Annotated in this window: 59 protein-coding genes, 3 pseudogenes and 1 riboswitch (2 of these 63 cut by a window edge); of the genes and pseudogenes, 24 read left to right on the top strand and 38 right to left on the bottom strand. The window is 72.2% G+C overall.

Features of this window, described 5'->3' with window-relative positions:
- A protein-coding gene (locus UK12_RS04465; protein WP_045299690.1) for a peptide chain release factor 3 crosses the window boundary here: on the top strand, positions 1-1,592 show its 3' portion. 22 nt of this gene lie to the left of the window's left edge; 1,592 of the gene's 1,614 nt are visible here — the last part of the coding sequence; the start codon falls outside the window, past its left edge; it ends in the stop codon at positions 1,590-1,592.
- Between the two features lie 78 nt (positions 1,593-1,670).
- On the opposite strand, the gene UK12_RS04460 is transcribed toward UK12_RS04465, so the two are convergent.
- Entirely contained in the window at positions 1,671-3,101 is a 1,431-nt protein-coding gene (locus tag UK12_RS04460) for a M14 family zinc carboxypeptidase (RefSeq protein WP_052681526.1), read from the bottom strand.
- Positions 3,102-3,747: 646 nt separating this feature from the next.
- On the bottom strand, positions 3,748-4,650 hold the full coding sequence (locus tag UK12_RS04455) for a LysR family transcriptional regulator (protein WP_231591036.1): 903 nt from the start codon (positions 4,648-4,650) through the stop codon (positions 3,748-3,750).
- A 137-nt stretch (positions 4,651-4,787) separates the two neighbouring features.
- On the opposite strand from UK12_RS04455, the gene UK12_RS04450 reads away from it, so the two are divergent.
- The 4 genes from UK12_RS04450 to UK12_RS04435 all read left to right on the top strand — a co-directional run bounded on the left by UK12_RS04450 (position 4,788) and on the right by UK12_RS04435 (position 8,006).
- The gene (locus UK12_RS04450) at positions 4,788-5,195 is read left to right on the top strand and encodes a VOC family protein (RefSeq protein WP_045299686.1); all 408 of its coding nucleotides are present in this window, start codon (positions 4,788-4,790) and stop codon (positions 5,193-5,195) included.
- Between the two features lie 100 nt (positions 5,196-5,295).
- Complete coding sequence (locus UK12_RS04445) at positions 5,296-6,114, top strand: hypothetical protein (protein ID WP_231591035.1); 819 nt, start codon at positions 5,296-5,298, stop codon at positions 6,112-6,114.
- A gap of 223 nt (positions 6,115-6,337) precedes the next feature.
- Positions 6,338-6,727 carry a polysaccharide deacetylase family protein gene (locus UK12_RS04440; protein WP_052681524.1) on the top strand — a complete coding sequence of 130 codons (390 nt, stop codon included), beginning with the start codon at positions 6,338-6,340 and terminating at the stop codon, positions 6,725-6,727.
- Between the two features lie 223 nt (positions 6,728-6,950).
- Positions 6,951-8,006, top strand: coding sequence for a glycosyl hydrolase family 18 protein (locus UK12_RS04435; RefSeq protein ID WP_045299685.1), 1,056 nt, complete (start codon positions 6,951-6,953; stop codon positions 8,004-8,006).
- A gap of 93 nt (positions 8,007-8,099) precedes the next feature.
- Here the strand turns inward: UK12_RS04435 and UK12_RS04430 are convergent, their stop codons facing one another.
- The 3 genes from UK12_RS04430 to UK12_RS04420 all read right to left on the bottom strand — a co-directional run bounded on the left by UK12_RS04430 (position 8,100) and on the right by UK12_RS04420 (position 9,469).
- Positions 8,100-8,483 carry a YybH family protein gene (locus tag UK12_RS04430; protein WP_045299683.1) on the bottom strand — a complete coding sequence of 128 codons (384 nt, stop codon included), beginning with the start codon at positions 8,481-8,483 and terminating at the stop codon, positions 8,100-8,102.
- Between the two features lie 69 nt (positions 8,484-8,552).
- Complete coding sequence (locus UK12_RS04425; protein ID WP_045299681.1) at positions 8,553-8,843, bottom strand: muconolactone Delta-isomerase family protein; 291 nt, start codon at positions 8,841-8,843, stop codon at positions 8,553-8,555.
- Between the two features lie 251 nt (positions 8,844-9,094).
- Positions 9,095-9,469: a hypothetical protein gene (locus UK12_RS04420; protein ID WP_156178530.1), complete on the bottom strand. Its 375-nt coding sequence runs from the start codon at positions 9,467-9,469 to the stop codon at positions 9,095-9,097.
- A gap of 563 nt (positions 9,470-10,032) precedes the next feature.
- Here UK12_RS04420 and UK12_RS37465 point away from each other — a divergent pair.
- Positions 10,033-10,449, top strand: a complete 417-nt coding sequence (locus tag UK12_RS37465; RefSeq protein ID WP_052681522.1) for a polysaccharide deacetylase family protein — start codon at positions 10,033-10,035, stop codon at positions 10,447-10,449.
- A gap of 158 nt (positions 10,450-10,607) precedes the next feature.
- Positions 10,608-10,820: a hypothetical protein gene (locus UK12_RS04410; RefSeq protein WP_045299677.1), complete on the top strand. Its 213-nt coding sequence runs from the start codon at positions 10,608-10,610 to the stop codon at positions 10,818-10,820.
- 397 nt (positions 10,821-11,217) lie between these two features.
- Here UK12_RS04410 and UK12_RS37460 read toward each other — a convergent pair.
- The 3 genes and pseudogenes from UK12_RS37460 to UK12_RS04395 all read right to left on the bottom strand — a co-directional run.
- Positions 11,218-11,601, bottom strand: a pseudogene (locus tag UK12_RS37460) (transposase); the annotation flags it as partial.
- A gap of 74 nt (positions 11,602-11,675) precedes the next feature.
- Entirely contained in the window at positions 11,676-11,963 is a 288-nt protein-coding gene (locus UK12_RS04400; RefSeq protein WP_197084551.1) for a hypothetical protein, read from the bottom strand.
- A gap of 324 nt (positions 11,964-12,287) precedes the next feature.
- On the bottom strand, positions 12,288-14,063 hold the full coding sequence (locus UK12_RS04395) for an MOSC and FAD-binding oxidoreductase domain-containing protein (protein WP_045299672.1): 1,776 nt from the start codon (positions 14,061-14,063) through the stop codon (positions 12,288-12,290).
- A gap of 412 nt (positions 14,064-14,475) precedes the next feature.
- Between UK12_RS04395 and UK12_RS04390 the strand changes: the two genes are divergently transcribed.
- Positions 14,476-15,420 (top strand): DUF5996 family protein, encoded by a 945-nt coding sequence (locus tag UK12_RS04390; protein ID WP_045299670.1) that lies wholly within the window; start codon positions 14,476-14,478, stop codon positions 15,418-15,420.
- A 34-nt stretch (positions 15,421-15,454) separates the two neighbouring features.
- Here UK12_RS04390 and UK12_RS04385 read toward each other — a convergent pair whose 3' ends face one another.
- Complete coding sequence (locus UK12_RS04385) at positions 15,455-15,814, bottom strand: UBP-type zinc finger domain-containing protein (RefSeq protein ID WP_045299668.1); 360 nt, start codon at positions 15,812-15,814, stop codon at positions 15,455-15,457.
- A 350-nt stretch (positions 15,815-16,164) separates the two neighbouring features.
- Here UK12_RS04385 and UK12_RS44935 point away from each other — a divergent pair.
- Positions 16,165-16,254 (top strand): annotated as a pseudogene (locus tag UK12_RS44935) (SCO2400 family protein); the annotation flags it as partial.
- A gap of 26 nt (positions 16,255-16,280) precedes the next feature.
- Here the strand turns inward: UK12_RS44935 and UK12_RS39390 are convergent.
- Entirely contained in the window at positions 16,281-16,724 is a 444-nt protein-coding gene (locus tag UK12_RS39390) for a hypothetical protein (RefSeq protein WP_156178528.1), read from the bottom strand.
- Between the two features lie 219 nt (positions 16,725-16,943).
- On the opposite strand from UK12_RS39390, the gene UK12_RS04375 reads away from it, so the two are divergent.
- Complete coding sequence (locus UK12_RS04375) at positions 16,944-17,288, top strand: hypothetical protein (protein WP_045299665.1); 345 nt, start codon at positions 16,944-16,946, stop codon at positions 17,286-17,288.
- A gap of 149 nt (positions 17,289-17,437) precedes the next feature.
- Here the strand turns inward: UK12_RS04375 and UK12_RS39385 are convergent, their stop codons facing one another.
- Entirely contained in the window at positions 17,438-17,587 is a 150-nt protein-coding gene (locus tag UK12_RS39385) for a hypothetical protein (protein ID WP_156178527.1), read from the bottom strand.
- A 251-nt stretch (positions 17,588-17,838) separates the two neighbouring features.
- On the opposite strand from UK12_RS39385, the gene UK12_RS04370 reads away from it, so the two are divergent.
- Positions 17,839-18,918, top strand: coding sequence for a pentapeptide repeat-containing protein (locus UK12_RS04370; RefSeq protein WP_231591034.1), 1,080 nt, complete (start codon positions 17,839-17,841; stop codon positions 18,916-18,918).
- 127 nt (positions 18,919-19,045) lie between these two features.
- Here UK12_RS04370 and UK12_RS39380 read toward each other — a convergent pair whose 3' ends face one another.
- Positions 19,046-19,213 carry a hypothetical protein gene (locus UK12_RS39380; protein WP_156178526.1) on the bottom strand — a complete coding sequence of 56 codons (168 nt, stop codon included), beginning with the start codon at positions 19,211-19,213 and terminating at the stop codon, positions 19,046-19,048.
- Positions 19,214-19,272: 59 nt separating this feature from the next.
- Here UK12_RS39380 and UK12_RS04365 point away from each other — a divergent pair, with 59 nt between their 5' ends.
- Together UK12_RS04365 and UK12_RS04360 are read left to right on the top strand one after the other, a co-directional pair.
- Complete coding sequence (locus tag UK12_RS04365; protein WP_045299664.1) at positions 19,273-19,962, top strand: SDR family NAD(P)-dependent oxidoreductase; 690 nt, start codon at positions 19,273-19,275, stop codon at positions 19,960-19,962.
- Between the two features lie 207 nt (positions 19,963-20,169).
- The gene (locus UK12_RS04360) at positions 20,170-20,556 is read left to right on the top strand and encodes a hypothetical protein (protein ID WP_045299663.1); all 387 of its coding nucleotides are present in this window, start codon (positions 20,170-20,172) and stop codon (positions 20,554-20,556) included.
- Here the strand turns inward: UK12_RS04360 and UK12_RS39375 are convergent.
- Complete coding sequence (locus UK12_RS39375; protein ID WP_156178525.1) at positions 20,538-20,684, bottom strand: hypothetical protein; 147 nt, start codon at positions 20,682-20,684, stop codon at positions 20,538-20,540. The two genes, UK12_RS04360 and UK12_RS39375, sit on opposite strands and share 19 nt — an antisense overlap.
- 23 nt (positions 20,685-20,707) lie before the next feature.
- Between UK12_RS39375 and UK12_RS04355 the strand changes: the two genes are divergently transcribed.
- The 4 genes from UK12_RS04355 (at position 20,708) to UK12_RS04340 (ending at position 25,998) form a co-directional block, all read left to right on the top strand.
- A complete protein-coding gene (locus UK12_RS04355) occupies positions 20,708-21,730 on the top strand; it encodes an alcohol dehydrogenase (protein WP_045299662.1) in 1,023 nt (340 codons plus the stop codon).
- Positions 21,731-22,185: 455 nt separating this feature from the next.
- Positions 22,186-23,391, top strand: a complete 1,206-nt coding sequence (locus UK12_RS04350) for a cytochrome P450 (RefSeq protein WP_045299661.1) — start codon at positions 22,186-22,188, stop codon at positions 23,389-23,391.
- A 337-nt stretch (positions 23,392-23,728) separates the two neighbouring features.
- Positions 23,729-24,784 (top strand): type III polyketide synthase, encoded by a 1,056-nt coding sequence (locus UK12_RS04345; protein WP_045299660.1) that lies wholly within the window; start codon positions 23,729-23,731, stop codon positions 24,782-24,784.
- 194 nt (positions 24,785-24,978) lie between these two features.
- Positions 24,979-25,998, top strand: coding sequence for a DUF1259 domain-containing protein (locus tag UK12_RS04340; RefSeq protein WP_231591033.1), 1,020 nt, complete (start codon positions 24,979-24,981; stop codon positions 25,996-25,998).
- 34 nt (positions 25,999-26,032) lie between these two features.
- On the opposite strand, the gene UK12_RS04335 is transcribed toward UK12_RS04340, so the two are convergent.
- A complete protein-coding gene (locus UK12_RS04335; RefSeq protein WP_045299655.1) occupies positions 26,033-26,398 on the bottom strand; it encodes a hypothetical protein in 366 nt (121 codons plus the stop codon).
- A 196-nt stretch (positions 26,399-26,594) separates the two neighbouring features.
- A riboswitch (cobalamin riboswitch) is annotated at positions 26,595-26,821 on the top strand.
- A 166-nt stretch (positions 26,822-26,987) separates the two neighbouring features.
- On the opposite strand from UK12_RS04335, the gene metE reads away from it, so the two are divergent.
- Positions 26,988-29,312: a 5-methyltetrahydropteroyltriglutamate--homocysteine S-methyltransferase gene (metE, locus tag UK12_RS04330; RefSeq protein ID WP_045299653.1), complete on the top strand. Its 2,325-nt coding sequence runs from the start codon at positions 26,988-26,990 to the stop codon at positions 29,310-29,312.
- Between the two features lie 73 nt (positions 29,313-29,385).
- Here the strand turns inward: metE and UK12_RS04325 are convergent, their stop codons facing one another.
- A complete protein-coding gene (locus UK12_RS04325) occupies positions 29,386-30,105 on the bottom strand; it encodes a hypothetical protein (RefSeq protein WP_197084549.1) in 720 nt (239 codons plus the stop codon).
- Positions 30,102-30,728 (bottom strand): sigma factor-like helix-turn-helix DNA-binding protein, encoded by a 627-nt coding sequence (locus UK12_RS04320; protein WP_052681520.1) that lies wholly within the window; start codon positions 30,726-30,728, stop codon positions 30,102-30,104. Before UK12_RS04320 ends, UK12_RS04325 begins: the two co-directional genes overlap by 4 nt.
- Positions 30,729-31,115: 387 nt before the next feature.
- Between UK12_RS04320 and UK12_RS04315 the strand changes: the two genes are divergently transcribed.
- The gene (locus UK12_RS04315; protein WP_045299651.1) at positions 31,116-31,928 is read left to right on the top strand and encodes an SAM-dependent methyltransferase; all 813 of its coding nucleotides are present in this window, start codon (positions 31,116-31,118) and stop codon (positions 31,926-31,928) included.
- 55 nt (positions 31,929-31,983) lie between these two features.
- Here the strand turns inward: UK12_RS04315 and UK12_RS04310 are convergent, their stop codons facing one another.
- Complete coding sequence (locus tag UK12_RS04310; RefSeq protein WP_045299649.1) at positions 31,984-32,832, bottom strand: SDR family NAD(P)-dependent oxidoreductase; 849 nt, start codon at positions 32,830-32,832, stop codon at positions 31,984-31,986.
- A gap of 112 nt (positions 32,833-32,944) precedes the next feature.
- Positions 32,945-33,541, bottom strand: coding sequence for a TetR/AcrR family transcriptional regulator (locus UK12_RS04305; RefSeq protein WP_045299647.1), 597 nt, complete (start codon positions 33,539-33,541; stop codon positions 32,945-32,947).
- 57 nt (positions 33,542-33,598) lie between these two features.
- Here UK12_RS04305 and polX point away from each other — a divergent pair, with 57 nt between their 5' ends.
- The 3 genes from polX (at position 33,599) to UK12_RS04290 (ending at position 37,199) form a co-directional block, all read left to right on the top strand.
- Positions 33,599-35,341: a DNA polymerase/3'-5' exonuclease PolX gene (polX, locus tag UK12_RS04300; RefSeq protein WP_045299645.1), complete on the top strand. Its 1,743-nt coding sequence runs from the start codon at positions 33,599-33,601 to the stop codon at positions 35,339-35,341.
- 268 nt (positions 35,342-35,609) lie between these two features.
- Complete coding sequence (locus tag UK12_RS04295; protein ID WP_045299643.1) at positions 35,610-35,795, top strand: hypothetical protein; 186 nt, start codon at positions 35,610-35,612, stop codon at positions 35,793-35,795.
- Positions 35,796-35,804: 9 nt separating this feature from the next.
- Positions 35,805-37,199 carry an amidase gene (locus tag UK12_RS04290; protein ID WP_045299641.1) on the top strand — a complete coding sequence of 465 codons (1,395 nt, stop codon included), beginning with the start codon at positions 35,805-35,807 and terminating at the stop codon, positions 37,197-37,199.
- Positions 37,200-37,306: 107 nt separating this feature from the next.
- Here UK12_RS04290 and UK12_RS04285 read toward each other — a convergent pair whose 3' ends face one another.
- From UK12_RS04285 to UK12_RS04265, 5 genes are all read right to left on the bottom strand, one after another.
- On the bottom strand, positions 37,307-37,864 hold the full coding sequence (locus tag UK12_RS04285; RefSeq protein WP_082119284.1) for a TetR/AcrR family transcriptional regulator: 558 nt from the start codon (positions 37,862-37,864) through the stop codon (positions 37,307-37,309).
- A gap of 65 nt (positions 37,865-37,929) precedes the next feature.
- On the bottom strand, positions 37,930-38,754 hold the full coding sequence (locus UK12_RS04280) for an SGNH/GDSL hydrolase family protein (RefSeq protein ID WP_045299637.1): 825 nt from the start codon (positions 38,752-38,754) through the stop codon (positions 37,930-37,932).
- Positions 38,754-39,905, bottom strand: coding sequence for a glycosyltransferase (locus tag UK12_RS04275; protein ID WP_197084558.1), 1,152 nt, complete (start codon positions 39,903-39,905; stop codon positions 38,754-38,756). Before UK12_RS04275 ends, UK12_RS04280 begins: the two co-directional genes overlap by 1 nt.
- A gap of 8 nt (positions 39,906-39,913) precedes the next feature.
- Entirely contained in the window at positions 39,914-41,182 is a 1,269-nt protein-coding gene (locus UK12_RS04270; protein ID WP_082119283.1) for a glycosyltransferase family 4 protein, read from the bottom strand.
- Positions 41,183-41,641: 459 nt separating this feature from the next.
- Positions 41,642-42,415, bottom strand: a complete 774-nt coding sequence (locus UK12_RS04265; RefSeq protein ID WP_045299633.1) for a TetR/AcrR family transcriptional regulator — start codon at positions 42,413-42,415, stop codon at positions 41,642-41,644.
- An 81-nt stretch (positions 42,416-42,496) separates the two neighbouring features.
- On the opposite strand from UK12_RS04265, the gene UK12_RS04260 reads away from it, so the two are divergent.
- On the top strand, positions 42,497-43,729 hold the full coding sequence (locus tag UK12_RS04260; RefSeq protein ID WP_045299631.1) for an FAD-dependent oxidoreductase: 1,233 nt from the start codon (positions 42,497-42,499) through the stop codon (positions 43,727-43,729).
- Between the two features lie 184 nt (positions 43,730-43,913).
- Here the strand turns inward: UK12_RS04260 and UK12_RS04255 are convergent, their stop codons facing one another.
- The 7 genes from UK12_RS04255 to UK12_RS04230 form a co-directional block, all read right to left on the bottom strand.
- A complete protein-coding gene (locus tag UK12_RS04255) occupies positions 43,914-44,153 on the bottom strand; it encodes a hypothetical protein (RefSeq protein ID WP_045299629.1) in 240 nt (79 codons plus the stop codon).
- On the bottom strand, positions 44,140-44,415 hold the full coding sequence (locus tag UK12_RS04250) for a DUF6400 family protein (RefSeq protein WP_045299627.1): 276 nt from the start codon (positions 44,413-44,415) through the stop codon (positions 44,140-44,142). The genes UK12_RS04255 and UK12_RS04250 overlap by 14 nt, the downstream gene beginning before the upstream one ends.
- Positions 44,416-44,448: 33 nt before the next feature.
- Positions 44,449-44,727, bottom strand: coding sequence for a hypothetical protein (locus UK12_RS42985; protein WP_231591032.1), 279 nt, complete (start codon positions 44,725-44,727; stop codon positions 44,449-44,451).
- A gap of 7 nt (positions 44,728-44,734) precedes the next feature.
- Complete coding sequence (locus UK12_RS42980) at positions 44,735-45,076, bottom strand: class I SAM-dependent methyltransferase (protein WP_231591039.1); 342 nt, start codon at positions 45,074-45,076, stop codon at positions 44,735-44,737.
- Between the two features lie 287 nt (positions 45,077-45,363).
- Entirely contained in the window at positions 45,364-46,299 is a 936-nt protein-coding gene (locus tag UK12_RS44295) for a lysophospholipid acyltransferase family protein (protein ID WP_082119281.1), read from the bottom strand.
- Between the two features lie 85 nt (positions 46,300-46,384).
- Complete coding sequence (locus tag UK12_RS04235; protein ID WP_197084548.1) at positions 46,385-47,185, bottom strand: GNAT family N-acetyltransferase; 801 nt, start codon at positions 47,183-47,185, stop codon at positions 46,385-46,387.
- Between the two features lie 231 nt (positions 47,186-47,416).
- Positions 47,417-48,475 carry an MsnO8 family LLM class oxidoreductase gene (locus tag UK12_RS04230; protein WP_197084547.1) on the bottom strand — a complete coding sequence of 353 codons (1,059 nt, stop codon included), beginning with the start codon at positions 48,473-48,475 and terminating at the stop codon, positions 47,417-47,419.
- Between the two features lie 187 nt (positions 48,476-48,662).
- Here UK12_RS04230 and UK12_RS04225 point away from each other — a divergent pair, with 187 nt between their 5' ends.
- On the top strand, positions 48,663-48,875 hold the full coding sequence (locus UK12_RS04225) for a hypothetical protein (RefSeq protein WP_045299622.1): 213 nt from the start codon (positions 48,663-48,665) through the stop codon (positions 48,873-48,875).
- Between the two features lie 23 nt (positions 48,876-48,898).
- Here UK12_RS04225 and UK12_RS04220 read toward each other — a convergent pair whose 3' ends face one another.
- The 8 genes and pseudogenes from UK12_RS04220 to UK12_RS44930 form a co-directional block, all read right to left on the bottom strand.
- On the bottom strand, positions 48,899-49,342 hold the full coding sequence (locus UK12_RS04220; protein ID WP_045299619.1) for a large conductance mechanosensitive channel protein MscL: 444 nt from the start codon (positions 49,340-49,342) through the stop codon (positions 48,899-48,901).
- A 127-nt stretch (positions 49,343-49,469) separates the two neighbouring features.
- Entirely contained in the window at positions 49,470-50,327 is an 858-nt protein-coding gene (locus tag UK12_RS04215) for a polysaccharide deacetylase family protein (protein WP_045299617.1), read from the bottom strand.
- A gap of 278 nt (positions 50,328-50,605) precedes the next feature.
- Positions 50,606-50,977: a hypothetical protein gene (locus UK12_RS04210; protein WP_045299615.1), complete on the bottom strand. Its 372-nt coding sequence runs from the start codon at positions 50,975-50,977 to the stop codon at positions 50,606-50,608.
- 204 nt (positions 50,978-51,181) lie between these two features.
- Positions 51,182-52,603, bottom strand: a complete 1,422-nt coding sequence (locus UK12_RS04205; RefSeq protein ID WP_045299613.1) for an alkaline phosphatase family protein — start codon at positions 52,601-52,603, stop codon at positions 51,182-51,184.
- A complete protein-coding gene (locus UK12_RS04200; RefSeq protein WP_052681518.1) occupies positions 52,603-53,331 on the bottom strand; it encodes a hypothetical protein in 729 nt (242 codons plus the stop codon). Before UK12_RS04200 ends, UK12_RS04205 begins: the two co-directional genes overlap by 1 nt.
- Positions 53,332-53,370: 39 nt before the next feature.
- Positions 53,371-54,207 (bottom strand): AfsR/SARP family transcriptional regulator, encoded by an 837-nt coding sequence (locus tag UK12_RS04195; RefSeq protein ID WP_082119295.1) that lies wholly within the window; start codon positions 54,205-54,207, stop codon positions 53,371-53,373.
- A 119-nt stretch (positions 54,208-54,326) separates the two neighbouring features.
- Positions 54,327-54,614 (bottom strand): hypothetical protein, encoded by a 288-nt coding sequence (locus tag UK12_RS40875; protein WP_052681514.1) that lies wholly within the window; start codon positions 54,612-54,614, stop codon positions 54,327-54,329.
- A gap of 24 nt (positions 54,615-54,638) precedes the next feature.
- Positions 54,639-54,800 (bottom strand): annotated as a pseudogene (locus UK12_RS44930) (polysaccharide deacetylase family protein); its annotated part runs 147 nt beyond the window's last position; the annotation flags it as partial.

The following is a 54,800-nucleotide window of genomic DNA, read 5'->3' as shown; positions in this document are numbered from 1 at the left end:
CTGTCCTCCAGATCCTCAACGAGGCCGGCCGCCGTCGGACCTTCGCCGTGATCAGCCACCCGGACGCGGGCAAGTCCACGCTGACCGAGGCGCTGGCGCTGCACGCGCGGGCGATCACCTCGGCGGGCGCGGTGCACGCCAAGGGCGGCCGGCGCGGTGTGACCAGCGACTGGATGGAGCTGGAGCGCGAGCGCGGCATCTCGGTGACCTCGGCGGCGCTGCAGTTCGACCACCGCGACCACGTGATGAACCTGGTCGACACCCCCGGCCACGCCGACTTCTCCGAGGACACCTACCGGGTGCTGGCGGCCGTCGACTGCGCGATCATGCTGGTCGACGCGGCCAAGGGCCTGGAGGAGCAGACCCGCAAGCTCTTCGCGGTCTGCCGCCACCGCGGCGTCCCGGTGATCACGTTCATCAACAAGTGGGACCGCCGGGGCCGCGAGGCCCTCACCCTGCTCGAGGACATCGAGACCCACCTCGGCATCACCCCCGTCCCGGTGGTCTGGCCGGTCGGCAACGCGGGCAACCTGCGCGGCCTGGTCCAGGCCGAGAACACCGAGCAGATGCTGCGCTACACCAAGGTGCCGGCCGGCACGCACGCCGCCATCGAGGAGCTGCTCACCGCCGAGCAGGCCGCCGAGCAGGAGGGCGAGGAGTGGGAGACCGCGCTGGAGGAGCTTGAGCTGGTGCTCTCCTCCGGTCCCGGCTACGACCAGGAGGCCTTCGAAGCCGGCAAGATCAGCCCGGTCTTCTTCGGCGCCGCGCTGACCAACATCGGCGTGAAGCTGCTGCTGGACGCCGTGGTCGACCTGGCCCCGGCGCCCGGCCCCCGCCCGCTGGCCAGGGGCGGCAGCCGCGAGGTCGGCGAGGAGTTCTCCGGCCTGGTCTTCAAGATCCAGGCGAACATGGACCCGGCGCACCGCGACCGGATCGCCTTCGTCCGGGTCTGCTCCGGGGTCTTCGAGCGCGGCATGAACGTCACCCGCGCGGCCAGCGGCCGCTCCTTCGCCACCAAGTACGCGCACACCGTCTTCGGTGCGGAGCGCACGGTCGTCGACAAGGCGTACCCCGGCGACGTGGTCGGCCTGATCAACGCGAGCGCGCTGCGGGTCGGCGACACCCTCTACACCGGCAAGAAGGCCGAGTTCCCCGGGCTGCCGGCGTTCGCCCCCGAGTACTTCGCGGTGGCCCGGCCCAAGGACATCAGCCGCTCCAAGCAGTTCCGCAAGGGTGTCTCCCAGCTGGACGAGGAGGGCGTGGTCCAGGTGCTGGTCTCCGACCGGCGTGGTGACCAGGCACCGGTGATGGCCGCGGTCGGCCCGATGCAGTTCGACGTCGTGCTGCACCGGATGGAGCACGAGTTCTCCTCCCCGATCACCCTCGACCGGCTCTCCTACCAGCTGGCCCGGGTCACCGACGCCGACGGCGCCGCCGAGCTGGCCAAGTCCCGGCTGACCGACGCCGAGGTGATGACCCGCCGCTCGGACGACGTGCTGCTGGCCCTGTTCGCCGACAAGTGGCACCTGAACGCGTTCCAGCGCGCCAAGCCCGACATCCTGCTCCAGCCGCTGATCGCCACCGCCGACTGACCGTCAGCCGGCTGGCCGGCCGCTGCCGCCTGCGCCCGGCGCCCTCGGCTCCGACCGGAGCCGAGGGCGCCGGGCTGTTCAGTGCGGGCGCGCCGGGGTGTCGGACGCCGCCCGGTACGGTGCGGCGGCCTGCTGTGCGGCGTACATCAGGGCGGGCTTCAGCTTGGGCCAGAAGTAGCCGTCCTGGCAGGAGTACGACGGCGTGAACCCGTCGCAGCCGCGTCCGTCGCTGTCACCGATCTCGATGGTGAAGCTGGCCAGGCCGAGCTTGTCGTAGGTCCAGTCGTCGGTGCCGCCGGACGCGTCGTAGAGGATCTCGCCGGCCTGTCCGGACTGGTAGCCGGTGATCGAGCCGAGCCGGCCGGCCAGGGCGCGCAGTGCGGCGTCGTTCCCGGTGTGCACGGTGTGGTCGGACTCCCACGGGAAGAGGACCATGCTGGCGTCGCTGTGCAGGCTGATCATCATGCCCCGGGCGTCGGCCGGTGCGGGATCGCTGTCGCCGGTGCCGGTGCGAACCGCCGGGTACAGCTGCCGGAAGAGGTTCTCCAGCGCGGTGTTCTCCACCTCGGAGTCGGCGGCGGGACCGAGGTAGATCTCACTGCAGGGCTGCTCCGAGGTACCGAGGCCGCCCCAGTGGGTGCCCGCGTTGCGGTTGAGGTCGACGCCGGGCTGGCCGTCCAGGTCGCACGAGGACCCGTTGGAGTCGTCGGCGTTCTTGCGCTGCAGGATGGGGTTGTCGCCGCCCTGGGCGACGATGTCCACGCCGTCCGGGTTGGCGATCGGTACGACCCACATCTCGGTGGAGTCCATCAGCCGGGTGATGTCCGGGTCCTTGCCGTAGCCGTTCGTCAGCTCGTCGATCCAGCGCCAGGAGACCTCTCCGGTGGTGAGCTCACGGGCGTGGATCTGACTCATCAGGAAGAAACGGGGCTTTGCCGAGTCCGGGTTGAGCCGGCAGTCGCCCGGCTGCATCTTGGTGATGCAGACGGCTTTGAGGTCGCGGCCCCCGGCTCCGGTCTGCTTGAGCCAGGACTGCCCGTAGCTGACGACCGTGGCCATGTCCGGGTGCTGGGAGGCGACTTGGTCCAGGTGCGCGTACTGGGCGTCGACGGTGTGGTAGCCGCCGTCGTACGTGTCGTCCACGCCTGCGGTGCCGTGCGCCGCGCGGGCCTTGCCGGGGGTCGGCTTCTGCCAGGTCTCGACGGCCGTCGGGGCGAAGCCGAGGCGGCGCAGGCCCGCGCCCGTGGCCGGATCGCCCAGGACGAACAGGTCGTCACCCTGACGGCGCTCCAGGAGGTCGTAGCCGGCCCTGATCAGCGTCTGCGCGTCCTGCCGGTGGCGGGTGGGGACCCGGTAGACGACCGAGGTGTTCTGCGAGGCGTGGCCGACGGTCTGCGGGGTGCCGGGGCCGGCGCTGGGGCCGGCCAGGGCCGAGGCAGCCGGGAGTACGGCCGCGACGGCCAGGACCGTCGCTCCGGCGGCCATGGCCGCCAGGCGTTTCCGGGGCATGAGTTGGCCTTCCGTGGGGGCGGAGATGGGGGTGGGGGTGGGGTGACGGAGGCAGGTGCGGGCGGGGGCCGGGGACCCGGCGGTCACCCGCGGGTCGGGGCCGGATGCCGTGGTCTGCCGCATGGCCCTGCGGTGCCCCGGCAGTCGGCGCTGCCGGACGGTGGCGACCGCGGGAGCACGTGGGGTACTCGCTCGGGAGACTCGGCCGGTACCGTCGGATTCCGATGATGCCATGTACGCGTCACTGCGAGAAGGGGGTGCTCGCCACCTGATGCTGCGTCGGCCGCCTCCACCGCCTCCACCGCCTGCACCGCGTGCTGCACCCCTGACCTCTCCCGCCACTCCCGCACCGCTCAACCCGTCCGTACCCTCGTCCGACCATCGATCACACCTGACTGACAGTCACGTTGTGGCGGAGAGCAGGCAGTCAGGCATTCCGTGTCGGGGTCACGGGGGGTGCGGAGGGCGGCAGGCCGGGTACGTCCTGGCGTACGTCATCCTCACCCGGGGCGTGCCGCCCGCATGCCGGTACGCCCGCCCGGGGGCACCGCCCCGCCGCAGACCGGTGCCGGAACGACCGGCCCGGATGGGCGCGAGCCCGGTGGCCTGCCGAACGGCGTTCCGGCCCGGATCCGCCGAGCTCCCGCTACGCGCTGCCGCAGTTGGCGTCGACGGCGGCACTGACGAACTCCAGGACGCGAGCGGTGGAGTTTGCCTCCAGCCAGACCGGCCCCCACCGGACGGGCGGGGCGTCGTGGATCGGGACGTAGGCGATGTCGGGGCGGGGGTGGTACCGGGAGGCGTTCTCACCGACGGGGTAGGCGCCCCGGCCCAGCGCGACCAGGGTGAGGATCTCGGCGAAGCCGTGGCCCACCGGCCCCTGCCGGACGGGTCTTCCCGACGGCGTGCGGCTGGGCGTACGGTCCTGCCGGAACTCCTCGGCCAGGTCCGCGGGGAGCTGGATCACCGGGTGGTCGGCGAGGACTTCGAGCGACACCGACTCCTGCCGCGCCAACGGGTGGTCGGCGGACACCGCGAGCATCCGCGGCTCGGACAGCAGGGCGGGACCGCACGCCATGCCCGGGTAGGGGTACCCGGCGATGACGAGGTCGATGCTGCCGTCGAGCAGGTACGGCCGGGAGTTGACCATCTGGGCCGCGCGGATGCGGACCTCGCAGTCGGGGTGGCGCGAGGTGAACAGGCCGACGGCCTTCAGGAGCAGCTGCTCGGTGCCCGCACCCATGAACCCGACCCGCAGGACCCCGGTGACGCCACGCCCGGCCTCGGTCGCCCGGTCCAGCGCCTTCTGGAGGTCGGCGACGATCGGCGCCAGGTCCTCGGCGAGCCGCCGGCCGATCGGCGTCAGGCGGACGACCCGGCTGGTCCGTTCGAACAGGGGTGCCCCGACGCGGTGTTCGAGCTTCTTGACGGTCTGGCTGACCCGCCCGGTGGTGAGCCGCAACCGCGTCGCGGTGCGACCGAAGTGCAGTTCCTCGGCGAGCGTCAGGAACACCTCGACCTCGTGCCGCTCCCACATGCCGTTCCCCATCGTTCAGCCCAGCTCAACGATCCTATCGTGATCATGCCTTGATGGGCCGCACCGCCGGGCGGACCATGGAAGACATCACCCCCCGCCGCCTTCGGCGGTACCCGTCACCGGGGCAACAACAAGGAGCGCAGCCGGAAATGATCGAGATCGACGCCATCGACCACGTGGTTCTCCGCGTCATCGACGCCGAGGCCATGGAACGGTTCTACCGCGACGTACTCGGCTGCACCGTCGACACCCGCCGCGAGGACCTCGGCATGGTCCAGCTCAGGGCCGGCGCCTCACTGATCGACCTGGTCCGGGTGGACGGCAGGCTCGGTCTGCAGGGCGGCCCGGCCCCCGAAGCGCAGGGCCACAACATGGACCACCTGTGCCTGCGCGTCGCCCACTACGACGAACCCGCGATCCTGGAGCACCTGCGGGCGCACGACGTCCGGATCGGAGCGCTCGGCACCCGCAGGGGCGCCCTCGGCACCGGACCGTCGGTGTACCTCTACGACCCCCAGGGCAACACGGTCGAACTGAAGGGCCCGGCGGGCCAGTAGGAGGGCCGGCCGATCGAGCGGGACCGTGTCGGCTGAAACCCGCCGCCGGCACCGCTGCGCCGACTCTCGGGAGGCGCCTCCGTGCCGCACAATGATCACCATGAGCGAGAACAACTCCGGTGCGGGGGAACCTTCGAAGCCTTCGGGCGAGCCCGCGACAGCGGGTCACAGGTCCGAAGGTGCGGAGGAGCTGCATCAGCGGCTGGACCGGATCGAGGGCATGCTCGTGTCCTGGCGTGCTCCCGAAGGCGAGGCGCCGATCGAGCCGGCCTGGCGCCGGGCCACCGAGGGCGAGCAGCGCTGGGCGGTGACGGTGGCGATCCTGGTCGCGGTCGGTCTCCAGCTCTTCCTGCCGGCCCGGTTGACGATCCACCCGCACTGGATGCTGCCGGCGCTCGAACTGGCGCTGCTGGTGGCGCTGGCGGGCCTGAACCCGCACCGCAGGGTCGACCACGCGTCCCGGTCGCTTCGCGCGCTGAGCCTGTGCCTGGTGGCGGCGATGAGCCTGGCCAACGGCTGGTCGGCCGTGAAACTGGTCCGTGAGCTCCTGCACGCCTCGGGGACCGCGGCTCCCGCACTGCTGGGTACCGGTGGGGCGATCTGGGCGACCAACGTGATCGCGTTCGCGCTGTGGTACTGGGAGTGGGACCGCGGCGGTCCGGCCGCCCGGGCGCGCGGGGACAAGAACTACCCGGACTTCCTCTTCCCGCAGATGCAGGCGCACGAGCTCGCCCCCGCACGGTGGGAGCCGACCTTCCTCGACTACCTCTACGTGGCCTTCACCAATGCGACGGCCTTCAGCCCGACCGACACCATGCCGCTCTCAGTCTGGGCGAAGATGCTGATGATGTTCCAGACGGTGGTTTCCCTGATGATCGTGGTGCTGGTGGTCGCCCGGGCGGTGAACATCCTGCAGTAGGGCCGGACGGGTGGAGACTCGCCGACTGCTGACCGGCCCAGCGGGTTGGCGTGGTTACGGTGACGGGATGCGAAGCGGGTGGCGGGTGTGGCCGGTGGTCCTGGGCATGTGTGCCGCGTTTCTGGCGCCGGTGGCGGGACCGGCCGCTGCGACTCAGCCGCGCGGGCCGGTGCGTGACGGTGCTCCGCAGTCGGCGGGGCCGGACTGCGAGCAGTTGGCGTGTGTGGCGCCGACGTTCGACGACGGCCCGTCCGAGGCGACCTCCGCTCTGCTCGACCACCTCGCCGCCGCCCGGGTCAGGGCGACGTTCTTCGTCGTCGGGGATCAAGCCCGTTGGTGGCCCGCGCAGTTGAAGCGGGAGGCGGCCGAGGGCCACGTGATCGGCAACCACAGCCTTACGCATCCGTACCCGGGTGCGTCGACGCCCGCGCAGGTGCACGACGAACTCACCGGCGGCGAGAACGCGATCGCCGAGATCACCGGCAGGCGGCCGTTCCTGGTCCGGCCGCCGTACGGCTCCTTCAGCGCCGCCGTCCGCAACTTCGGCCACCCGTTGGTGCTGTGGGACGTCGACACGACCGGAGCGACTGCACCCACGCGATCCACACCGTGACCCCCGGCGGTGAGCAGTACGGCCCCCTGTGCAGCTTCAGGATCCACTGACCCCCCGGCCCCCTCCCGCCCCCCACAGATCACGGAAGCCGGTCCGACGGGCCGCCGAAACGGCGGTACGGGGTACGGCGGTGGCCGTCCCGATACGCCATTCGGTCACCTCGCCGGACAGGTCCGGCGGGGCGATCACGACGGACCCGCCGGGTCTGCGCGAAGGTCGGGGCATGAAGACCGCACTGACTTCGCGCGTACGCACCGCAGGCGTGCTCACCGCCCTTTTCCTGGCGGCCGGCCCCGCTGCCGTCGGCTCCGCCCCCACCCCCGTCCCTGCCCGTTCGACCTCGGCCTGGCTGCCGTACTGGGGCAGCGACGCCGCCTACGCGGACGCCCTCCAGCACGCCTCCCAGCTCCACACCGTGAGCCCGTTCTGGTACGAGGCCACGTCCGCCAGCACCGTCAACGGCTACCCGGGCGCGGGGGATCGGCGGATGGTCGACGGGCTGCACGCCAAGGGCATCAAGGTGGTGCCCACCGTCATCGAGACCCTCGACGCCAAGGCCATGGCGGAACTCCTGGGCGACCCGGCCCGCCGCACGGCGCACACCGACGCCCTGGTGGACATCGCCGAGAGCTCCACGTACGACGGCCTCGATCTGGACTACGAACGGATGGCCGAGACCGACGACGAACAGCTGCGTGAGCGGGTCCGGGTCGGCTACAACGCGCTGACCGCCGAGCTGTGCACCCGGCTGCACGCCAGGAACAGGCAGTGCGTCGTCACGGTCATGCCGCACACCCTCCTGGACGGACACGCCTACGACTACGCGCAGTTGGGCAAGGTCACCGACCGGCTGCGGATCATGGGCTACAACCTCCACAACGCGCTGGGCAAGCCGGGACCGCTCTCGTCGGTCGCCTGGTACGAGGAGTTCCTCGGCTACGCCACCGGCGTCGTCCCCCGCGAGAAGCTCGAAGTCGCGCTGCCCGCCTACGGCTGGGACTGGACCGTCGGCTCCACGGGCCGCGCCAAGCACGTGACCTCCAGGGAGGCCGAGGCGCTGCGCCAGGATCGGAAGGCGGACTACCTCTTCGACACGGCCTCCGGCACCCCGCACTTCAGCTACACCGACGGCGGGAAGCGTCACGAAGTCTGGTACCAGGATGCGAACGGCACGGCCGCCCATCTGGCAGTCATGAAGAAGTACGGCGTGCGCAACAGCGGCCTGTGGGCCCTGGGGTTCGAGAACCCCGGGGTCTGGGACGTACTCGCCGCTCAGTAGCCCGAGGGCCGGTACTCCCCGGCGGCTATACGCACAAGGTACAAATCCCGTGTGGAGTTCGTTGTATGTCCATCAGTCACGCCCTGGGCCTCGCTAGCCGAGGCGGGAGACCTGGTAGTGGCTGATGTACCAGCCGTCCTCCTGGTGCTTCAGCAGTACGCCGAGCCAGACGCCCAGCGTGGGCCGGTCGGTGAACGAGAAGTCGACGCTCAGGTAGCCGAGTACGAGGTCGGCGGCGGGTCGCCTGGCTTCGAGGATCCGGTACGCGGCCGTCAGCCCGAGGGGCTGGGAGGCGTAGTAGTCGGCGACGCCCTGCCGTCCGACGCTGTAGGGGTGCAGTCCTTGGAAGATCGCGTCCTCGGTGAAGTGGGCGGCGACCCGCTGCGGTTCGTGCGCGTCGACGGCCGCCTTCCACTGGTCGAGCACGCCGCGCAGGATCGCTTCGCTGTCCGTGGCGTTGTTCGTGGCGTTGTTCATCGGGGGCTCTCCTGTCGGGTGGGGCCGAGTGCGCGACACCGGTGCCGCGTGGCCCGGCGCCGGGCGCCGTTACCGGCCCGGGTCGTTCGGATGGGGGGACAGCGGCGTCACCGTGTCGTGCCGCCACACCCGCAGCGGCATCGACGCGAGTACCTGTTCCAGCTGCTCCGCGTCGTCGGCGCTGAAGAGGCCCCAGGTACGCCATTCGCCGGGGGCGAGCGGCGGGCGCCACAGCCTCAGCAGGCTTCCCTGCGCCGCCAACTCCCGTGACCGCGCTGCCTCCCGGGTCCGGATCTCGGCCACGGCCTGCTCGGACGTGCCCTCCGGAACGGTGGTCACCATGTCGACCAGGAACTCCACGGGTTGTTCTCCTCATCACGTCGTACCGGAGGAGGCCGGACGCCCGACGCCGTGCGCCGGGAGCGCCAACGCCGGCCCCGGCCAAGGACCTTGGGCTGCGGCCGCCCGGAGCGGCACGGTGCCCCGGGGGTGCGGGATGAGCTCGGGCCCCGGCCGGGCAGAGGCCGGGGCCCGAGCAGGACGGATCGCCGTCACACGGACGGCTGCCGCTACGGAGCGGGGCGCGGTCGCGCCTGCGGGCGTGGAGTCGACTACCGCTTGACGACGAACTCCACCGCGAGCTTGGCCCCGACCCCGTTGAAGATCTCGATGTTCCCGTTGATCTGGCTGACCCTGGTGCTGCCGGCCGGGCACTTCAGGTCGGTGCTCCAGCCGTCGCCTGCGTAGGAACTGAAGCTGATCACGCCTCTTCCGCTGCTGTTGGCGCGGATGACCAGGTGGCTGATCGCGTAGCGTGGGTCGGCTGCGCCGTTCTCCGCCTCGACCTTCACCCTGCCGTCCGTGCTCAGGGGGGTGATGGTGAGGAGACGGTCGCCGCCCGGGTACTTCGGGGTGCCCACGAACGGCTTGTCGAGCGACGTCAGTCCGACGTAGTCCGGAACCAGACCGCCGCAGTCGTCGACCACCGGGGCAGCCGCCGACGGGGCCACGGAAAGGCCGCCGAGCAGGCACAGCGTGCTGCACAGGACGGCGGCTTGCGAGCGAGAACTTCACAGGGTCTCCCTTGACTGGCTGGACCGGGGCAGGGCTGGCGACTTCAGCCTCGACGCCTTGGAGCAGTTCCCGCAGGGGCGATGCATCAGGGGGAGCCGAGGGGAAACCACCCCTCTGAGGTGAGAAGTCATAAAGGCAGGCAATACGCCTGTATTCCTTGTGCGTGTGGGCTCGTTGCGGTACCGCCTGGCCCGCCCGTCGGGTCATTCAGTCCACGGCCGGGAATGCCGATACGTTCCGGTATGCGCACTCTCGCTGCTGCTGCTGCTGCGCTCGCGCGTCCCGAGGCGACGACGGGGTGGTCCGTGCCGGCCGGTGCCGCCCGGGTCCGGCGCCCGAAGGGTTCGTCCGTCAGCTGTCCGCCGCCGTTGCGACGGCCGTGCTGGTGGCGTGCGCCGGAGCGGCCGCCGCTCCCGCTGCCGGGGCGGACCGTACGAGCGTGCCGTCGTCTCGTCCGGCTGTCACGGCGAGGCCGGTGGGGAAGCTGTTCGGCTCGGACATCCGCAGGATTCCCACCCGGGAGCGGGTGGTCGCGCTGACGTTCAACGCGGCGTGGGACGAGGCGGGACTGGACACGGTCCTGAAGGTGCTGCGCAGGCAGGACGCGTCGGCGACGTTCTTCCCGACCGGTCAGTTCGCCGAGCGCCACCCTTCGGCGGTGCGGGCGATGGCGGTGGCCGGCCACGGTATCGCCAACCACTCCTACGGCCCCCCTTGCGACGCCCTGACCGGCGAGGAGAGGAAGGCGGAGGTCGAGCAGGCGGACCGGGCGATCCATGCGGCTGCCGGGGTCGCGCCGCTGCCGTTCTTCCGGTTCCCCTACGGTGACCTCACGTGCGGGCAGGTCGCCGAGGCCAACGCGCTGGGGGCAGGTCACCCCTGCACCGCTTGACAAAACGCCCTACATATCGCCTGTCCGACGGGTCGCGTCACCGACTCCGCACCCGACAGCACTGTCACCCGAATGGCGCAACATGACGTGCCACCCACATGGATGAAGATCAAGCTGATTAGTGCCCCAATCGAGGTAATCCGTGAAAGGGAAACCAAATGCGCATTCGACGAATCCTCGCCGCCGTCATCGCCACGGCAGCTCTGGCCGGACTCGGCCTCACAGGCGCCGCCGCCGCCACCGCCGCCACACAGGGTGCCCCAACCTCCGTCACCCCTTCTCAGTGCGAGAAGGGCGGCGGAACGCCCCGGATCGACTTGCCGGGCAACCCCTGCGTGGGCGGTACGTACGACGGCCAGCCGGTCGACTAAACCCCACAAGGCGCCCCGCAGCCACGCGCCGTGGGGCGCTCTCGCGCGAGCGTAGCCGGGAGAGTCGCAGGGGCTGTGCCGACCCGTCGGGCACGCTAGGTCCGAGTCGGCCCGGAAGCACGCGGCGGGCGGGAGCTCCCGAACGCCGTCGCGCGCGAGCGCAGCGAGCTGCCAAGGTTTGCGCGGCCGTAGGCCGCACCTTCTGTTACTGAGGCAAGACGACCTCGTCCGCTTCAGCGACATGTCGCAGCTCGTCGAGGTAGGCCGCGAAGCGGACGTGCTCGTCCGGCTCTCGCAGGGTGTCGTGGACGTACATGCGGCCTGCTCCTGGCGCTCGATCAGGACACCGTTCTCGAACCGGGTACCCGCGCGGACGAGAGGAACCAGGTGAGCGCCGCTAATTGCGCGCCAGCGGGTCTGGGCGGACTCGACGAGCTTGAACACCATCGCAAGAGCCGCGGCCCGGGCTGCCGGCGCCGCGGGTGACCTTGGTGACCCCGTCGGGCCACACGTAGACAAAGTCGCGGTCCGACAGGTCCCGGACTTGGAAGACGGCGTGATCATCCTGCCACTGCCTGGTCAGCCGGGTCACGGTCGCCGACGGCAGGCCGGCCGCGCTGCCGAGGAACTGCTCCGGTGCGGGCACGAAGTCGCCGGACGACAGGCCGTGCAGGTAGAGCAGCGGGAGTACCTCGCTGACCTTCGGCGACTTGCGGCACCACGGCGGAAGGATCTCGGAGGAGAACCGCTTATGCTCCCCGGTCTCCTCATCGATGCGGCGGTGACTACGCTGAGCACGGGCGTGCCTTCCCGACCCGCGCTGCAACGCGGGCCTACTCGGAGGCCATCAAAGGATCATTCGGGAAGGTACGCCCTCCGCATGCCCTCCCGGAGCCGATCCACAAGTCCTGAGCATTGCTCCCGGACGTCCGGGTGGAAGTCGTCCTCACCGAACCACTCCGGCTGCCCGGCGGCGGCGCGCTTCTCCCGCTCCTCGTACAGGTCGAAGCCGGGGCGGAACACCTGGGACGTCTCGCGGTAGTCGCGGCCCTCAGCGATCACAGCGCCGAACTGGGCAACGAACGTGTGCCGGGGCACCCCGAGCCAGTCCGTCCAGGTCCCGTACTCGCGGGTCTCGTCCACCAGGCACTCGCCGACATCGAAAACGACTGCTCCGATGACGCGGTGCAGCGTGGTCAGGAACGTAATGGGCTGTCAGCAGGACGCCAGGGCGGGAGCACAAGTCGGCAACTTCACCACCGGCGCCCGGACAGCCGGCCACCAGGGCCGCTCCGCCTGGTGGTTCGGGCTGTCCGATGGACGTCGCCCGGCCGCGTCACCGACTCTGACAGGCTCCGGACGTGCCGTCGCCGGTGGACGGATGCCAGCTTCTGCGAACCGCTTCCTGCGAATCGGCGAAGGCTGCGAAGGTTGTGCCGTCCGTCCCGCAGCGGGGCCGGGCCGTCGTCACATGTCCAGCACGAGGTCCGTCGAGGGCCGTGAGCAGCAGACGAGGGCGTTGCCCTCGGCCGGTGCATCGACGGGCTCCGGGGCGTAGTCGACCCGTCCCGACAGCACGGTGGTCTCGCAGGTGTGACAGACGCCGGTGCGACAGGACCACCGGCTGGGTACGTCGCACGCCTCGGCGAGTTCGAGCAGGGTCCCGTAGCCGGGATGCCACGGCAGGCTGAGGCCGCTGCGGGCGAACGAGACGGTCGGGCCCGGCTCCTCCCCGGGAGGGTGGGCGGGCAGGTGCGGCGGTCGGACCGGAGTGGGGAGCACACCGGGCGTGATGGCGGACACCGCCCCGAAGGTCTCGGTGTGGATGCGGGTGGATGCCAGGCCGTGGGCCTGGAGGGCACTCGTCATGTCCTGCATGAACGCGGCCGGACCGCAGATGTAGGCGTCCGCGTCCCGGGGCAGGCCGAGGTCGTGGATCTGCTGCGCGGAGAGCCGTTCCGCCGCCGTGTAGTCGACGCCCGGGCGGTCATCGCTGCGGGGACTGCTGAACGCGATGTGCGACCGCCCGGCCGGCAGCCGGGCCAGCAGGCCACGTACCTCCTCGGCGAAGGGATGGCTGTCGCCGTCCCGGGCTCCGTGCAGCCACCACACCTCACGCGGGGAGCGCGCGTCGGCGAGGGCGTGCAGCATGGCCAGTACCGGGGTGGCGCCGACACCGGCGGACAGCAGGACGACCGGCGCATCGCCGTCCGCCAGGACGAACGTGCCCCGCGGCGCGGCGACTTCGAGCAGGTCACCCACCTTGACGTGTTGGTGCAGGTGGGTGCTGGCGGCGCCGTGCGGCTCCTGTTTCACGCTGATCCGGTACTCCGCGGCGCCTGGTCGCCCGGACAGCGAGTAGCTGCGGATCAACGGCGCACCCCCGGCCTCCGGCCGCAGCCGCAGCGTGAGAAACTGGCCGGCCAGTCCCGGTGGAAGGGGCCGGCCGTCGGTCGAGGCCAGACTCAGCGAGAAGATGCCCGCGCTCTCGGCTCCGATCCGGGTGACCCTGAGCGGACGGAACCCGGGCCACGCGGGTGGCGGGCTGCCCGCCGCTGCGGTCAGCCCGACATTTCCGGCTGCCGCGCCGCCTGCACGGATCTCGCTGTCCAGCAGGGCCCGCAGCGAGGTCTGCCAGCCGGGGCTGAGCGCCGGGATGCGCAGCGCACGCTCGAGTTGCGGTCGGGAGCGTCCAGGGCGGTAGAGCAGCGCATCCATCTCGGCGACGGTCATCTTCTCCGGGCCGGAGGAGATCCTGACGATCTCCTCGCCGGCCTCCACCAGCCCTTCGTCGATGACGCGGAGGTAGAACCCCGGCCGGCCGTGGGACACCAGCAGGGCGGCCATCTGCGGTTCCCCCATCCGCAGGCCCACGCGGTAGCAGGTCACGCGCGGCTGAGTCACCTCGAAGACCGCACTCCCGATCCGATAGCGGTCCCCGATGCACACCTCGTCGTCGGACAGCCCGTCCACGGTGAAGTTCTCGCCGAACTGGCCCAGCACGAAGTCGTCCCGCCCGAGTTGCTGCTGCCAGTAGCGGTAGGAGTCGAGCTGGTAGACCAGTACGGCGCGCTGCTCACCGCCGTGCCCGGCCAGGTCGCCCTGGCCGTCGCCTTCCACATTCAGTCGCCGGACCATCCGGGGGCCGGTGACGGGCTGCTTCCAGACGCCGGTGTGCGTGGTCCTGCCCCGCCAGGCGACGTCCTTCGGCAGACCGACGTTGACGGCGATCAGCGTGGCCATCGGCCCATCTCCCGTCCGGGCGACGTCTCACCCGTTGGGGCGACGACGTCCCGCCTGCCACGCTAATACCTCCCGCACGCCTCGCAACCCGGCTGCCGCAGTCCGGGTTTCCGGGGCTGATCCTCGCGGGGGCGCCGCCGTAGCCCTGCTGGAAGGACCGGCCCGCCCGGGTCCCGGATCCGCGTGCGAGTGCCCGGGGCGAACCACCGCTCCGGAACCAGCGTACGGGAGAACGCGCTGCGGTGGCAGGGGTGTTGGCCGTCCGCAGGTGTCGCCGCCGGGGCAGTCGGCGGAGGCGTCCGTCCGGTGCTGCGGATCCGAGCACCGCCGTTCCGGGCTTCGGCGAAGGTGCCGTACCCGTCCCGCGTGGTCATCATGGGACTGCACCGGACGGCCGGGATAGGGAGGCACCGTGGAGCTGTTCCCGCCGATGCCGCTCGCCGAGTGGCGTGACACCAAGGAGACGCTGCACCGCTTCGCCCAGATCGTGGGCAAGGTCCGCCTCGCGGCGAGCGTGCGGCGCAATCACTGGTGGAACGTCCCGTTCCACCTGACCGGACGCGGCATCACCACACGGCCGATGGGCCAGGTCGACGGCAATCCGATCTTCACCATCGACTTCGACTTCGTCGCCCACCGACTGGTCGTCGCAACGGTGGACGGCGGGACGGTCTCCTTCCCGCTGCTCGGCCAGTCCGTGGCCTCGTTCCACCGGGAGCTGCTGAACGCGCTCGGAGCGCTGGGCGTCCGGGTCGAGATCGCCATCCCGAGGCCCTTCGACCTGCCCGATGCCGACCGGCCGTTCGCCGAGGACTTCGAGCACGCGAGCTACGACCCCGCCTGGGCGAACCGCTACTGGCAGGTGCTCAGCCAAGTGGCGCTGGTCCTGGAGGAGTTCACGGCGCGCTTCTCGGGGAAGGTCAGCCCGGTCCACCACTTCTGGCACACCTTCGACATCGCCAGCACCTGGTTCTCCCCGCGCGTCGTCGACCAGCCGCCGCAGGTGGACCCGGTGACCAGGGAGGCGTACTCCCGGGAGGTGGTCAGCTTCGGGTTCTGGTTCGGCGACGCCGCCTTCGGCGAGCCGGCCTTCTACTCCTACACGGCTCCCGAGCCGGCGAAACTGGCCGACGATCCTCTCACGCCCGCGTCCGCGGAGTGGCTCGTCCGCAACGGCAGCCACCTCGCGGTGCTGCGGTACGACGCGGCGCGCGCCGAGGCCGACCCGCGAGCGGCCGTGATCGCCTTCTACGAGAGCGCGTACCAGGCCGGAGCCGTCCGCGCAGGCTGGGACGTCGCCGCGTCGGCCTGCCCCGGAGGAATCACCGACCCGTGTCTGGCGGCCCCGCCGCCCTGAGCAGGACCGGCCGCGCCGAGCAGGCCAGGGCAGGTCAGTGCAGGCGCAGCTCCCAGTCGGCGGGGACCTTGCCGAGCGGGCCCGGGGTCGGCTGCGAGGCCGGGTGCGCCGTGGGCGGGGCCGGCGGCGGTCCCTCGTAGTACTCCTCGGTCTCCACGTTCCAGAACCAGGCCTCGCCGGGTTCGAAGCTGGCCAGGAGGGGGTGTCCGGCCGTTCTGGCATGGTTGGTGGCGTGCTGCGAGGGCGAGGAGTCGCAGCACCCGATCCGGCCGCACGCGGCGCAGCGCCGCAGGTGCAGCCACCACCCCGGTCCGTCGGCGGCCAGGCACTCCAGGCAGCCGTCGCCACTCGGCTGTGCGGTGGGATCGATTCCCGGGATCTCGTCGTGCGCCATGAGACTGGTCTCTCTGCTGAGACGGTGGGCAGGCGTCGTGCGCTCCCGGTGTCACGGCGGTCCGAAGGCCCTGCCGAGATCGTCGGGAACTACGTGCAGCGTAACCAGCACATGGCCGCTGCTCCGGTGTGCCCGACCGGCTTTTCGTGTGTTCGTCCGCTCGGATCCTCACCGGGGAGCGCTGCCACCACCATGGGGTCTCTCCCAAAGCCTCACATCTGGCACCTGTCGGTCGATCGGGTGGCGTGCCTACTGTCTCCTGGACGCCGATCGCGTCCGAGGCGCGAGACAGAGCGGCGAACAGAGCGCCGAAACGCACCGAACAGAGCACAGAGCACGGAAAGACGACGATGGACTACTGCGCACCCTGCCGCCGCCACCTCAACGGTGCGCTGTCCTGTCCGGGCTGCGGTGCGCCGGCCTCCGCCGAGGCCCCCTTCGCCGGATCCACGCCCGGACCGGCCGACTACCCGGGCTCCGTCACCGGGCCGCCGCCCAGGTCGGCCGGGGCCCGCCGCAACCGGCGCAGCAGACGCAGATCCCGGCGCCGCGGACGGGTGCTCGCCGCTACGGCCGTGGCCCTGGTCCTCGGCGGCGCGGGCGTGCTGGCGCTGACCCCGCCGCAGTCCGGCGGGCCGCCCGGACCGGCCCCCACGCCCGCCGCCGAGGACCACGGACCGGACGCGGCCCTCCAGACGGCGCCGCCCACTCCGTCGCCGATCGCCCCCAGTACCTCGCCGTCGGCCGGCGCGACCAGGTCCAGAGCCCACCCACGGCCGAGTGGCTCCCCGTCCAGCTCGGCACCCGTCCCCACCGCCTCGGCAGCGACCGCCTCCTCGACGACCGGACCGAAGCCGTCCACGTCCCCTCGCCCGACGAAACCCGCGCCGTCGCCGTCGCCGACCTGCACGCACTTCATCTTCTGGTGCAGCTGAGCCGGGCCGCTCCCCGCCGTCTGCGCCTTCTCCGCCGCCCGGCGAGCGTCCCCGGCGACCGTCGTACGCGCGGAGGACCCGGGCCCCGTGCCCGCAGCCGGCGGACACGACGACCGCCTCGGCCTTCACAATGGTGCGGAGGAGACCGTCGACTGTGACGGCCGGCCCGTCCGACCACTGAAGAAGGAGACGCCGTGAGCGAGCAGACCGCCCTTGCCCAGCGGATCGCCGACACCATTCGCCCCGCCATGCTCAGTGGTCTGCAGGACGCCCAACTCCACGGCCCCGGAGGCACCCAGCACATCAGCAACTGGGCCGACTGGATCGCGGCCACCGTAGCCGAGCACATCGTCCAACCGATCGCCGCCGAACGGGACGCCTTCGCCGACCGCGTCGACACCCTCAGCCACATCGCCAAGCGCCACAAGGAGGGCTACGCGGACGCCGTACGGGACAAGCACCAACTTGAGGCCCGGATCGAGGCACTTGAGGCGGAGCTGGCCCAACTGCGCCCAGCCGAGGACGCCCACCAGTCCTGACGGCTCACCGCAGGCCCTGAACCGGCCGACCACCGCCAGCCGTTGAGGGTGTTCGAACCGGCCGTCGAGCAGCTTCCGGCGGTGGGACACCGGTGACCTCGCCAGAAACGGGCCGCGGGGCCCAAGCGAGGCGGCTACGTCGGATGACGTCAGGGGTGTATCCCGCCGGGGACGCCGTTCTTCAGCACGGCGATCCGTCCGTCTCGGGGATGCACGCTCAGACCCTTGACCTCGGAAAGGTGCTCGAACTCACCGGATATGCAGGTGAGTTCTTCGGCGCTCGGGTCGAACGTGAACACCCGGGCGTGATGCAGAACGACCGGGTGGCCATGCCGTGCCGCTGCCGACCGGCCGTCAGAGGGTGTTTCGCAGCGGCCCGACCATCCCGGTGTGCCCGATCGCCCGGTGCGCTGATGCTCTTGCCGGATGGGTGCACCGGGTCCGGCCCGCCTGCGATGATCTGGGTATGGATACGGGGGGATCTGCTCATGGACGCCGCATACCTGCCGGACCTCGGAGTCGTCGGGTCCGTACTGCTCTGATCGCGGTGGTGGTGCTGGCCCTGCTCGCCGCGCTGGTCGTCCTGGTCGTGGTGCTGCCGGGGCTGGTGGTCGACCACGATCTCGCGGGTGCCCGGATCGAGGTCTCCGAGCGGCTCGGGGCGGTGAACAGCGTCCGAACGACGCTTCTGCAGGCGGTCGGTGGCGCCGTCGTCCTCTTCGGTGCATACGCCACCTGGCGGCAGTTGAGGGTCGGTCAGGAGAACTTGAACGCCACCCGGGAGGGCCACATCACCGACCGCTTCGGCCGGGCGATCGACCAACTCGGCAGTGAGAAGCCGGACGTGCGGATCGGTGGTCTCTACGCGTTGTGGCGGATAGCGGACCACTCGGCTCACGACCGGGAGGCGGTCATCTCGATCATGGCCGCGTTCCTTCGGACCCATCTGCCATGGCCTCCACAAGGGGCGGAGCCCCCGTCTGTCGAAGTCTCCATCAACTCCGTGCCGCCGCTGGAGACCCGCGCTGCGGATGCCCAGGTGGCGCTCACCGGCCTCGGCGTCCTGTGTCAGGGCCGCCGTCCCGACTGGCTCAACGTCAGCTACTCCGACCTGCGCCGCGCCGACTGCGACGGACTGTGGCTGAACAACATCAACTTCGATGGGGCCTGCCTGGAAGCAGCGAGCATCTACCAGGCCAACCTGACCAGGGCATCGCTGATCGCGGCCAACATGCGGTATGTGGAGCTCGGGACGTCGATTCTCCACCGGTGCCGCTGCATCGAAGCCGACCTGCGCGGAGCCCGGATGGTCAGGGCCGACCTTCGCGACGCCGATTTCTCCGAGGCCGACCTGCGGGAGGCGAACCTGCGCAAGGCACGGGCCCACGGGACCAGGTTCACCGGCGCGGACCTTCGGCTGGCCGACCTTCGGGGAGCCGACCTCACCGGTGCCGACCTGGCACAGGCGAAGTTGCAGGGCGCGCTGGCAAGCGACTTCACGGTCTGGCCGCCGGGCTTCGACCTTCAGGCGGCCGGCGTCGTCCTGGCCGAGGACCCGGGCGACGAGCCGAACATCCTGCTGCCGGCCGCCGCACTCGCACGGAACGTCCGGCCGCTTCGCTCGGTCTAGAGTACGTATCGGGCTGTGATCAGGTGGTGGTCCGGGTGAGGTCCGTGGTCAGGCCTCGGAGCGAGGGGAAACCCGAAGATTGATCACGATTCGGTACGCACCCTGACGACTCGGTCCGCGATTGTGGTCAGGACGTGCCGGCCTGACGGGTCGGCTGGTGGGTGCTCAGCAAGGCCGTCTGCCAGGCGAGCACCAGCTCGGCGCTCGGCTTACGGCGGGTCGGCCGACGGGCGGAGCGGTCCGAGACCGGTGAAGCGATCGCACGATGGGCCTCGGCGCCCTGGTCGAGCAGCATCGCGGACCGCGTCGTAAACCACTGGCCGATCGCATCATTCCGGAGGGAAGCTGTGCCCCATGACGACAACCTTAATCACCGGGGCCAACAAGGGCCTCGGCCACGAGACCGCCCGCCGCCTGCTCGCCGAGGGGCACACCGTCTACCTGGGAGCGCGCAACACCGCCCGGGGCACGGCTGCCGCGTCCGAGCTCGGCGCCCGGTTCGTACACCTCGATGTCACCGACGACGCGTCGGTCGCCGCCGCGGTCGCCACCATTGAGGCCGCTGGTGGCCTGGACGTCCTGGTCAACAACGCCGGAATCGAGGTGCGGTCACCGGGGGGCGACATCATCGGCGCCGCGGAGCTGACCGCCGACGTGATGCGGGAGGTGTTCGAGACCAACGTCTTCGGCCTGGTCCGGGCGACCCACGCCTTCCTGCCGCTGCTGGAACGCTCCGCCGCCCCGGTGGTGGTCAATGTCAGCAGCGGCACCGCCTCGCTGGCCCAGGCCGGCAAGGGGTACCCGGGGGTCGCCTACCCGGCCTCCAAGACCGCGGTCAACATGCTCACCGTGCAGTTCGCCAAGGCGTTCCCGCGGATGCGGATCAACGCCGTGGAGCCCGGCTACACCGCGACGGACCTGAACCGGCACGAGGGCACGCAGACCGTCGAGCAGGGCGCCGAGATCATCGTTCGGATGGCTCAGCTGGGGCCGGACGGCCCGACCGGCGGCTACTTCGACGCGGCGGGCCCAATCCCCTGGTAGGCGACGACGTTCAGGACGCGGTCCACGATGCCGCTCGGCCAGGGCCGTGACGTGACGACGGCCGCACAGGTTCTTCGAGCGTGACCAAGAAATGGGCCCGTGCGGCCTTGGCCCATCCTGGCTTCTGCGCCGTCCCGCGTGCACATCTCGACGATTTGATCGAAGAGTTGGCAGACTCCTGACCGGTTCGGCAGGAATCAGCGCTCGATGAGCGGCACGGTGGCGCGCGGCAACGTCAGGCGGGGGCCGGGTCGGATGCACGACCAGACCGCGATGTGCACCGAGGGCGTCGCCGGGCAACTCCGGCTCCACCCCAAGGCGATAGTCGAGATCGACGACGGCTACCGGGGCCTGGCGAACGAGCTTCACGACCTCGCCCACTACCCCGGTGCCCGGCCCGAGCAGGTCTTCGGCGAGGGAAGGCTCGACACCCCCTGGAAAGAGCACCAGTACGAGGCCCTCGACGGGGAAGAACGGGCGCAGTTCCGCGAGCGGAGCAGGAAGCCGTACAACTGGTTCATTCTGGCCGCATGCCACCTCCGCGACACCCCGGCGGCTGGGGTCTGTACGGTCCGTCAGGCGGCCGGGACGTAGGGGCGGCGGGCGTTGACGACCTTGCCCGAGGCACTGATGCCGTGGTTTCGAGAGCGGGGGTTCGCGCGTTCGGCCTCGGCGCGCGGGATCGGATCGGAGCTGGTCTGCTGGTGCCGGGAGCCCGTCACGCCAGTACTTGGGAGAAGTCCAGATGAGCACTTATCGAGTTGCCCAGGTGGCCGCTGCCGGTGAGCCGTTCGAGATCGTCGAGCGTGAGGTGGCGCAGCCGGGCCCCGGCCACGTACGGGTTGCCGTGGAGGCCTGCGGGATCTGTCACAGTGACTCCCTCTTCGTCGACGCCGCGCTGCCGGGCGTCCGGTTCCCCGTGGTTCCCGGGCACGAGATCGCCGGGCGCATCGAGGAGCTCGGTGAGGGAACGCAGAACGTGTGGCAGGTGGGAGACCGGGTGGCGGTCGGCTGGTTCGGCGGAAGCTGCGGCCACTGCACGCCCTGCCGGCAGGGCGACTTCATCGTGTGCGAGAACCTCCAGGTCCCCGGATGGTCGTACGACGGCGGCTTCGCCGAGGCGGTGATCGTGCCGAGCGGTGCCCTGGCCCGGATCCCCGATGGGCTGGCCGCGACCGAGGCGGGCCCGATGGCCTGCGCGGGGGTGACCGTGTTCAACGGGCTGCGGCGCAGCTCCGCACGGCCGGGCGACCTGGTCGCGGTACTCGGTATCGGTGGCCTGGGCCACCTGGGGGTGATGTACGCGGCCGCGATGGGCTTCGAGACCGTGGCCATCGCGCGTGGCGTCGACAAGGCGGACTTCGCCGGGGAGCTCGGTGCGCACCACTACATCGACAGCACGGCGGGCACCGGTGTCGCGGACGCGTTGCAGGCCCTCGGCGGCGCCAAGGTCGTCCTGGCCACCGCCGCCAACTCCGAGGCCATCACGGCGACCGTCGACGGGCTGTCCCACCGCGGCGAGCTGGTGGTCATCGGTGCGGCCGCCGAGCCGATGGCAATCAGCCCGGGCACGCTGCTGATGCGCGGCAGGATCGTCCGCGGCCACCCGGCCGGTACCGCGCAGGACGTGCAGGACACCCTGGCGTTCAGCGCCCTGCACGGGATCCGCCCGATGACCGAGATCATGCCGCTCGACCAGACCACCGAGGCGTACCGGAAGATGCTCTCCGGTGCCGCCCGCTTCCGGATGGTGCTCACCACCGGCTGAGGTGGCGGGTCCACCCGCCCTGCCCCCGTCCCCGCCGAAATCACCTTCCCGGCGGGGCTGTCGGTTCGCCGGTCCGCGCCCGTACCAGGGTCGACGAGGGCGCGCATGGGGTCCGTCAGGGGCACGCCGTCTGGGGGTCGTGCCGAACCCTCCTCGGGGTGGTTTCCGACGGCGGGCGGAGATTTCGAACGGGTTGACAGGGCGCCCGCTCCACGCCGTCGACCGGGGCTCATCGTGACGACCTCACGCCTGTGCGTACCACCGTCGCATCGCCCTCCCGGGCGCCCGGTCCGACCCGCGCGGTGCGGTGGTCGCCGGTGCACTGATCGGCTCGGATGAATTACCGGCGCATCCGGGCCCCGTCCGGTGTGCGCCGACGGCCGATCGGGTACCGGTGTCCCGTCCACCCCGCCGGGCTCCGATCCAGCCCCCACCGCCCAGACCCGGAGATCCGTATGCCCACCGGCTCCAGCGCTCGAAACTGCCCCTTCGACTTCGCGGAGGCCCTCGATTTCGACCCGACACTCAGGCAGCTTCTGAACGACGAACCAGTCGCCCGCATCCGTCTGCCCTACGGCGAGGGTGAGGCCTGGCTGGTCACCGGCTACGACGATGTACGCACGGTGACGACCGACCGGCGTTTCAGCCGGAGCGCCGTCATCGGCCGCGACTTCCCGCGGATGACCCCCGAGCCGATCGTCCAGGCCGAGGCGATCAACGTGATGGACCCGCCGGCCAGCAGCCGGCTGCGGAGCCTGGTGTCCAAGGGCTTCGCACCCGCCCACATCGAGCGTATGCAGCTGCGGACCCGGCATGTGGTGGGCGAGCTGCTGGACCGGATGGCGGAGCACGGCACCCCGGCCGATCTGATGGAGCACCTGGCCGGACCGCTGCCCCTGATCACGATCTGCGAGGTCCTGGAGATCCCCGACGCCGACCGCTCGCAGCTGCGCGCCCACGCCCGGACGATGATGGACGTCGGCGCGGACAACCGGGCCGACGCGGTACGGGCCAAGGCCGACCTGCGCGCGTACTTCGCCGAGCTGACGGCGCAGCGGCGCAGGAACCCCGGTGAGGATCTGATCAGCGCACTGGCGACGGCCCGGGACGGAGCGGAGATCCTCGACGAGCAGGAACTGACCGTGATGGCCATGGTCCTGCTGATCACCGGTCAGGACACCACGACGTACGAGATCGGGAACCTCGCCTACACCCTGCTCACCCGGCCCGACGTGCTCGCCCGGCTGCGCGAGACGCCCGAGCTGCTCCCGCAGGCGATCAACGAGCTGCTGCGCTTCATCCCCTTCCGCAAGGGTGTCGGCATCCCGCGGGTGGCCACCGAGGACGTCGAGCTGAGCGGGGTGAAGATCCGCGCGGGCGACATCGTGCACGTCTCCTACCTGACGGCCAACCGCGACGGCCGCAAGTTCGACCGGCCCGACGAGCTGGATCTGGACCGCACCACCCCCTCGCACATGACCTTCGGCTGGGGCGGGCACCACTGTCTCGGCGCACCGCTCGCCGCCACCGAGCTCGAAGTCGCCCTCGGCATGCTCCTGGAGCGCTTCCCCCGGCTCACGCTGGCAAAGCCCGCCGAAGAGGTGCAGTGGAACACCTCGTCGATCTGGCGCTATCCGCTCGCCCTGCCGGTGGCCTGGTGACGGTCGGCTCCGCCGCCGCGCACAGGACGCTCCGCAGCTGACGCCGACCCGGCCGGTTGCCCCGGCCGGGTCGGCGCAGCCGGGAGCCATGGGTCGACATGCGGGGGTGGGCCGCCTCCCGTACATTGGGCTGAGCTGGCCAGAACCGACTCGCGAGCGGCGCGTCCGCCCGCACAGCGAGCACCCGATCCTCAACGGTCTGCCCGTCTGCTCCCCTCTCACGAGACCCCCGCCGCGCCACCTCCGCGCGTCCGGCCCGCAGCGGCTGCCGCCGACTGGTGAATCCCGGACCCTGACAGGGTCGCACCGGGACCACCGTGTGTCAGGAGGAGATCCCATGGCAGTTCTGTGCAAACCGGCGATAGCCGTCCCCGACCACATCATCACCAACGAGGACACCCTCGAACTGGCCCGGAGACTGCACCGCGACCATCCGCAACTGGACCTGGCGCTGCGTCTGATCGAGCACACCGGAGTACGGAAACGGCATCTGATCCAACCCATCGAGACGGTCCTGAAACACCCGGGGCTGGATGCCCGGAGCGCCGTCTACGAGGCGGAGTCCAAGGCCCGCGTCCCGGCGGTGGTGTCCCGGGCACTGGACCAGGCCGAACTGGAGCCGCAGCAGATCGACTTGATCATATATGTGTCCTGTACCGGCTTCATGATGCCGTCGCTGACGGCCTGGCTGATCAACGAGATGGGTTTCCGGTCGGAGACCCGGCAGCTGCCGATCGCCCAACTCGGCTGTGCGGCGGGCGGTGCCGCCGTCAACCGGGCCCACGACTTCTGCACCGCGTACCCCGACGCCAACGTACTGATCGTGGCCTGCGAGTTCTGCTCGCTGTGCTACCAGCCCACCGATCTGGGCGTGGGATCGCTGCTCTCCAACGGCCTGTTCGGCGACGGGATCGCCGCCGCGGTGGTCCGGGCGGAGGGCGGCACCGGGATCCGGCTGGAGCGCAACGCGTCGTACCTCATCCCGCACACCGAGGACTGGATCTCCTACGCGGTCCGCTCCACCGGTTTCCACTTCCAGCTCGACAAGCGGGTCCCGGGGACGATGGAGCCCCTCAGCCCGGCCCTGCGCGCGGTGGCGGAGGAACACCAGTGGAACGTGGGCAAGCTCGACTTCTACATCGTCCACGCGGGCGGTCCTCGGATCCTGGACGACCTGAGCCACTTCCTCGAAGTGCCGCCCGAGGCCTTCCGGTTCAGCCGGGCGACGCTCACCGAGTACGGCAACATCGCCAGCGCGGTCGTGCTCGACGCCCTGGCCCGGATGTTCGACGAACAGTCGGCCCTTGACGGCCACCAGGGGCTGATGGCCGGCTTCGGCCCGGGCATCACCGCCGAGATCTCCCTGGGCACCTGGACGGCGCCACAGGACTGACGACCGAGGCACCACTCAGGACACCGGCGGGCACAGCCGGGGTCGGCCCCACTCGGCGGCCGATCCCGGCGGTGCCCGCCGACGCCCGGTCGGCACCCTGCCGACCGATCCGGTTGATCACCGGTCCCCGGCGCGCCGTGGCTACGACGCCGGAGCCCGTTCCTGTGTTTGCATCGGGCCCTGGAGGTGTGCGTGTGACGACTGGACAGGGGTATCAGGAGGGCCGTGCGCGGGCCGGTGTGGCGCGCCGGCGGCTGTTGGGCGCGGCCGGGCTGGTGCCGATGCTGGCCGGCCTCGGGGCGGCCACCGCGTGCTCCTCGCGGACCACGGCCGACGACGTGGGCAAGGCGGAACCGTACAAGCCGGTGCCCACCGGCGAGGCGGACTGGAAGGAGGTCGTGCAGGCACTGGGCCGGACGGGCACCCTGATCCGCGGGACCTACCACCACACGCCGTTCCCACGCGGGGACCTCAACGTCGTCTCCCGCGGCGTCACCGTCTCGCCGGGGCTGGCCCTGGGCTCGCACGTGTCCTTCGCCCGGTACAGCGACGGCGGCACGCTGATGATGGGTGATCTGGTGGTGACCGAGAGCGAGTTGCAGGGCATGACCGACGCCCTGCAGGCCCAGGGCATCGCGCAGACCGCCATCCACAAGCACCTGCCGACGCAGAGCCCCGACCTCTGGTGGACCCACGTCTGCGCGCACGGCCACGACGCCGGGTCGCTGGCCCAGGGTCTGCGCACGGCGCTCGATCGCACCGGTACCCCGCCTCCGGTCGCGCCCGCTGCGATCAAGCCCCTCGATCTGGACACGGCCGGCATCGACGCCGCGCTGGGTGCCAGTGGCGCGAACAGCGGTGAGGTCTATACCAGTGTCTTCGTTCGCCGGGAGACCATCATCGACGAGGGCCACGCCCTGCCCGCCGGTCTGGGCGCCACCTCGGCCTTCAACTTCCAGCCGCTGGGAGGCGGGCGGGCCGCGCTGAGCGGAGACCTCGTCATGGTCGCCGACGAGGTCCAGAAGGCGCTCACGGCGCTGCGGCGAGGCGGGATCGAGCTCGTCGAACTCCACAACCACGGGTTGACGGACGAACCGCGGCTGTTCTTCACCCACATCTGGGCCGTCGGCGATGCCGTCACGCTGGCCAAGGCGGTCCGCCCCGCGCTCGCCGCCACCAACGTGAAGCCCTCTCCGCTGAAGGGGGACGGCTAGGACCGCTCCGCCCCCCCGGCCGGGCGGGCCCGGTTCAGGAGACGCGCCTGAGCTGCCAGGCGTTGTTGTTGAAGCTGGGGACAGCCGAGTAGCGGCAGCTGCTGCTGTAGTACGAGCTCACCTGGACCCAGCCGGCAGGCTGGTAGGTCGAGGCGCAGGCGTTCACCACGGTGCCGACCGGGAGGCCGGTGAGCTGCTTGATCTGCTTCATGTTCGGTTCGAAGCCGGAGCCGCAGCCGGAGCTGTTCCACCACTGGACGTCGACGAATCCGCTCGGGGTGAGCGTGCTTGCGCAGACATTGGTGACATCGCCGGGAGCAGCCTGGGCGGGGGACACCGCCAGGCCGAGGGCGGCGGTGGCGAGGCCGACGGCCAGACAGGCGGTACGCAGACGGGTCATGGGCGGTGACTCCCTCTCAGATCATGCGCCGGTGGGTGTAGAAGTATTACTAACGTGTCGTGAAGGTCGTGGGCAGTGGCTTTCCGGCCCATGTCGACGCCGTGGGCCGGAAAGCTGCGGTCGCTCGGTCCCACCGGTCCGTCCGGAACGCCGTCCGATCTGCAGACGATCACTGACAGCGGGGTGCTCGTGGGCCTAGGGTGGGCCTCGCAGTCGGTTCGCCCTGCCAGCCAGGCAGGTGCGTCGCAAGAGGGAACCCGGTGGGAATCCGGGACTGCCCCGCAGCGGTGAGTGGGAACGACCGCCGTCACATGCACTGGACCCGACCAGGGTCCGGGAAGCGACGGCCAGTAGGTGCCGGACAGCCATCGGGTGTCCGACGTGCCCATGAGTCCGAAGACCTGCCGCTGCCCGCGTGCACCCCGCATGCGGTGATCTCGGTGACCTCGATGGGCGCACCTCCCGGCCGAAGGCTGGGGGAAGGTCGGCTGAGCGGGCGGGCACACGCATGGTGCCGCGCCCCGACTGTCGTTCCTTCGCGCCCCCGTGCTCTCCCGGGATCGCACCGCGACTCGCGAAGGAGAGTTCCGTGGCAACGAGTTCCACCACCACCCCGCAGGCCACCGTCTACGGCTACCCCAGGCAGGGCGCCGGCCGGGAGCTGAAGAAGGCGATCGAGGGCTACTGGGCGGGCCGGGTCACTGCCGAGTCCCTGCACGCCACCGCCGCAGGGCTGCGCCGTGACACCTGGCGGCGGCTGGCCGACGCGGGCATCCGGGAGGTCCCTGCCGGGGACTTCTCGCTGTACGACCACGTGCTGGACGCCACCGTGGCCCTCGGCGCGATCCCGGCCCGGCACCGGGCCGCCGTCGAAGCCGACCCGCTGGACGGCTACTTCGCGATGGCCCGCGGCACCCAGGAGGCCGCACCGCTGGAGATGACCAAGTGGTTCGACACCAACTACCACTATCTGGTGCCGGAGTTGGGCCCTGACACGGTGTTCGCGGCCAATCCCGCCAAACTGGTCGGCGAGCTCCGCGAGGCCGTCGCCCTCGGCCACACCGCCCGTCCGGTGCTGCTCGGCCCGCTCACCTATCTGCTGCTGGCCAAGCCCGCCCCCGGCGTGGCTGCCGACTTCCAACCGGTCACCCTGCTCGACCGCCTGCTGCCCGTCTACGCGGAACTCCTCTCCGACCTGCGCGCGGCGGGCGCGGAGTGGGTCCAGCTGGACGAGCCCGCCCTGGTCCAGGACCGCACGCAGGCCGAACTGAACACCGCCGCCCGGGTCTACCGTGAACTCGGCGTGCTCACCGACCGGCCCAAGATCCTGGTCGCCACCTACTTCGACCGGGCCGGCGAGGCGCTCCCGGTGCTGGCCAAGGCCCCGATCGAGGGCGTCGGCCTGGACTTCACCGGCCCCGGGGCGGCGAATCTCGCCGACCTCGCCTCGGTCGGCGGGCTGCCCGGCAAGCGGCTGGTGGCCGGGGTGGTGGACGGCCGCAACATCTGGATCAACGACCTGGAGAAGTCGCTGGCCACCCTCGCCACCCTGCTCGGTCTGGCCGGCCGGGTCGACGTCGCCGCGTCCTGCTCCCTGCTGCACGTCCCGCTCGACGCCACCGCCGAACGCGACCTCGACCCGCAGGTCGCCCGCTGGCTCGCCTTCGCCCGGCAGAAGACCACCGAGATCACCACCCTGGCCCGCGGCTTGCGCGAGGGCACCTTCGCGATCGGCGCCGAACTCGCCGCCAACCGCGCGGGCCTGGCCTCCCGCGCCGCGTCCGCGCTCACCCACGACCCGGCCGTCCGGGCCAGGGCCGCCGCCACCGCCGCCGAGGACGCCCGCCGGGCCCAGGCCTACCCCGAGCGGGCCGTCGCCCAGCGCGCCCGGCTCGACCTGCCGCTGCTGCCGACCACCACCATCGGCTCCTTCCCGCAGACCACCGAACTGCGCACCGCCCGCGCCGACCTGCGGGCCGGACGCATCGACGACGGCACCTACCAGGACCGGATGCGCGCCGAGGTCCGCGAGGTCATCGCCTACCAGGAGAAGGCGGGCCTGGACGTCCTGGTCCACGGCGAGCCCGAACGCAACGACATGGTCCAGTACTTCGCCGAGCAGCTCACCGGCTACCTGGCCACCCAGCACGGCTGGGTGCAGTCGTACGGCACCCGCTACGTCCGCCCGCCGGTGCTGGCGGGCGACATCTCGCGGCCCCACCCGATGACCGTGGACTGGTACCGCTACGCCCAGGACCTGACGGACCGTCCGGTCAAGGGCATGCTCACCGGCCCGGTCACCATGCTCGCCTGGTCCTTCGTCCGCGACGACCAGCCCATCGGTGACACCGCCCGCCAGGTCGCCCTCGCCCTGCGCGACGAGGTCACCGACCTGGAGGCGGCGGGCGCGGCCGTGATCCAGGTCGACGAACCGGCGCTGCGCGAGACCCTGCCGCTGCGCGCCGCCGACCGGCCCGGCTACCTCGACTGGGCCACCGAGTCCTTCCGCCTCTCCACCTCCGGGGTGCGCGCGGACACCCAGATCCACACCCACATGTGCTACGCCGAGTTCGGCGAGATCATGGTCGCCATCGACGAGTTGGACGCGGACGTGATCTCCCTGGAGGCGGCCCGTTCGCACATGCAGGTCGCCCACGAGCTGGCTGGGGCCGGCTATCCGCGCGAGGTCGGCCCGGGGGTGTACGACATCCACTCGCCGCGCGTGCCGAGCACGGCGGAGGCGGTGGCACTGCTGCGGAAGGGACTCGGCGCGATCCCGGCCGGGCGGTTGTGGGTCAACCCCGACTGCGGCCTGAAGACCCGGGGTTGGCCCGAGACCCGTAACTCCCTGGAGCACCTGGTCGCTGCGGCCCGGCAGGTCCGGCAGGAGCTGGCGGACTCCCCGACCGGCTGAGCCGGGGCACCCGGGGTCGGGCCCGCCGGGCCGCGCCCGACCCCGGGGTACCCGGAACCCGCTCTGTGGTGCGTCAGTTCGGGCGGGGGGTGGCCAGTTCGTCGACCAGGCGGCGGCAGGGTTGCGGGATCTCGCCGAAGTCGTCGTCGTCACTGTCGACGACGAGGCGGTTGATGACCGACTCCAGTGCGACCGGCAGGCGCGGGCACAGGCCCTGGTGGCAGCGGGCGAGGATGTCCAGGCGGACGTCGTCGGGGAGCAGCGGCACGGGGGAGTGCACGCTGCGGCGCCGGACGGCGGGGGGACGGGTGGCCAACTGCTCGGCCTGGCCGCGCCAGTAGGCGGCGTCCCGGGTCTCGCCCAGCTGCAGGTGGTACAGGTGCAGGCAGTAGGCGGCGGTGTTGTTGCCGGATCCGGCGGCGAACTGCCACCAGAACTGGGCCGCGTCCTCGCGCCCGGTGAGGAAGAGCAGGCCGGCGAAGACGACGGCGCCCTCGGGATGGATCCGGTTGCTGTTGACCAGCAGGCCGAGGGTGTGGGAGGCCTGCGGGGCGTTGAGGATCAACGCGGTGGCGAGGGCGAGTTCGTGAGCCGCCTGTTCGTGCGCGGAGGGGAACCGGGCGGGGGCCGCCGTGACGAGGTCGGCCCCCGCCGGCGGCATGCTCGGCGGTCCGGTGAACACCCGAGCCCCGGTGCCGGTCCTGGGACTCGGGGGAGTGACGCCGCCCAGTGCCGAGCGGTAGCCGTGCAGCCACTGGACCAGGTCGCGGTCTCGTCCGGAGTGGGGGCTCACTGCTCTCCCCTCATGTCGGCGAGCTCCGGCCGGCCCAAGGTCCGGGCCAGCCGCCGCCGGGCATGGCGGAGGTTGGACCGCAGCGTCGCCAGTGGTGTGCCGAGGTACTCGGCGATCTTCTCATCGTCCAGGTCCAGGCAGTACTTGAGGACGACGACGTCGTGCTGGCGTTCGGGGAGCTCCAGGATCGCGGCGAACAGGCCGATCTGCTCGGGCAGGGTCTCCAGGCGGATCCGGGTCCGGTGCCGGAAGTGGCGGACGACGGCGTCGAAGGCCGCGGCCTGGACCAGAGCCGGGCGCAGGTCGCCCGCTGCGGCGAGCCGGTCCGCGATGTGCTCCTTGAGCAGCCGCCAGGCATAGGCGGCGAGGATCTCCTGGCGCAGGGCGAGCGCCCAGTTGCGCGCCAGGTGCTCCTTCATCGCGTCGACCACGGCGGCGGCGTCCTGCTCGGTGCCGACCTGGGTGCGGGCGAACCCGGTCCACGCACACTGGTGCGTGACGCAGAACGCCTCGAAGGTCACCCGCAACCGGAAGCCCTCCAGCGCCGCCTCGTCGGCGCCGCTCAGGCCCTCCTCTGCCGGGTGCCCGCCGGACCCCGGCGGCGCATCGCTGTCGAACGCCATGTCCCCTGCCCTCCCGTACCGGATGCCGCACCGCCGGTGGCCGTCGGCGCCGGAGAACCCGTGGTTCCACGGGACCATGGCAGCGCGCGCCGGGGCCTGCGGTGCAAGCAGACCAGAGAAGTGGCAACCGACGGTAGTAGTATGACTACTCATCGGTCTGTTGAGTAGTCATCTGGCCCATCGAGCAGTCGACTTGACCACGCAGAGTGGTCCCGAAGGGGTGCGCTGTGCGGCCGGTTGCCCGTCCGTCGGCCGGGCGGTCGATTACCGCCCGCCGGCTCTGGGCAGGATCTGCGCAAGCCACAGCCCCCGGCGCGCCACCGGCGTGCGCGCCGGCGGCGCGGGGCGCGGCCCGGCGTGGCGGCCCCGACGACTTGGGGGGACTTGATGGGCAGGGACGACACCGAGGTGAATCTCGAACTGCACCGCGCGCACTCGGCCCGGATGTACGACTACTACCTCGGCGGCACGACCAACTTCGCCGCCGACCGGGAAGCCGCCGGCCAGGTCATGGCGGTCTTCCCGTGGGCGGAGCGGGCCGCGCGGGTCAACCGGGACTTCATGCACCGCTCCACCCGCTGGCTGGCCGAAGCCGGCATCCGCCAGTTCCTCGACATCGGCACCGGCATCCCCACCTCACCCAACCTCCACGAGGTGGCCCAGCGGTGCCAGCCCAGCGCCCGCGTCGTCTACGCGGACAACGACCCCATCGTGCTCGCCCACGCCCAGGCCCTGCTGCGCAGCACGCCCGAGGGGCGAACGGCCTACCTCCAGGCCGACATCACCGATCCGGAGTCCATCCTCAAGGCCCCGGAAGTGCAGCAGAACATCGACCTGGACCAGCCCGTCGCCCTCAGCCTCAACGCGATACTGCACTTCATCCCCGACAGCCAGGGCGCCCTGGGGGTCGTCCGGCAGCTCCTGGCGGCCCTGGCGCCCGGGAGCGCGCTGGTCATCAGCCACGGCAGTCCCGACTTCGCTCCCGAGGAGGCCGAGCGGATCTCCCGGATCTATGCGGCAGCCGGGACCGCCGTCCAGATGCGGACCAAGGCGGAACTCGCCCTGTTCCTCGAAGGTCTGGACCTCCTCCCCCCGGGCATCGTGGCGACCCACCGCTGGCGACCCGACGGAGGACGCCCCGACCCGCTGGTCGCCGACGCACACGCCTCGGCCTACGCGGCCGTCGCCCTGAAACGCTGACGGAGAACCCGGCTCACGGCCGGTCCGCCGCCCGGGGGGATCGACGCGGGCCGGTTCAGCCGGCCGAGGGCAGCGGGAAGCTGCGGCGCATGAGGGCGTCGAAGGCGGCGTCCGGCAGCAGGCGCTTGGCGATCATCGTGGCGCGGGCGAGGGCACCGATCGCGTAGCGGGCCCGGGGCCGGTGGACGGTGGCCGCGCGGACGATGGCCCTGGTCGCCGTCTCCGCGGGCACCGCGCCGTTGCGGCGGGTGAAGGACTTGTTGGCGTACATGTCGGCGAGTTCGGCGCGGAAGCTCCCGTACGGATCCCCGGTGGTCGCCCCGCCGTGCATGGTGCCGACCGCCGTGCTGCTGAACTCCGTGATGGTCGGGCCGGGTTGGACCACGACCACCTCGACGCCGAACGGTGCCACCTCCAGCCGCAGCGAGTCGCTGATCGCCTCCACCGCGTGCTTGCTCGCGTGGTAGAAGGCGCCGCCGGGCGGGGAGAAGCGGCCGGCCATCGAGGAGATGTTGACGATCCGGCCGCGTCCCGCCCGCCGCATCCCCGGCAGCACCAACTGGGCCATCCGCACCACGCCGAAGACATTGGTGTCGAACTGCGCCCGCACCTCCTCCGGCGTCGCCGACTCCACCGGGAGGTGCAGCCCGTAGGCGGCGTTGTTTATCAGCACGTCCACGCTCCCGTGCGCCTGCTCGACCCGGGCGACGGCCTCGGCCATCGACCGCTCGTCGGTGACGTCCAGCGGCAGGGTCTCGATGCCCTGGGCCGCCAGGTCGGCGAGCGTCTCGGGCCTGCGGGCGGTGGCGTACACGCGGTGGCCGAGCCGGTGCAGCGCGAGCGCGGCCTGCCGGCCCATGCCGGAGGAACAGCCTGTGATCAGAACGGTCCTGGTGTCTGTCATCCCGTACTCCTGGAGGTGGGTAGCCCGGCCCGGCCGGGTGAACTGAGGCAGTCGGTGGTGGTCGGTCGTTCTCGGTCGGTGCGCCGAAGGGCGGGTGGGCCTGGTGCGGCGGTCACGCCCCGGCCGTGTGGTGCAGCAGGTCCCAGACGGCCTCCTCCGCCCGGCCCAGAGCCTCGGCCGACAGCCCGGCGAGCCCGTCCGTGCGGTGGAGCTTCACCAGGCCGGTGAACGCCCCCACGGCGAGCGCGACCAGCTGCCCGGCGTCCCCGTCGCGGATCTCGCCGGCCTGCTGGCCGCGCGCGATGAAGTCGGCCGCGAGGGCGTCGATCTCGGCGGCCAGGGCCTGGCTCTCGGGGGCCAGGAAGGTGTCGTGCTGCTGGTGCTCCAGGAAGACGAAGGCGGCCGGGTGCTCGCCCGCGTAGCGCGTGAAGCCGCGCCAGAAACGGCCGAACTCCTCGCGGGTCGACCCGGCGGGACCGCCCTCGGCGAGCGCCTCGGCCAGCTGGTCGAGCAGTTCGCGCTTGGCGTGCTGGAAGGCGGCGTTGCCGAGCGCCTCCTTGCTCGGGAAGTACCGGTAGATGCTGCCCACGCCGACTCCGGCGAGCTGCGCCACGGCGGGCATCTGGGTGCCCTCGTAGGTGCGTTCGGCGAACAGTGCGATCGCGCTGTCGATCAGGAGTCGGGCGAGGTCGGGCTTCCTGGACGTCACGGAATGAATATTCATTCCGCATGCCCGGTGCTGTCAAGCGCTCCTAGAATTGGCCCCATGGCCCGGCTCAACGACGAGGTCGCCGCGCTGCTCCAGGAGTACGCCGACCTCATCCTGCTCACCGGCGGGGACGCCTTCAGAGCGCGCTCCTACGAGAAGGCGGCACGGTCGGTCGGCGGCTACCACAAGGACATCGGCGGCCTGGACCTCAAGGGGCTCCAGGAGATCCCCGGGGTGGGGAAGTCGACCGCGGAGAAGATCACCGAGTACCTGGGCACCGGCCGGGTGGCGGCCGTCGAGAAGCTCCGCGCCAAGGTCCCGCCCGGCGTGCGGGAGATCATGGCCATCCCCACCGTCGGCCCCAAGACCGCGGCACTGCTGCACGCGGAGCTCGGCATCTCCTCGGTCGAGGAACTGCTGGAGGCGGCGAAGGCCGAGCGCCTGGGCGGCCTGCGGGGGCTCGGCGAGCGCACGGCCGAGAACATCGTGCACGGCATCGAGGTGCTGCGGCAGAGCGGCGGCCGGGTGCTGCTCAACGTGGCGCTGGAGCAGGCCGAGGAGATCGTCGCGGCACTCGCCGACGTTCCCGGCTGCCTGCGCTGTGCGTACGCCGGATCGCTGCGGCGGATGCGGGAGACGATCGGCGACCTCGACGTGCTGGCGGCTGCCGAGGACTCGGCGCCGCTGATGGCGGCGGTGGCCGGCCTCCCGGACGTCGCCGAGGTGCTGGTCCGGGGCGCCACCAAGACCTCGGTCCGCACGGTGCAGGGCGTGCAGGTGGATCTGCGGGTCGTCCCGCCGGAGGACTGGGGAGCGGCGATGGTCTACTTCACCGGCTCCAAGGCGCACAACATCCGGCTCCGGAGCCGCGCCGTCAAGGCCGGGCTCAGGCTCTCCGAGTACGGCCTGTTCGAGGTCGGCAGCGGCGCGAAGGCCGGCAGCGGTGCCAAGGTCGCCTCGGCGACCGAGGAGGAGGTGTACCGGGCGCTCGGGCTGCCCTGGATCCCGCCCACCCTGCGGGAGGACCGCGGCGAGATCGACGCCGCGCCGGCCGGCGAGCTGCCCGAACCGGTCACCGAGCAGGACATCCGGGGTGACCTGCACACCCACACCGACCTCACCGACGGCCTGGCCACGCTGGAGCAGATGCTCGAGGCGGCCGCCGACCGGGGCTACAAGTACTGCGCCGTCACCGACCACGCCCCCGACCTGGCGATGCAGCGGATGACGGACGAGAAGATGCTGGTGCAGCGCCAGCGGATACGCGAACTGGACCGCCACTACCGGGGAATGCGGGTCCTGCACGGCACCGAGCTCAACATCGGCCCGGACGGCGGGGTGGACTGGCCGGCGGAGTTCCTGGCCGGCTTCGACCTCTGCGTGGCCTCGATCCACTCCCACTTCGGCGCCGACCGCGAGACGCAGACCCGTCGGCTGATCCGGGCCTGCGAGAACCCGTACGTGCACATCATCGGCCACCCCACCACCCGGCTGCTGGGCCGCCGGCCCGCCATCGACGCGGACTTCGACGCCGTCTACGCGGCCTGCGCCCGTACCGGCACCGCGCTGGAGATCAACGCCTCACCCGAGCGCCTGGACCTCGGCGACGAGCAGATCCTGGCCGCCCGTCGGCACGGCGTCCGCTTCGCGGTGAACACCGACGCACACTCGACCGTCCACCTGGCGAACCTGCGCTACGGCATCGCCACCGCTCAGCGGGGTTGGCTCGGCAAGGACGAGGTGATCAACACCTGGCCGCTGCGGCGCTTGCAGGGCTTCCTGCGCGGGAAGCGGGTCTGAGCGCCGGCCGCCAGGTGTTCCGTCGTCGGGCCGATCGCCCGTCAGGGCTCCCTCGCCGGCGCCTTGTCGAGACGGGGGAAGGGTGAGCTGCTGCCGTCCGGGAGGATGCGGGCGACGGGCGTCGGGCTGTTCTGCGGGGTTCATAAAGGCTCAGAATTTGCGTTAGTGATGATGGGGTTGTTATGGTCTCCAGTAACGCAAAGATTGAGCGTTAGCTGGGCGTCGAGGCATCCCGCCGCACACCCGGCGCGCTCGGAAGGGACCTGCCGTGGCCACCACCGACCTGGCACCCGCGGACATCGCCCGGCTGGCAGAACGCGCCGGACTCCCGCTGCCGCCCGACCGCCTGCCCGCCGTGACGGCGACCGTGAACGCCATCCACGACGTACTCCGCACCCTGGACGGGCTGGCCCTCGGGGACACCGCCCCAGCCTCGGCCTTCGACGCCGGTTAGGACAGCACCGTGACCCAGCCCTACGAACTCTCCCTCACCGAGGCCGCCCGTGCCCTCGCCGACCGATCCCTGTCGCCGGTGGAGCTCACCCGCTCGGTACTGGACCGCATCGCCGCCGTGGACCCCGAGGTCAATGCCTATGTGACCGTCACCGCCGACGCCGCGCTGCGCTCCGCCCGCGAGGCTGAACGGGAGATCGCGGCCGGCCTGTACCGGGGGCCGCTGCACGGCATCCCCTTCGGGCTGAAGGACCTGGTCGACACCGCCGGTGTGCCCACCACCGCGAGCTCCCTGGTCCGTGCCGACCATGTGCCCACCGCCGACGCCGCCGTCACCGCGAGGCTGCACGCGGCCGGTGCGGTGCTCGTCGGGAAGACCCACACCCACGAGTTCGCGTACGGGACGACCACCCCGCAGACCCGCAACCCCTGGTCCACCGGCCATCTGGCGGGCGGCTCCAGCGGCGGTTCGGCGGCGGCGGTGGCCTCCGGCACGGCCACCTTCGCGATCGGCACCGACACCGGCGGTTCCATCCGCATCCCCGCGGCGCTGACCGGGACGGTCGGGCTGAAGCCGACGTACGGCCTGGTGTCGCGGCACGGGGTGGCCTCGCTGTCGTGGTCGCTCGACCACGTCGGGCCGATCACCCGGACCGTCCGGGACGCCGGTCTGGTGCTGGGGGCACTCGCCGGCCATGACCCGCGCGATCCGGCGAGCATCGACCGACCGGCCGAGGACTACGGGTGCGGGCCCGGCGGCGACCTGACGGGCCTGCGCGTCGGGGTGCCCGTCAACTACTACTTCGACCGGGTGCAGCCGGCCGTGGAGGAGGCGGTCCGGGCTGCTGTCGACGACCTGACCGCGCTCGGCGCCGAAGCCGTTCCGGTGGAGATCCCGATGGCGGAGTACGTCCGTCCCACCCAGTGGGGGCTGATGGTACCGGAGGCCACCGCCTACCACCAGGCGTCCCTGCGCGCGGTGCCGGAGCTGTACACCGAGGACGTCCGACTGCTGCTGGAGGCGGGGGAGTTCGTCCCGGCGACCGACTACATCCGGGCGCAGCGCGCGAGGACCCTGATGCGGGCGGCCTGGCTCGAACTGTTCCACCGGGTCGACGTGATCGCCGCGCCCGCGGTGACGTCCACGGCCGCGCGGGCAGGTCAGGAGGTCATCGAGTGGCCGGACGGTGTGCGGGAGCCGGTCTCCGACAGCTACGTGCGGCTCTCCGCGCCGGCGAACCTCACCGGCCTGCCGGCGCTCGCCCTGCCGGTCGGCCTCGACGGGCAGGGGCTCCCCATCGGCATGCAGCTCATCGGCCGGCCGCTCGGCGAGGCGACCCTCGTCCGGATCGGCGCCGCCCACGAGGGCGGGCACCGGCCGGCCGGGGTGCTGGCGCCGCTGTAGCGGCCGCTGGTCCCGGATGCCGGGGCTCAGTGCTGGTCCCGTTCCGGTCCCGCGCCGGTCCTGTTGCGGCCCTGTCCTGGTCCCGTCCTGGTGCGCCGGGCTCAGGTTCAGGGCCGGGGCAGTACGGTGTCGACCAACCCGCGTGCGTACTCGGCCGTCAACGGCCCCGGGCGGAAGAGGATGCGGTACATCATCGGCGCCACCAGCCGGTCCATGGCGTTCTCCAGCTCCGGCACGGGCTCGCCCCGCCCGGCGGCCCGGTCGAGGATGACCGCGATCTGCTGGGCCGCGTACTCCGAGCACTGACCGGCGTTCCCGCCGTCCGGGTCGCCGGTCAGCGCGTCGCGGATGTACGCCCGCCCCGGCGGGGAGGACATCTCCTCGAGGAACTGCCAGGCCCAGGCGTCGAGGTCCCTGCGCAGGGAGCCCAGGTCCTCCGGGGGCGAGTCGGGGCGCAGGTGCTCGACCGCCACGTCGGAGAGCAGCTCGTGCACGTCGCCCCACCGGCGGTACACCGTCGACGGGGTGACACCCGCCCGGGCGGCGATCACCGGGATGGTCAGACCGTCCCGGCCGCGCTCCTCGACGAGCTCGCGGACGGCCGCGTGCACCGCCTGCTGCACGCGGGCACTGCGCCCGCCGGGGCGCGCTCCAGACACACTCATTCAGGCACCTTAACGCACAATCGTTGCTTCAGTCGGGCGGCCGACTGGACCCGGCCCGAAGGGCCCTACGGCTGGAGGCGGGCCAGGGCCAGGCTGGTCGCCCGGGTCGACTGGACGTCGAGGTGGGCGGTGGTGCGGCGAAGGCGGTGGAGGGACTCGGTTCCGGCGAGGAGCAGCAGTCCCGGGAGCAGGTCGGTGCAGCGTGCGGCGACCCAGCGGGTGCCCCGGGTCGCCATCCACCAGAGGTCCGCCGTGCGGCTCGGCGCCCGGGTGAACGGCTCGGCGACCGGGGGCGGGCCGAGGTGGTGCCCGGCTGCGGCCAGCAGCGCATGGAAGTCGCGGGCGATCAGGTGGTGGCCGGCCGCGCTGGGGTGCAGCCGGTCCACACTCAGCAGGGCCCGGTCGGTCCACCACGGCAGGTCGGCCAGGTGCAGATGGACGGCCCGGTAGCGTGCGGAGAGCTCGTGCACCACCGTGTTGACCGCCCTCATCCGGCGGGCCAGCGGGTCGGCCAGTGGCGGCGGGAGGCGCAGCAGGCGGCCGGGGTCGGGCAGGCAGGCGGTCAGCAGCACGGTGGAGTCGGCGTGCAGCGCGCGCATCGTGGCGTCCAGGTGCCACGCCGTCCGGCCGACGTCGAAGCCGGCCCTGAGTGTGTCGTTGCCGCCGATCACGAGAGCGGCGAAGTGCGGTCGGACGGCAGTTGCCGGAGCAAGCTGACTGTCCGTCAGATCCCTGCTCAGGGCGCCGCTCCGGGCGAGGTTGTGGAAGTCCACCGGACCGTCGGACAGCGCCGGGGCCAGCACCGCGGCCCAGCCCCGCCAGCCGTCCGGTGCGGGATCGCCCACGCCCTCGGTGAGCGAGTCACCGAGGGCTGCGAACCGCACGGCCATCAGGGGTGTCCGGCCGGCGGTGGTGCACCGGCCGCGGAGACCGGTGCACCGTGGACGGCGAGGAAGGCCGTGACGGCCGCCTCCCAGCCGAAACCCGTCGCGCGGGCCCGGGCGGCCGCCCGCCGCTCGTCGACCGGCCGGTCCAGCAACTCCCGTACGGCGTGGGCGAACCCGACCCCGGTGTCGTCCGCCACCGCACCTGCCGGGCCGACGATCTGCGGCAGCGCGGAGGAGCGGCTCACCGCGACCGGCGTCCCGCAGGCCAGGGCCTCCAGGGCGGCCAGGCCGAAGGTCTCGACCGGCCCCGGGGCGATGACGGCATCGGCGCTGGCCAGCAGCGCCGCGAGCTCCTCGCGCCGGGCGAGGTGGCCGAGGAAGCGGACCGGAAGGCGCTGCCGCTCGGCCCTGGCCGCCAGGCGCCGCCGGAGCGGCCCCGTCCCCGCCACCGCCAGTACGGCCGGCACCTGTCGACGGCGCAGTTCGGCGAGCGCGTCCAGTGCCCGGTCGGGCCGTTTCTCGGCCGACAGCCGGGAACACAGCACCAGCAGCACCTGAGCCGGGTCGGCGTACCGGGCTCGCACGGCCGGGTCGTACCTGGCGGGGTGCAGCAGCGCCAGGTCGACGCCGAGCGGGGCCTGCACGACGTTCCGGGCGCCGATCCGCCGGAACTCGGCCGCGGACCAGGCCGTGGTGCACAGCACCGTGTCGAACTCGCGCGCGGTACGGGCGTTGAGCCGGTCGGCGAGCGCGCGTGCCCCGGCTCCGGGCAGTCCCCAGGTGCCGAGGACTCCGGCGGCGCTCTCGTGGGAGACCATGACCGAGGGGATCCCGTGCGAGCGGGCCCAGCGCCCGGTCCAGCGCAGGGTGGTCCGGTCCGAGACCTCCAGCCGGTCGGGGGCCAGCTCTGCCAGGGTCCGCGCGACGGCCCGCCGGTCGGTGAGCAGCCGGTATCCGCCGCTGCCCGGGATCGCCGGGCCCGGCAGGGTGACGACCCGCCCCTGATCCGTCCACCGGTCACCGTGCCGGGCACCGGGCACGACCAGGACCGGCTGGTGCCCGGCCGCGAGGTAGCCCGCGCCGAGATGCCGGAGAGCGGTGAGCAGACCACCGGAGACCGGGGTCACGAAGTTGGCGACCCGGACGATGCGCAGCGGCACGGTCATGCCGGCTGCTCCTCGGAGAGTGCCGGTGCCGGAGCAGCTGGAGCCGCAGAGGCGGCCGACGGCTGGGGCGCTGTCCGGGGCGACGGCGGAGGCGCGACGGGACCCGCCGTGCCGTGGTGGGCCGCGAGGGCTGCCCGGTAGTGCTCCAGCAGCCGGTCGCCGACGGCTTCCCAGGTACGGGCCGTGACGTCCGCCCGACCGGCTCGGCCGTAGGCCGCGCGCCGGGCGGGATCAGCCGCCAGCTCGGCGACGGCGCGGGCGAGCGCTGTGCCGTCCCGGGGCGCCACCAGCAGACCGGTCCGGTGGTGGCCGACCAGGTCCAGCGGCCCGCCGACCGCCGGGGCCACCACCGGCACGCCGCTGGCCATCGCCTCCTGGACGGTCTGGCAGAAGGTCTCCAGCGGTCCGGTGTGCACGAAGAGGTCCAGGGTGGCGTAGTACCGGGCGAGTTCCTCCCCGGTGCGGCGGCCGAGGAAGAGCGCGCCCGGCAGGGCGGCTCGCAGGGCCGGGGTGCTGGGGCCGTCCCCGATCACCACCACCCTGACGCCGGGCAGTCCGCACACCCCGGCCAGCAGGTCGACCCGCTTCTCGGGGGCGAGCCGGCCGACGTAGCCGACCAGCGTCTCACCGCCGGGTGCGAGGGCGCGGTGCAGCGCCTCGTCCCGGTGGCCTGGCTGGAACCGGACGGAGTCCACGCCGCGCGGCCAGAGGCTCACCCGTGGGATGCCGTGGGCGGTGAGGTCCTGGGCGGCGGTGGTCGACGGTGCGAGGGTGCGGGTCGCCGCACCGTGCACCGATCTGATGCGGTGCCAGGCGGCGGCCTCGCCGAGCCCGCGACCGGCCGGGTAAGCCCGGGCGTAGCCGCCGAGGTCCGTCTGGTAGACCGCGACCACCGGCAGCCCGAGCCGCGTGGCGATCCGCATCGCCCGCGCTCCGAGCACGAACGGGGCGGCGAGGTGGACGAGTTCGGGTCGGTGGCCGGCGATGGCCGCGGCCAGTCGGCGGCTGGGCAGCGCGATGCGCACCTGCGGGTAGCCGGGAAGCGGGACGGACGGTACCCGGACCACCGGGAACGACCTTGCGGCAGCTGACCCGTCGGCGGGTCCGAAGGCCTGCGGCGGGCAGGCGGCGCCCCGGTGTGGGGCGGGGGTGATGACCAGCGGCTGGTGGCCGCGTCGGACCAGGTGCTCGGCAGTCCGCAGCACACTGTGGGCGACGCCGTTGACCTCGGGAGGGAACGACTCGGTGACGATGGCGACTCGCATGCCCTTGTTGTTGCCGGGCGGAGCGAGCAGTCGGCCAAAGGGATCTTTCGGATGTGCGAACGGAATCCAGCTATTCGGCCCGCGCCGCCCCGATCGGACCCGGCCCGGCCCGTGCCGTGCCAATCGGGCCCGGCCCGGCCCGTGCCGTGCCAATCGGGCCCGGCCCGGCCCGCGCCGCCCCTCCGGCCGTGACGGGAGGGCCACCCCGGCGGCGGCCACCCGGCAGCGGCCGGTAACCCACTCGTGGATGACCCTCGCCGCTGCGGTCAGCGACTGGACTGTTTCGCGGCTGGCGGCAGCACATCCTGGACACACCGCAGCCGCCGCCGTTCCGCAGCCTGCCCGCCTTCGCCAAGGGGGGGCGGGGAACGCTACGGCATCGGCCCGGACACCCGCGCCCGGTCCATCGACGTCCACCTCGCGGAGACCCGGCGCAGCGCCGTCTCCCCCGGCTCCTGGCTACGGCAGGGCGACCGCCCGCAGGTAGGACTCCGTGAAGAGCTCGGCGGTCTCCTCGACCGAGGGCAGTGCGGGGCCCAGGGCGGGGGCGAGGACCGGGCGCACCAGGAGGTGCATGGCCATCGGGCCGAGCAGGAGCTGCATCAGCACCGGCAGCGGGAGCGGGCGCAGCCGTCCGGCCTCGATGTGCGGCAGCAGCAGCCGGTTCAGGCCGTCCAGCAGGCGCGGGAAGTTGGCGGCCATCATTCGGGCGGCGGGCCCGTCCGGGCGGCTGAGCAGGTCCCCGAGGACGGCGGGGACGATCCGCGGCTCACGGGAGAAGGAGGCCACGAAGCTCCGGTGGAGCGCCCGGACGGTGTCCTCCAGGCGCTCCGGCGGGTCGGCCGCCAGGGCCTCCACGTCCGGGAGCGGGCCGTGCAGTTCGAAGACCGCGGCGAGCAGGCCGTCCCGCCCGTCGAAGACGGTGTGCAGGCTGGGCAGCGAGCACTCGGCGCGCTCCGCCACCGCGTCCAGGGTGACCCCGCCCAGGCCGCGCTCGGAGACCAGCCGGGCCGCCGCGTCGATCGCGCGATCGCGGACCGGCGGCCGCCCGCCCGGGTCCACGCCCGCCTGCCGGACGGCCTCGTCCAGTGCGGCCCGGGAGCCGCCGAGCCGGCGCAGCAGCGTGCTGCGGGAGATGCCGGCCGCCGCCGCGATCGCCGTCAGTGGGACGTCCGCGACGTCCCGGCCCCGTTCCTTCGCCGCCGCGAGTGCCGCGGCTACCAGATCCTGCATATGGAACAGCGTACTACTTGACACCTGACACCATTCCAGAGACTTTATTCATAGGAGTTCCACGCGACTGAGGAGAGTCCCATGAGCGTCGTCATCTCCGGGGGTGGACCGGCCGGCATGATGCTCGGCCTGCTGCTGTCACGGGCCGGCGTCGAGGTGACCGTGCTGGAGAAGCACGGCGACTTCCTGCGCGACTTCCGCGGCGACACGGTCCACGCGTCCACCGTGCGGCTGATGGACGAACTCGGCCTGGGCGCCGGGTTCGGCGCACTGCCGCAGAGCCGCCTCGGCGACATGCAGGTACCCGCCCCGGACGGCGGCCTGGTCCGGCTCACCGACTTCGACCGGCTGCCCGCGCCCTACAACTACATCGCGATGATCCCGCAGTGGGACCTGCTGAACTTCCTCGCCGAGGAGGCCCGCCGGGAGCCCGCCTTCACCCTGCGGATGAACACCGCCGCCACCGGTCTGATCCGGGACGGCGGACGGATCGCCGGCGTCCGCTACCGCACCCAGGACGGCGAGGAGGGCGAACTCCGCGCCGCCCTCACCATCGCCGCCGACGGCCGGAACTCGGAGCTGCGCCGGGCGGCGGGCCTGGTGCCGAGGGAGTTCGCCGTCCCGTTCGACACCTGGTGGTTCCGGCTGCCCCGGCACGCCGCCGAACAGGCCGTCCCGCCCAACCTGCTCGCCGCCTTCGAACCCGGCGAGTTCGCGCTCAGCCTCACCCGCGACGACTACTTCCAGATCGCCTACTTCGCCGCCAAGGGCTCCGACGCCCGGCTCCGGGCCGAGGGCGTCGAGAGCTTCCGCGAGCGGATCGCCCGGCTGCTGCCCCGGTACGCGGACCGGGTCGACCACATCCGCGACATGGACGACCTGCACCTGCTCGACGTCCGGCTCAACCGGCTCCACCGCTGGTACGCCGACGGGCTGCTGCTCATCGGCGACGCCGCCCACGCGATGTCCCCGGCCGGCGGGGTGGGCATCAACCTCGCCATCCAGGACGCCGTCGCCGCCGCCACCCTGCTCGCCGGGCCACTGCGCCACGGCCGGGTGACCACCGCCGACCTGGCCCGGGTGCAGCGGCGGCGCTGGGCCCCGACGGTCGTCCTGCAGGGCCTCCAGCGGCTCCTGCACACCGCCATCTCCGAGGCCACCCTCTCCGGCCGCCGGGTCGGTCCGCCCCCGCAACTCCTCCTCGCCACCCGCTACCTCCCGGGCCTGCGCCAGATCCCCACCCGCCTCATCGCCCTCGGTCCCCGCCCCGAACACGCCCCCGCCTTCGCCCGCCGGCCCGCCTCGCGCGCGTGACGGCTGCCCGACCCGGACGGGCGCGGCGCCGGCCTCAGGGGCGTCGAACTCGGAGGAGTGTCACATCAGTTGACCGGACACTCCCGGCGGAGGGCGAAGAGCGCCTGACGCTCCGCCGCGATGCCGTGGTCACCGTGCGGTTCGCTCAGCGTGCGCGCCCACCAGCGGGCATCTGCGGGCGTCTCTACCACGCCCGGGCGCCGGGGCCCCGCGTGGCGCCGAAGCCGGTCTCGTGGTCCCAGACGTGCGTGCAGCCCGGGCACTGGAGGTACAGCACGCTGCCGGTGTTGGCGATCAGGTAGCGCCAGTGGTCGCCGCAGTTGCGCCGCTCCCCGCAGGGGGCGCAGTCCCGGGCGTCGTCGCAGTTCGGACAGGCCACCCAGGCGCGGCGGCCGATGTCCGCCTGCGGATCAATGGGCAGCACGACGCGGCCCCGCTCCGGGCGCTGCGGGCAGCACGCCGGCTGCCACGAGCTCGGCGTACACCCGCTGCTGCTCCGCGTCGAGTCCGGAGTACAGCAGCGCGTACGCCTCCTCCTCGCCCTGCAGTACCGCCACCGGATCCCAGTCCGGCCCGAGCGCAGCCACGACCTCGGCCCGGCGGCGGGTCTCCCAGGTGGTCAGGTCGAGGTCGAAGGCTGTGAGCTCGGGCGTCGGATCGGTCGAGGGGGCGGTGTTCGAAGACATGCCCGTCATGGTTAGGCAAGGCTTACCTGCATGTCAATGTGTTCCCGGCCACGCCGCCCGTTGCGGCGCCGAGGAGGCGCGTTGTGCGGTCGGAACGGGCTGGTGGAAGCCGCTGGGGGCCGGGGTGTGCCAGGTGGCGTCGGTGAAGCCGGCGTCGGCCACGAACTCTGTCAACTGCCGCTGGGTCAGTGCCCGGTAGGTGGTCCGGCGCACGCGGACGTTCCAGGTGTTCCCCGCCGGTACGAGCTGGATGTGATCCAGGTCGTAGCGCTCGCCGTCGTCGTGCCAGTGCCAGAGCTGGAACGTGATCACCTGGCCGTCAGGGGCCTGCGCGAGCTGGGGGGGATGTCGCCGTGGGGTGGGTCCGGCGGGCTTCGTCGTAGGCGCGGACCGTGATCACCGGCAGTCCGTCGTTGTGGAGCACCCGTCGCATGCCGAGGAGGGCCGTCCGGAGGTCGTCGGCCGAGAGCAGGTGCGGGAGCGAGTTGTCGGCGCAGAGGACGACGTCGAAGGCGGACGGCCTGAACGGCAGCGCGCGCATGTCTGCCGCAGCCACCGGGAGCCGGGTGCCACGGGCGGCAGCATGGACAGCGGCCTGGGAAGTGGCGACCGGGCTCAGGTCGCGGCCGATGACCTCGTGCCCGCTGCGGGCGAGCCCGATCGCCTGGGTGCCGATCCCGCAGGAGCAGTCCAGGATCGTGTGCGGTCCTGCCCCAGACGTGGGCGGATGAGCCCGTCCGGTGCTCTGGCCTGGTAGGCCATGCTCGCATCCCAGTCCCGGAAGATCGGGTGGTAGTCGGCGGCAAGACCGTCGTAGAGGTCTCTCGCCGAGAATTCGGGCATGTCCCTCACCGTAGTGCGTGACGCCACGGGAGGCCGGTCGTTCGGGCTTTCCGGCCCCGGCCCTGACCTTGCCAACTCACCGGGGATGCAGGCGCGTTCGCGCCGTCAGCCCGGTGAGCCTTCGCGGTCGCGGCCCTGGTGGAGGTGCCCCGGAGCGGCCTGGGCGGCGCAGCCGCCGTAGGAGTTGCCGAAGGCGGTGAAGCGGTGGCGGTCCACCACCGACTGTGCGGCACGGGCCAGGGTGCGCCGAGTGGGGTGCTGCCTGGCGGGGATGAGCGCCAGCGGGAGTACCTCCGCCTCCAGGCCCCGGACGGCGACCACCCGGCGCAGCGAGGAGTGCAGTCCGTCCTCGCCGACGAACGCCGGTGTGGTAGTCGGGCTTCCGTCCGCCAGCCGGTAGCGGACCGTCACCGGCTGGACGGCGGCCCCGGCCTCGACCGCCGCCTGGAAGAGCGCGGGCCGGAACCGGCCGCCGTTCCGGCCGCACCAGGTACTGCCCTCGGGGAACACCACCACCCGTTCGCCCCGGCGCAGCGCCGCAGCGATCTCCTCGACGGTGCCCGGGAGCGCGCGCAGCCGGTCTCGGTCGATGAAGATCGTGCCGCCCCACGCGGCGAGCGGGCCGAGCACGGGCCAGCTCCGCACCTCGGTCTTGGCCAGCATGCGGCCGGGCAGCACCGCCGCGATCACCAGGATGTCCAGCCAGGAGACGTGGTTGGCCACCAGCAGTGCCCCGCCGCCGTCCGCCGACCCCTCCGTCGACCTGGCCGCCGGCCCGTCCGCCGGCCCGTTCGCCGAGCCGTCCGTCGGCCGAAGCCGGACCCCGAGCGAGACGACGAGCGTGCGGGCCCAGCAGCGGACCAGCCGCTCGCTCACCCCTCGGCCCCGGCCGCGTACGACCGGGGCGAGGGCGACACCCACGGCGAGGACGGACGCGCAGCCCGCAGCCCGCAGCAGTCGGCGCCAGGCGCCCACCACCGGCCCCGGCGGGCTCACACAGGACTCGGGCGTGCAGGGCGCGGACGGCAGCCAGCCACTCACACCTCCTGACCCGGTCACGCTGCCCCGCCCGCCCCGTCGGCAGGTCTGCCCCCCGCCCCGCCGCCCGCTCTGTCGGCCGGTTCGCTCACGCGGGCGATCCGGACAGGAAGTGCCGCAGGTAGCGCGGGTCGGTCCGCTCCAGCGACAGCAGGACGTACAGGTCCGCCACGCCGAAGTCGGGGTCGTGCGCGGGCATCCCGCAGACCTGGGCGCCCAGTCGCAGGTAGCCGCGCAGCAGGGGCGGAAGCGTGGCGCGCGCGGGCCGGGGAACGCCGGTGGGATCCCACGGCCGGTGCGGGGTCACCCGGTACTCCTCGGGCGCGAGGTGCCTGGCGGAGACCGTGTCCCAGACCGCCGCCGCGGTGCTGCCGCCGTCGGCCAGCGGCACCGAACAGCAGCCCGCGATCCAGGTGTTGCCGCTGTCCACCAGGTACCGCGCGATGCTGCCCCACAGCAGGTTGATGACCGCGCCGTCGCCGCGGTGGTCCGGATGGATGCACGAGCGGCCGGCCTCGACCAGGTCGCCGCGGATGCCGGCCAGGTTCGACAGGTCGAACTCCGTCTCGGAGTACAGCCGGCCGGCCCGGACGGCCTGCGCCGGCCGCAGCAGCCGGTAGGTGGCCACCACCGTTCCGCCCGCCCGTTCCCGGACCAGCAGGTGGTCGCAGTACTCGTCGAAGGCGTCGACGTCCAGACCGGGGACCGGGCTGTCGAGCACGGCCCCCATCTCCTCGGCGAAGACCTGGTGGCGCAGCCGCTGGGCGGCGCGGACATCGGCCTCGTCCCGGGCGAGGGAGACGGAGTAGCCCGGCAGTTCCCGCTGCCGCGATGCGGCCGGGACGTGCTGGGCGGGGATCGGCGAACTGACGGCGGGCACAGTGGTCATGGCGAACTCTCCGTGGCTGTAAGGGCAGAGGAGATCGAGTCCCGTGGTCGTCGGGCTGACGAGGGCTTGCTCCCTGTAGGTTTCCCCGGGCCGGCTGGCCTCGGGGTTGCCAGCTGACGGAGTCGAGATGTGCACCCGTTGAACGACTGCCGATCGGGCGCACGTCGGCCGGTTCCCGGGCGGGCCGGGACGCCGGTTCCCCGGGTCAGTGGCAGGCGTACGGCCGCGAGGTCACTGCCCGGTGAGGTCCGGTTCCGGGCGCACCGCCGCCGCGAGCAGTCGGTAGGAGTCGAGCAGCGCCACCCGGTCGTAGGTGCTGGTGGTGACCAGGAACTCGTCGGCCCCGGTGTGCTCCATCAGGGCTCGGAGGTCGGCCACGGCCTCCTGCGGCGTACCGGCGATGTGCCCGTCGAGCGCCGCTTCGTACGCGGTGCGCTCGCGCGGGCTCATCTCCCGGGCCAGGATCTCCGGTACGGGGGCCAGCGGCGGGAACTCCCCGTGGGTACGGGCGTACGCACTCGACCATGCCTCGGAGACCAGCAGGCTCCGAGCCTCCTCGGCCGTCCCGGCGACCGCCACACTGCCCGATACGACCACATAGGGCTCCGCGGCCTGCGCGGAGGGCCGGAACCGGGTGCGGTAGCGGTCGAGCGCGGCCAGCATTCTGTCCTCGTTGCGGAACCCGCCGACGACCAGCGGGAGTCCGGCGTCGGCGGCGATGTCGGCGCCCGCCCCGGTGGCCAGCACGAAGGCGGGGACGTGCAGGCCCTCGGCGGGCCGGGCACGGACGCCGGTGCGGGCGCGCGGTGCCGGGTCGAAGTACCCCAGCAGCTCGGCCAGTTGGTCGGCGAAGTGATCGGCGGCGTCCTTGTCCCGGCCCAGTGCCCGGCGCACGCCGTCGGTGAATGCCACCGAGCGGCCGAGCCCCATGTCGATCCGGTCGGGGAAGAGCGAGGCGAGCACCCCGAACTGCTCGGCCACCACCATCGGTTGGTGGTTGGGGAGCATCACGCCGCCGGTGCCGACCCGGATCCGCGTCGTCGCCGCAGCCACCGCCGCGGCGAGCACCGTGGGCGCGGAACCCGCCACCCCCGGCACACCGTGGTGCTCCGACACCCAGAACCGGTGGTACCCGAGCCGTTCCGCCTGCTGCGCGAAGGCCACGGTGTCCCGCAGCGCCTGCGGCGGGTCCTGCCCCTGCCTGGTCCGGGAACGGTCCAGCACCGAGAGCCGGATCGCAGGCGTTGCAGTGGTCACACCGGCCCCAACACCCACCGCCTCCGCCCGCATTCCCGAGCGGAGGGCGAGACGCCCACACCGTTGCGGCGGGCACTCCCACCTCAAGTTCGTCTGACACCTCAAGTTCGTCCGGCACCTTAAGTTCGTCTGAAAGGGGCCCGCGTGCCCGCACCCGGCGGGCACGATGGCCGACAACCAGCGGTCCGGACGAACGTGGGAAGGCAGGCGCGAGGGGTTCATGCCGATAGGAGTCTCGGTCAGCAGTCCGCCCCATCCCGGGTTCGGAACCAGGGTCAGGGACCGGCGCGACGGCAGGATCGGGACGATCGCCGGGCAACTGGTCGAGCACGACAGCGAGAGCGGCAGACTGCTGCGCCGACGGGTGTTCGTCCGCCCGCTCGGCGGCGGCCTGGAGTGGGAGGCTGGACCGAAGGACCTCGAAGCGGCCTGACGCAGCCGTCGAGCAGCGCCGCGTCAGGCGACGGTCCGGCCAGGGGCCGACGGCTGCGCGGTCCCGCAGTAGCGGCACGTGGACGCGCCCGCCGGGATGTCCTCGGAGAGACAGGCGGGGCAGGTCTTGGTCGGTACGGGGTCACCGAAGACGGTGATTCCGTGGCGGCGCTGGAAGATCCGGTACGGGACGACGATCAGGAAATAGACCACCGCCGCCAAGATGAGGAAGTAGATCAGCGCGGAGATGAACGCACCCATGTCCACGTAGGTCGCCGCGTTCCCGGGGGCACCCAGCTGCCAGCCGAGCGCCGTCGAGTGGCCGCCCTGGGCGCGGGTGATGATCGGGTTGATGATGCTGTCCGTGAACGCCTTGATCAGGGTGCTGAACGCCAGCGCGATGATCAGCCCCACCGCCACCACGACGACGTCGCCGCGCATCACGAAGTTCTTGAAACCCTTGAGCATGGCCGCTCCTCGTCCGCTTCCGCCGGTTCCTCGGGACGCCTCGGCCCCAGGTACAGGCGAGCCGATCCGGCCCCGGCCCGCAATCGGAGCGGTGCCGACCGGGGGACCGGGACCGGTCGGGGAGTGGTCACAGCGTGACGAAGGTGTAGCCCTTGGCCTTGAGCGCGGGCAGCACGGTGCGCAGCGATTCGACGGTCTGTGTGCGGTTGCCGCCGCCGTCGTGGCAGAGCAGTATGTCACCCGGCTTGGCGGACAGCAGCTTCTCGGTGATCGTCTTGGTGCCGGGACGCGCCCAGTCCCTCGGGTCGACGTCCCAGTCGATGGGGGTCATGCCGTACTTGGCGACGGCGGCGAACACCGCCGGGGACCAGTCGCCGCCGGGCGAGCGGAAGAGCTTCGGCTCGGGGGCCCCGGCGTCCACGAGGACGGACTGGGTGTCGGCTATCTGCTGCTCGATCTGCGCCGTGCTGCGCCGGGAGAAGGGCTGCGGGTGGGTCATCGTGTGGTTGGCGAGGGTGTGCCCGTCCGCGGCGATCCGCCGGATGAGGTCCTTGTCGGCATGGGCCTCGCTGCCGACCACCGAGAACGTCGCCCGGATGTCGTACTTGCGCAGCAGCTGGAGGACCTCCGGGGTGTAGATCCGGTTCGGCCCGTCGTCGATGGTCAGCGCGACCGCGTTGGACGGTGCGTTCGGCAGCAGGTCGTGCACCTTGAAGACGGGCTTGGTGCGCGCCGGTACCGGGGAGGACGAGGGGTTGGGCAGGCCGGAGACGTTCGGGGGTTCGCCCGTCGCGGCCGGGGAGAAGGAGTCGGCGGGGCTGTCGGTCGGCGGCGGAGCCGACGCGGCGGGGCCGGACGAACTGCTGCAGGCCGCCAGCGCGCCGGCCGCTCCGAACACCGCGGCCCCGCCGACCGTCAGCCTGATCAGTCGCCGCCGGGTCAACTCGCTTCGGTCGCCCGGCTGTTCCGTGCGCTGCTCTGCCATGGTGGGGCCTCTCCTCCAGGTGGGTCGTCGGGGCGGTGGCCGTGTCCGACTCGGTATACGAAGGGCCGCGCCGTTGCCACTCCACGAACGCCTCGCCGCCACCCATCCCCATCGACGTGGACCGGTCAGGATCGGTTGTCCCCGCTCCGATTTCTTGGCCTGGTCTTTGACTTCTTTTGCCGGCAGACCGTCGGGCGGCCGAGCCGGACCCGGCAACCGGTCGGTCGGCGGGTGCCGGACGGCGCTGTCCCGCAGCGCCCGGGCCTGCCGACCGGTCGTCAGGTCCGCCAGGTCCTCAGGACGGTGGCGATGTCGGCGACGGTGGCGCGGGGCCGGGTGAGCGCGGTGGCCAGGGCGGTGACGCGTTCCTGGTCGAGCCTGACCTGCACCCCGCTGGCCGTCAGGTAGCCGTGTGCGACGGCGACGGCCACGCGCAGGTTCGAGTGTTCCAGCCAGGGGAGCCGGCCCAGTGTGTGGGTGAGGGCCGCGGCGCGGGCGATGGGGCCGTCGTAGACGTCCTGTCCGGTGACGACGGCACGGTGGCGTTCGACGGCGGCGATGGCCACCCCGTAGTCGATCGGCGCCGGGTCGCCCGGAACCGCCCGCTCGGTGACCTCCAGGATCCAGGCCAGATCGACGTGCAGGATCACGCCGCGCCCTCGATCCCGTCCAACAGGCCCCCGTACTCGTGCTGTTGCGCCGCCCAGGAACGCGGCGCGGACCTTCCGGCCCCTCCGGAGGCTCATCTGAGCCTCCACACCCCTCACGCTATCACCTGATAGCAGGTCAGGAAGGGCCCGGCGGCGCGGCCTGTTGTGCCCCGGCCCGGCGTCCGGGGGCCGGGCCGGGGAGCCCTACGGGTGTGCCGGGACGTGGGCCTGGATGAAGTCGGCGTACGCCTGCGGGGTGGACTTCTCCGGCATCGGCAGTTCGGGCCCGGCCTCCTGGCCCGGGATGAGCTGGCGGGCGACGAGGTCGGCGTACACCCGCTGGAGATGGGAGACCTCGCCTGCTGCGGGGTTGACCGCTGCCGAGGAGGGTGCGGTGACGGCCGCGAGGACGTCGTCGGTGCGCGGCGTGCCGAGGGTGAGCACCGGTCCGAGGTCGGTGGCGGCGGCGTCGCGGGCGGTGAGCGCCGGCAGCGACCAGCGCCGTTCGAGGGTGCGCAGGATGCTGGTGTGGTCCAGCGGCGCCGCGCTGTCGGGTGCCCGGTAGACGGTGCCGGGGGCGATCAGCGGGGAGACCAGCACGGTCGGGACCCGCACGCCGAAGCGGGTGAAGCCGAAGCCGAACTCGCCGGCGGTGCCGTCGCCGGGAGGCGCACTCGACACCGGGGGCGGGACGTGGTCGTAGCACCCGCCGTGTTCGTCGTAGGTGAGCACGAGCAGGGTCTGGTTCCAGGCCGGGCCGCCGAGCAGGGTCCGGTAGACCTCCTTGATCAGCTGTTCGCCCAGGGCCACGTCGCCGACCGGGTGCTCGCTGTTGCCGGTGGCCTGCCAACTGGGCTCCAGGAACGTGAAGGCGGGCAGGGTGCCGGCCGTGGCGGCTGACTTGAAGTCGGTGAACAGCCCGAAGTGGTCGGTCGACGCACTGTGGATGTCGGGGAAGTTGCCGCTGGTCAGCGGTGGGTTGTTGTAGCCGTACACCTTCCAGGCCACCCCGTGGTCGCTGAGCCGGCCGAAGATGCTGGGGCAGGTGAAGGTGTGGGTGTGGTCGTCCATGTGCCCCTGGCTGGTGGCGGCGCAGGCGAAGGACCGGTTCGGCAGGGTCTCGGTCGGTACCGAGCTGAACCAGCGGTCGCACACCGCGTAGCCGCGGGCCAGGGTGGACAGGACCGGCAGCGTCTCGGGGGTGAAGCAGGCCATGATGTCGTCGGCGACGGTGCCCGGGAGGATGACCGGGTGGGGTTGGTGGGCCCTGAGTACCAGGGTGTCGGCGAAGTTCGTCACGAAGCCCTGCATGGTCGCCACCGGTGGCGACGGCGGGTCGAGGGCCCCGAAGAGCTGTGCGTTGGTCGGGCGGTAGCCCTCGCCCGGGTTCGCGCCCGGCATGAAGTAGGGGTGCGGGTCCGTGGCCTCGATCCGGCGGACCGTGACGGTCTTCCCGTTCTCGTCCGGGTTGGACTCCCGGCCGGTCAGCCCGTCGAAGTGCTGCCCGGCGGGGGAGACGTTGCCCTGGTCGGTGTAGAGGAATCCGAGCATGTGGTCGAACGAGCGATTCTCCAGCATCAGCATCACCACGTGCTCGACGGCCGAAAGGCGGTCGGTGTCGGACATCAGGTGTTCCGGTCGCTCGGCAGCCACTGGTCGCGGGGTGTGCGGCGCCGCTCACGGCGGCTGCCGACGTGCGGCCGGATGGCATAGGCGGCGGTGATGACGTCGGCGGTCATCTGGGTCCACCCGGTGCCGGCCGCCACGTCGAAGACACCGATGTAGCCGCCGGGCAGGAGTTCGAGGGGGCTCTTGATGTGGCCGCCGTGGTCGAACTGGGCGTCGGCGGCCGTGCGGGTCGGCTGGAACCACGCGGGGTGGACGAAGTCGCTGACCATGGTGCCGTCGATCTTGTACGCGTAGGTCTCGGCCTCGCACGTGTCGCACAGCTCAAGGGCGTAGAGCTTGCCCGTGGTGGCGGTCGGCTGGTCGAAGATCACCCGGTTGATCTCGGGATCGCCGAGCATCTCGACGAGTTCATGACTGGCCGTCACGGTCCACTGCTGGCCGAACTGCTTGTCGGTGCCCGCGAACACCTTCCCGAGTGGCAGGAAGTTCGAGGTCAGGTCGTGGTAGCCCAGGGCGCCGGCCTGGTCGGAGTTGTCCAGTACCACGAGCCACCACGCCTGGGGGGAGAGCGCCTTCGGCGCGACGTACGACAGCTCGGCGTCGATTCCCCACACGGGTGCGACGTCCCGGCTGACCTGGATCTGCAGGGCGGGGACCACCGCCTCCACCTCGGCGTCGGTGAGAGTGTGGCTCTCGTTGGTCACTTCGATCTTGACGTTCGGCATTGCTCCTCCAGCCGTGCGCAGGGCGGGTTCGCTCCGCTCTCACTCTGCGCGGCCCGCGTGACGGCGGTGTGACGACGGCGCGACCGCCTGCGCCAGGAGCCGGTGCAGCCGCGGCGTCGGGTGGAGGCCCAGCTCCCGGTGCAGAAGCTGTTCGTAGTGCCGCAGGTTCCGGATGGCCTCGGACGGGTTGCCCTCGGCCAGGTGCGCCCGGATCAGGCAGGCCTGGCCGCTCTCCCGCAGCGGGTCGGCGTGGACCGCCGCACGGGCGGCGGCGACTGCCTCGCCGTGCCGCCGGGCGGCGATGAACCGCTCGGTGAGGATCTCCAGGGCGTGGAGCCGCAGCTGGCGCCACTCCTCCGCCCTGGGCAGCAGCCAGTCGTCGTACCAGCCGGGCAGCAGATCGGCGGAGAGGTCGGCGACGGCCGCCAGGTCGAGGTCTCCGGGGCCGGCCGGCGCATTGCGGTCCAGCAGCCGACGGGCGAGGGTGCGGGCCCGGTGGAGGTCGACGCTGGTCTCCGCCGCCAGCCGCAGCTCGGCCGGTCCGATCTCCAGCGCCCGCCTGCCCGTACCGCCCAGCCGGGAGAGGGCGGCCCGCAGGTTGGCGAACGCACAGTGCTCGGCCGCGTCCGGCCAGAGCGTCCCGGCGATCAGGCACCTCGGGACGGCGGCCCGGCAGCAGCCGAGCGTGACGAACGCCAGTACGCGTCCGGAACTCACCGGAACGCTGACGGGCTCCTCGTCGACCCGCAGGGCGAAACCGCCGAGTAAGTCGATGTGCACGGGTGACCACGCGCACCCGAGCGCCGATTCCGCGATCGCGGAGACCGGCACCTGCACCTGGGCGGCGCCTTGGGCACCCCCACGTCCACGGTCCATGGGCGAGACCTCGCCATCCGGATACACAGCGGCCAGTCGCTCCAGCCATGTTCACTAGCCATCCTCCGCCGCCCGCGGAGCCGTGTCGAGTTGCCGGATCCGGCCCCGGTGCAGCCGCCTCAGGCAGTGCCGGGACCGGGCGCCTCGGCGCGGGACGGACGTGCGGCCGGGGGCCCGGGGTGGGCGTCGGGGGTGGTGTAGCGGTAGCCGGCGTCGAGCAGGCGGGGCAGGTAGGACATCAGGGCGGCGACGGTCTGGGAGCGGTCGGCGAGGCCCTCGTGCTCCGGTACGGCGTCGCTGCTGAGCACGCCGTCGTGGTTCAGGACGATCGCGCCGGTACGGGTGTGGTCGAGGACCCGCTGAGCGATGCGGTCGGCTCTCGGGTTGGACCAGTCCTCCGGGCCCACCGACCAGGCGATCGGGCGCAGTCCGAGATCGGTGCAGACGGTGAGGGCGGTGGGGGAGAAGTGGCCGCCGGGCGCGCGGAAGAGGACCGGCTGTCTGCCGCCGACCCGGGTGACGATCTCCTGGGTGCGCCGGATCTGGTCGCGGACCTCGGCAGCCGGGAGGCCGTCGAGGACGGGGTGGGACCA

Origin of the sequence: Saccharothrix sp. ST-888 (assembly GCF_000955975.1) — a bacterium.
Classification (GTDB): domain Bacteria; phylum Actinomycetota; class Actinomycetes; order Streptomycetales; family Streptomycetaceae; genus Kitasatospora.
The sequence above is the reverse complement of the archived record's forward strand: the minus strand, read 5'-3'. Positions and strand labels throughout refer to the sequence as shown.

Coding starts and splice junctions, on each gene's coding strand:
- UK12_RS04460 (WP_052681526.1), bottom strand. CDS start 3,101: ATGCCCCGGAAACGCCTGGCGGCCATGGCCGCCGGAGCGACGGTCCTG.
- UK12_RS04455 (WP_231591036.1), bottom strand. CDS start 4,650: ATGGGGAACGGCATGTGGGAGCGGCACGAGGTCGAGGTGTTCCTGACG.
- UK12_RS04450 (WP_045299686.1), top strand. CDS start 4,788: ATGATCGAGATCGACGCCATCGACCACGTGGTTCTCCGCGTCATCGAC.
- UK12_RS04445 (WP_231591035.1), top strand. CDS start 5,296: ATGAGCGAGAACAACTCCGGTGCGGGGGAACCTTCGAAGCCTTCGGGC.
- UK12_RS04435 (WP_045299685.1), top strand. CDS start 6,951: ATGAAGACCGCACTGACTTCGCGCGTACGCACCGCAGGCGTGCTCACC.
- UK12_RS04430 (WP_045299683.1), bottom strand. CDS start 8,483: ATGAACAACGCCACGAACAACGCCACGGACAGCGAAGCGATCCTGCGC.
- UK12_RS04410 (WP_045299677.1), top strand. CDS start 10,608: ATGCGCATTCGACGAATCCTCGCCGCCGTCATCGCCACGGCAGCTCTG.
- UK12_RS04395 (WP_045299672.1), bottom strand. CDS start 14,063: ATGGCCACGCTGATCGCCGTCAACGTCGGTCTGCCGAAGGACGTCGCC.
- UK12_RS04385 (WP_045299668.1), bottom strand. CDS start 15,814: ATGGCGCACGACGAGATCCCGGGAATCGATCCCACCGCACAGCCGAGT.
- UK12_RS39380 (WP_156178526.1), bottom strand. CDS start 19,213: ATGCTGCTCGACCAGGGCGCCGAGGCCCATCGTGCGATCGCTTCACCG.
- UK12_RS04365 (WP_045299664.1), top strand. CDS start 19,273: ATGACGACAACCTTAATCACCGGGGCCAACAAGGGCCTCGGCCACGAG.
- UK12_RS04360 (WP_045299663.1), top strand. CDS start 20,170: ATGAGCGGCACGGTGGCGCGCGGCAACGTCAGGCGGGGGCCGGGTCGG.
- UK12_RS04355 (WP_045299662.1), top strand. CDS start 20,708: ATGAGCACTTATCGAGTTGCCCAGGTGGCCGCTGCCGGTGAGCCGTTC.
- UK12_RS04350 (WP_045299661.1), top strand. CDS start 22,186: ATGCCCACCGGCTCCAGCGCTCGAAACTGCCCCTTCGACTTCGCGGAG.
- UK12_RS04345 (WP_045299660.1), top strand. CDS start 23,729: ATGGCAGTTCTGTGCAAACCGGCGATAGCCGTCCCCGACCACATCATC.
- UK12_RS04335 (WP_045299655.1), bottom strand. CDS start 26,398: ATGACCCGTCTGCGTACCGCCTGTCTGGCCGTCGGCCTCGCCACCGCC.
- UK12_RS04320 (WP_052681520.1), bottom strand. CDS start 30,728: ATGGCGTTCGACAGCGATGCGCCGCCGGGGTCCGGCGGGCACCCGGCA.
- UK12_RS04315 (WP_045299651.1), top strand. CDS start 31,116: ATGGGCAGGGACGACACCGAGGTGAATCTCGAACTGCACCGCGCGCAC.
- UK12_RS04310 (WP_045299649.1), bottom strand. CDS start 32,832: ATGACAGACACCAGGACCGTTCTGATCACAGGCTGTTCCTCCGGCATG.
- polX (WP_045299645.1), top strand. CDS start 33,599: ATGGCCCGGCTCAACGACGAGGTCGCCGCGCTGCTCCAGGAGTACGCC.
- UK12_RS04285 (WP_082119284.1), bottom strand. CDS start 37,864: ATGAGTGTGTCTGGAGCGCGCCCCGGCGGGCGCAGTGCCCGCGTGCAG.
- UK12_RS04280 (WP_045299637.1), bottom strand. CDS start 38,754: ATGGCCGTGCGGTTCGCAGCCCTCGGTGACTCGCTCACCGAGGGCGTG.
- UK12_RS04270 (WP_082119283.1), bottom strand. CDS start 41,182: ATGCGAGTCGCCATCGTCACCGAGTCGTTCCCTCCCGAGGTCAACGGC.
- UK12_RS04265 (WP_045299633.1), bottom strand. CDS start 42,415: ATGCAGGATCTGGTAGCCGCGGCACTCGCGGCGGCGAAGGAACGGGGC.
- UK12_RS04260 (WP_045299631.1), top strand. CDS start 42,497: ATGAGCGTCGTCATCTCCGGGGGTGGACCGGCCGGCATGATGCTCGGC.
- UK12_RS04250 (WP_045299627.1), bottom strand. CDS start 44,415: ATGTCTTCGAACACCGCCCCCTCGACCGATCCGACGCCCGAGCTCACA.
- UK12_RS04235 (WP_197084548.1), bottom strand. CDS start 47,185: ATGACCACTGTGCCCGCCGTCAGTTCGCCGATCCCCGCCCAGCACGTC.
- UK12_RS04230 (WP_197084547.1), bottom strand. CDS start 48,475: ATGCGGGCGGAGGCGGTGGGTGTTGGGGCCGGTGTGACCACTGCAACG.
- UK12_RS04225 (WP_045299622.1), top strand. CDS start 48,663: ATGCCGATAGGAGTCTCGGTCAGCAGTCCGCCCCATCCCGGGTTCGGA.
- UK12_RS04220 (WP_045299619.1), bottom strand. CDS start 49,342: ATGCTCAAGGGTTTCAAGAACTTCGTGATGCGCGGCGACGTCGTCGTG.
- UK12_RS04215 (WP_045299617.1), bottom strand. CDS start 50,327: ATGGCAGAGCAGCGCACGGAACAGCCGGGCGACCGAAGCGAGTTGACC.
- UK12_RS04205 (WP_045299613.1), bottom strand. CDS start 52,603: ATGTCCGACACCGACCGCCTTTCGGCCGTCGAGCACGTGGTGATGCTG.
- UK12_RS04200 (WP_052681518.1), bottom strand. CDS start 53,331: ATGCCGAACGTCAAGATCGAAGTGACCAACGAGAGCCACACTCTCACC.
- UK12_RS04195 (WP_082119295.1), bottom strand. CDS start 54,207: ATGGACCGTGGACGTGGGGGTGCCCAAGGCGCCGCCCAGGTGCAGGTG.